This window comes from Flavobacterium pasteuri, from assembly GCF_048286615.1.
In the GTDB taxonomy this organism is placed as follows: Bacteria; Bacteroidota; Bacteroidia; order Flavobacteriales; family Flavobacteriaceae; genus Flavobacterium.
In genome coordinates this window covers 115,343-173,013 of sequence record NZ_JBLVPN010000008.1, presented here as the reverse complement: position 1 = coordinate 173,013, position 57,671 = coordinate 115,343, and the positions used below count along the sequence as shown (strand labels likewise).

Below are 57,671 nucleotides of genomic sequence, written 5' to 3'. Positions count from 1 at the left end.
CAAAAGCTGCACCAACAGAATTTTACCGGTTCCGGTAAAATAATAGCGGTTTTGGATGGTGGATTTCCTGGAGTCAATACAGCTGAGCCTTTTCAAAGATTAAGAGCTAACAACCAGATTTTAGGAGGCTATAATTTTGTATTAAGAAATCCGGATTTTTATACTGGAGTTTCACATGGAACTTTGGTGCTTTCTTCGATGGGTGGTTATAAAGAAAATTCGTTAGTGGGAACGGCACCAGATGCATCTTATTATTTATTTATTACCGAAGATGATACCTCAGAAAATCCTGTAGAAGAATCACTTTGGGTTGAAGCGGCAGAAAGAGCAGATAGTTTAGGAGTTGATATTATTAATACTTCTTTGGGGTATTTTGATTACGATAATGATGCGTATAGTCATACATATAGTGAAATAAATGGTACAAATGCATTTATTTCCCGTGGTGCAGAAATTGCATTTAGCAGAGGTATGATTGTAGTAACATCTGCGGGTAATTCAGGCGGTACAGCAGAGCCACATATTGCAACTCCTGCTGATGCTGTTTCAGTAATTGCTGTAGGTGCAGTAAATTCTTCAGAGGTATTGACTTCTTTCAGTTCAGTAGGTCCTTCTTTTGACGGAAGGATAAAACCAGATGTGATGGCACAAGGACAAGCAGCTATAGTCTCTGATGTAGCCGGAAATATCGTGACTGCTAATGGAACTTCTTTTTCAAGTCCTATAATGGCTGGAATGATAGCTTGTTTATGGCAGGCGTTTCCTCAAAAAACAAATAAGGAAATTAGAGAATTAGTATTGAAATCCTCGGATAAATTTTCGAATCCAAATAATCAATATGGATTTGGGATTCCTGATTTTGCATTGGCAGTAAGCAACCAGTTGAATTTAGAATCTTTTTCTAAAGATGATTTTTTACTCTATCCCAATCCTGCCAGTGACACTGTTTCGGTTTCTTTACCTTCAACATTTGATATGGGAACAGTATATATTTATTCCATTTTGGGTCAAAAAGTCTTAGAACAAAAAATCACACCGCAAGCATCTATTATTTCATTGAAATCTCTGCATGAAGGAGTGTATCTTTATAAAATGGAATCAGATGGTTTTTCTAAAACTGGAAAAATAATTAAGAAATTATAGCATTAATACTACATGAATAAAATCACAGAACTTTTTAAGATTAAATATCCAATTATTCAAGGAGGAATGATTTGGAATAGTGGTTATAAATTAGCAAGTGCAGTGAGTAATGCCGGAGGTTTAGGATTGATTGGAGCAGGATCCATGTATCCTGAAGTTTTGCGTGAACACATTCAAAAATGTAAAAAGGCCACCTCAAAACCTTTTGGAGTAAATGTTCCGATGTTGTATCCCAATATCGAAGAAATCATAAAAATTATCGTTGATGAAGGTGTAAAAATTGTTTTCACATCGGCTGGGAACCCAAAAACTTGGACTTCTTATTTGAAAGAAAATGGTATAACTGTTGTGCATGTCGTTAGCAGTTCTGTTTTTGCATTAAAAGCACAAGATGCAGGTGTAGACGCAATTGTCGCTGAAGGTTTTGAAGCTGGAGGGCACAATGGTAGAGAAGAAACGACTACGCTTACACTGATTCCTATGGTGAAAGAAAAGATCACTATTCCGTTAATTGCCGCTGGAGGTATAGCAACTGGTCGTGGTATGCTTGCAACGATGGTTTTGGGAGCTGACGGAGTTCAGGTAGGAAGTAGATTTGCAGCATCATTAGAATCATCTGCACATGAGAATTTTAAGGAAACGATTGTAAATGTTAAAGAGGGCGATACACAACTAACTTTGAAAGAACTTGCTCCTGTTCGATTGATTAAGAATAAATTTTATAAGGATATTCAGCAATTGTATGAAACATGTCCAACCAAAGAAGAACTTATTGGTTTGTTAGGAAGAGCAAGAGCGAAACGCGGTATGTTTGAAGGTGATTTAATCGAAGGGGAATTAGAGATAGGACAAATAGCAGGATTGATACACGACATAAAATCAGCAGAAGGTATTATTCAAGAAATGATAACTGATTTTGACACAGCAAGAAAAGAAATAATTAATTTCGATTTTTAATTTATTAAGGAATGATAAAGACAAAAATATATATAGTATTATTTTTTTTAGTGATGGGTTTACAGCATTCCTTTGGCCAAAATTATAAGTTTAAAACTTCGGGCTTTAGTGTTTTAGAAAAAACTGAAAAAGGGAAATGGGGTAAATGGTCTGATTTAGATTTGGTCAATATTTTAGTTACATTAGATACTGATAAAAATAGAATAGTAGTCTATTCTCAAATCATTCAATTATTTGAAATAATAGATTATCAGCCTATCGAAGAGAATGATACTGATATTGTTTATTCTTTTACCTGTAAGGACAATGAAGGATTAGACTGTACTGTTTCTATCATCACCAGAAAAAAACAGGATAATAGGAAGCAATTGTATATCAATTATGAAGATCGGATTATTGTGTATAACATTTTCAATATGTGATGAATTAGATAAAAAAAGCATTAATTTGAATAATTAAATCGTTCAAATTAATGCTTTTTTTAATAGTGAATGGCTTTCTAATTTATATTTTTATTTCTAATTTGTCAGTTCGAGCGCAGTCGAGAACCTGTATTGCATCTCGACTGCGCTCGATGAGACAAAGAAATATTGGACTATATTTTGATTAATGTCATTAAAGCTTTTCAATGTCTTTTATAAAATCATCGTACTCTAAATAAAACAGTTCAAGAGCATTCATTTTTTCATTGTAGAAGTCAAATATTTCATCCCAATAGTTACGATTACTAACACCAACTCCTAATTTTTCAACCCAAATTCGGCTGATGGTTTTGCCACTTTCCAGTGTATAGTCTTTTTCGAAAATCAAGTCTTTTATAAAATCCTCTTCGAGAATATTTCTTAGTGCTTCCAGTTTTTCAAAATAAGCAATTCTTTTTTCATCACTTCGATGTTCAATATCGATTAAAACTTGAGCTTTTTTATTGTCTACATAAAACTTAAAAGAAAAATCCTTGATTTTAGTATCGTATAATACCCATTTTCTTGGATATTTCTCTGCGAATGCAACCCAGAATTCTCGTTTTAATCTTTGTGTTTCTTCTTTGCTGTACATTTGTGATGACTTTTTGGTTTTAGAAAAACTTGCGCAATTGTATTTTCTAAACTATATTTATATGCTATTTTATATGCAAAAATAGACTTTGATTATGGATTTTCAAGAATTTTTACGGTATGTTCCTAAATTAATTGAAGCAAGGCTTCCAGCTTTTGACGCACATATAAAAATGGCGCCTTTAGAGCGATTAGAAAGCTTAAAAAACAGCAACATTGAAGATAAAAAGCCCAGAATTGCAGCTGTAATGATGCTTTTTTATCCTAAAAACGACACTACGCATTTGGTATTGATTGTCCGGAACTCCTATAAAGGGGTTCATTCGGCACAAATTGCATTTCCAGGAGGAAAATACGAATTAGAAGATGAGAATTTTGCCGAAACGGCACTTCGGGAAACGCATGAAGAGGTAGGGATTCATCCGGATAAAATAGAAATTCTTAAACCGTTTACAGAATTATATATTCCGCCAAGTAATTTTATGGTACACCCTTTTTTGGGTATCAGTAAAGAAGAACTGGTGTTTGTACCACAACCTTCGGAAGTGGCTAATATTATCGAATTGCCGTTGTCGGTTTTCTTAGACGATGCACTTGTAGTGGATACAAATTTGTCAACATCTTACGCTGATAACATCAGTATTCCTGCTTTCAAAATTGAGGAGCATGTTGTTTGGGGTGCTACAGCGATGATGTTGAGTGAGTTAAAAGAAGTTTTAAAAGAGGTTTTAGGGTAAGAAATAAAATGTTACAGTTAGAAAAGGGCCTATTAATTGGTTGTAATTTTCAAATAGTTCTGTTGAATTCAGCGACCAACTTCAAATATAAATTTCGTAAGTTTGTAATCCAAATTCACAAAAAAACACACAATTTTATGGGATTGTTGAAGAGAAATCCTTTCGGACACCTATTATTTATAAAAAAATGGCTAATCCGAATCTTCGGAGCCATGACGCATCGACGGTATAGAGGATTTAATGAGTTGCAAATTGAAGGTTCGGAAATTATTAGAAATTTACCGGATAACAACGTACTTTTTATTTCTAATCACCAAACCTATTTTGCGGATGTCGTTGCTATGTTCCATGTTTTTAATGCGAGTTTGAGCGGTCGCGATGATACTATCAAAAATGTTTGCTATTTATGGCAACCTAAAATGAATATCTATTATGTAGCTGCTAAAGAAACTATGCAAGCGGGATTATTGCCAAGAATTATGGCATATGCCGGAGCAATTTCTGTGGAGCGTACTTGGCGTGCTAAAGGAGTTGATGTTCAGGAGAAAAAAGACATTAACCCGGATGATACTGAAAACATAAAAATAGCGCTAGCCGATGGTTGGGTAATCACTTTTCCACAAGGGACAACAAAATCGTTTAAACCGGTTCGTAAAGGAACAGCGCACATTATAAAACAGCATAAACCTATTGTGGTGCCTATTGTTATAGATGGTTTTCGTCGCTCGTTTGATAAAAAGGGACTACGCATGAAGAAGAAGGGAATCCTGCAATCTTTTATTATAAAAGAACCTCTTGATATTGATTACGATAACGATACAATCGAGGAAATTGTAGAAAAAGTAGAATATGCAATTGAGCAACATCCTTCATTTTTAAAAGTTATTCCATCTGAAATTATAAAGGAGCAAGAAGAATTGAACCGATTAAGAAAATGGGAATATTAAAAATATAGTCATAAAGTCAAAAGTCTTAAAATTCAATATTATATGACGTTGAATTTTAAGACTTTTCTCTTGGTTAAAGATCTATTTTCTTTAGTTCCTTATAATTGGCATACAAACGACGTAGTAAAGTGCCATATAATACTCGATAAAATAACCAAAGTAAGCCAAATAACGCAAAACTAAAAATACTTAAAACTCCAATTGTAATGGCCATAATCTTAGCACTACTATTTATTTGCTGCTTGAAAGCATCCATTTCAGGATTGTAGGCAAAAGCAATAATAAATCCTACGATTAAACTAAACACTAACATTCCTAAATTATACCAAACATAATATTGAACTGTTTTTCTGGTCTTCAGGATATCCTGCATCAATTGTTTGGTTGTAGAAATTGTAGATATTACTTTATATCTTTTATAAAAAGAATAAATAAAAATCAAAATTACAGCATAATTGGCATAATTTAGTAGCTCAAAATAGCTAATTAATTCAGAATGTTGGATGTTTTTTAAGTACCCATCTGAGTCAAAACAAAAACTCAAACACGTCCACAATAAAACCTCTAGAATACTAATAATCAAAATCCACTTCACAATCGAAGATGATTTTTTATGTATCATTTTATAAATCTCGATTTCTGATACCTGCTCAAAAGAATTATCACTCTTCTGCCAGTCTTTTTTTAATAAATCCAACTCTTTCATACGCCTAATGGATTTAATATTTTTTTTAATTTCCCTTTTATTCTATTCATTTTCACCCTTGCATTTACTTCACTAATTCCCAATGTTTCTGATATTTCCTGATAATCTTTGTCTTCAAGATACATAAATATCAATGCTTTTTCAATGTCATTTAATTGGTAAACTGCTTTATACATTAGTTTTAATTGTTCCTCCTCCTCATAATCATATTCCACATCATTCAGGAAATGTTGTCGCCCTTCAAATTCGATAGTATTTATGGATCGTTTTGTTTTTCGGTATAAAGTAATCGCTGTGTTCAGCGCGACTCGGTAGGCCCAAGTAGAAAATTTACTGTCACCCCTGAATTTTGGAAAAGCCTTCCATAACTGAATCGTGATTTCCTGAAACAAATCCTTATGTGCATCATCGCCATTAGTATACAACCTACAAATTTTGTGGATTATATTCTGATTTTCCTGCAACTGCTTTACAAAAGAATGTTCTAAATTATCACTCATATATACGTTAGTAAGTCAATGCTGGTTTTTGTTACAAAGTAGTACATTTTTTTTAGTAGCACAACAGTATTCATTTCATAATTATGATTTGTCCCGCTGTACATTACAATCTTTATTTTTCTGAACAAATGAGAAAAATAAAGGATTTCTCCCGAAGCTTCGGGACCATCGGGGTTAACAAAGACTTTTTTTTCAGAAGAACATTTCTAAAACAAATAAAAATTTCGATACTATTTGATGAAATGCAACAATAGAAAACTTTGTATCTTTGGTTTTTAACAATTTTGAACTTTTTTACAAACATGAACATCCCAAATTCAACTTTACCCAGAATAGTAATTATAGGAGGAGGCTTCGCGGGAATTGCATTAGCCAAAAAACTAAAAAACAAAAAAGTTCAGGTCGTCCTTTTAGACAAACACAATTATCATACTTTCCAGCCTTTATTATATCAAGTAGCTACAGGCGGTCTCGAAGCCGGTTCTATAGCGTATCCAATCCGAAAAGTAATTCAGGAATACGATGACGTTTATTTCAGACTCACCAATGTCCAAGAAATAGACACTAAAAATCAAAAAATAATTACCGAAATTGGAGAATTAAGGTATGATTATCTCGTGATTGCCACGGGTTCCAAAACCAATTATTTTGGCAACAAAGAAATTGAGCGCAACAGTATGGCTATGAAAACCATACCGCAATCGCTAAATATCCGCAGTCTGATTCTTGAAAATTTTGAACAAGCTGTTTTAACCATCGATGTGGCGGAACAAAACAGTCTTATCAATTTTGTACTTGTAGGTGGCGGACCAACAGGAGTAGAGCTTGCGGGAGCTTTAGCCGAAATGAAAAAAGCCATTCTGCAAAAAGATTATCCGGATCTTGATATTGCCAAAATGGAAATTAATTTGATTCAAAGTGGCGACAGAATCCTGAATACCATGAGTGAGAAATCCTCTCAAGCTGCCGAAAAATTTCTAACCAGTTTGGGTGTAAAAATCTGGAAAAACGTCCGAGTAACTAATTATGACGGACGCACTATAACCACAAATTCCGATTTGTCATTTGATACTGCCACCGTAATCTGGACAGCAGGTGTTCAAGGCGCTCTTGTTGCCGGATTAGATGGAAAATCTTTGGTTGAAAAAGTTGAACGCATACGTGTCAATGAATTCAATCAAGTAGTGGGCTATGAAAACATTTTTGCAGTAGGAGACATTGCTTCCATGGAATCCGAAACCTATCCGCAAGGACATCCCATGATGGCGCAACCCGCGATGCAACAAGGGGAATTATTGGGTGAAAACTTAATAAAATTAATTGAAAATAAACCTATGGAAGCTTTTGAATACAATGACAAAGGTTCTATGGCAACCATAGGAAGAAATAAAGCGGTTGTCGATTTGCCTAAATACCATTTCAATGGTGTTTTTGCATGGTTTGTATGGATGTTTGTGCATTTATTTTCACTTATTGGCTTCAAAAATAAAGCTGTCGTATTTATGAATTGGGTCTACAATTACATTCGTTTTGATCGCGAAGGAAGATTAATCATTAGACCGTACAAAAAGAAAAGTTTTACAACATTTACGAGTGATGAAGTATAGAAAATGATGAGTTATGAATGATAAGTTTTAAGGTCTTGTTCATAACTCCATAACTAATCATTTATAACTCTTTATCGTTGTAATAATTCACCATCAAATTGACAAATTTACTGTATCCTTCTAAACCGTCTTTTTGCTGATTTATTTTTAGAAATCTATCGTAAAAAGCATGAAAACCTTTGTCAATTATAGTGTCATACTGTTTCCAAAAATGCTCACTTTCTTTATAGTTTTTTAAAATTCCGGGATGAATTGTTTTTAGAAGTTCTTTAAAAATTTTTTCGTCTCGAACTTGCCAATTGCCCAAACAATAACGCAAAGCCATACTGTAGCCTGAATATTGAATGTATGCATTTTCATTTTTTATGGATGCTAAAAAGCCAATAAAGTTGCATTCACTTTCGCTGGCAAAACCTATTTGGTGTGCCATTTCATGATTCGTGGTCATTGGGAAACTGTACATTGGACCCAAATAATTAACCTGCGCTTCATTGGTAAACGGATTCAAATAGCCTCCAAAACCCATGTATGTGAGAGGTAAACTGATAAGTGATTTTTTGATGCTTAAATGATTATAAGTAAAATGGGAATGTTCTTCAGCTAGTTTTTTGTATCCATTCAAATTCATCTTAAAAACCTGGTTTTGTGAGTAAGGAAATACTACTTTCAAACTATCATTTTTTGTAATTTGTTTTTGAATGGCGTTTGTTTTAGTGATTAACTTTTTGGTAAAAGCCAATAAATCAGCATCTGAATAGTCTTTTTTAATTTCCATTTTTTCAAAAAGCGGTTGGCGGTAATAATTAAACGCCCACAGTGAATGAAACAAGAAGTAGAACACAGAAACGAAACTTAATATGGATAATATATTGCTTTTCCATTTTAATTTCCATGATTTTCGTTGGTTCCAAAACCATTTTAAAATAAAACCAATAAGAATAATATACATTAAATCCCCCAAAGAAAATGGAATGCTGCCCAGTGCTAATCTTGAAAATTTTGAAAGTATCGGATAAAAACCTTTACTGTAAAATTGTTCTACTTGTAGCGGAAAATAAGGTAGAACCTGTAAAATTAGTATTTGGACAAAAAGAAAGAAGGAAAGGAAATATTTTGTTCGCACAGGATGAATTTTAATAGTGTAAATATAATTACAATATCAATTACTACTGTAAGGAATTTAAACTTTGTAACTTTGGGCTTTGTAAATGTTAAACCTCAAACAAAAATAAATGAGTCAGGAAATAAGAAATCTGGAACCAAAAGCACTTTGGAACAAGTTTGCCGATTTGAATGCTGTACCTCGTCCTTCTAAAAAAGAAGAGCGTGTGATTGCGTTCATGAAAAACTTTGGCGAAAGCCTTGGATTAGAAACTTTCGAAGATGAAATTCGCAACGTAATTATCCGAAAACCGGCTACTGCAGGAATGGAAAACCGAAAAGCAATAGTGCTTCAAGGACATTTGGATATGGTGCATCAAAAAAATTCGGATACCGTTTTTGATTTTGATATACAAGGAATCGATATGTATGTTGATGGGGATTGGGTTCGTGCTCGCGGAACCACTCTTGGTGCTGATAACGGTCTTGGAGTTGCGGCTATCATGGCAATTTTAGAAAGTACAGATATTCCGCATCCTGCTATAGAAGCTTTGTTTACCATTGACGAAGAAACAGGAATGACAGGGGCGTTGAACTTAAAAGGAGGAATTCTGCAAGGTCAAATTCTTTTGAATATGGATACGGAAGAAGATGATGAAATCGACATTGGTTGTGCTGGAGGAATTGATGTGACAGCAACTGCTGAGTATGATGAAGAGGAAACTCCAGAAGGATCTGTAGGATATACGATTACTGTAAAAGGCTTGAAAGGCGGGCATTCCGGAATGGATATTCACAAAGGCTTAGGTAATGCCAATAAAATCATGAACCGATTGTTATTTGATGGTTTTGATAATTTTGGTTTACAAATTTCCGAAATAAAAGGTGGAAGTCTGCGTAATGCGATTCCGCGTGAAAGTCAAGCAAAAGTAATTATTGCCGAAGTGTATGATGAAGCTTTTGTTTTTGACATGCAGCAAATTGTAAACGAAATCAAAACGGAGTTAAAAACAACAGAACCAACTTTAGAAGTTGTTTTTGAAAAAATGGATGCAACTCCTGCTAAAGTAATGCCTTCAATTGCTCAGTTTTACTTTGTAAGAGCAATGTATACGGCTCATAATGGTGTTTATAGGATGAGTGCTGATTTTGATAATTTGGTGGAAACATCTAATAATATCGCTAAAGTAATTGTTGGCGAAGGACAGCTTTCGGTACAATGTTTAACACGTTCTTCGGTTGAAACCTCCAAATTTGATTTGGCTAATGCTTTGCGTTCCGCTTTTGAATTAATGGGTTGTGAAGTGGAATTTTCAGGTTCATATCCAGGTTGGACACCAAATTCTGAATCAGAGATTTTAGATGTTTTAGTTCCAATTTATGAAAAACAAAACGGCGAAAAACCAAAAGTAGTGGCATGTCACGCAGGATTAGAATGTGGAATTCTGGGAACGAATTATCCAGATATGGATATGATTTCTTTTGGACCAACGATTCACGGTGCACATTCTCCTGATGAAAGAGCAAGTATTTCTTCTTCTCAGAAATTCTGGAAATTTGTATTGGAGATTTTAGCTAATATTCCAGTGAAATAATCTTGAATTTTAGTAAAAGATAAAACCCTCGTTTAGCAATAAACGAGGGTTTGTTTTTATAAAAAAGAATTAGTCTCTTTTAGGACTATTTTTCTTATCTCTTTTTTCTTCTTTCTTTTCTTTAGCCGTTTTTAAAGGTTCTTTTTTTACGGTCTTCTTAGCGTCTTGACTTTTTGCCATGATATAGGTATTTAATTTTGTTTTTAATTTTGGTGTAAGTAAATGTATATAATATTTTGATTTATTTTAAATATTATTTCAAAAAATCCCCATCTATGATTAATAATTCAACTCCATTAGCAGTTATTGAGCGATGAGAACTGGCGTCATCTGAAACCACATAAGTCATTCCTTTAGAGAGTTGGACTTGTTCTCCTGATTCTAATTCACTAATAAAATCACCTTCAAGACAATGCACAATATGTCCTTTTTGACACCAATGATCTGCTAGATAATCTTTGGAATATATTACTTTTCGAATTCTAAGTCCGCCTAATTGTATCGTTTGCCAATGCGCCATTCCTGTTATCCCGATATGTTCGGTCTTTTCTATTGAATCCCAATTGATAGTTTGGAAAGGTATGATAGACATAGAATTTATTTTTAGATTATTTAATTGCGTTGAGAACTCGAATTTAAGTGCTTTAAAAGAAAAAATCCCCAACTACTTTCGGAATCGGGGATTAAATTGTTTTTTATTTCAAAATAACTAGCTATTTGAGTAATGGAATACTGGATTTATTTTTTCTTCAGAACTTTGTATTCCTCATAACATCCGCTTATAGCATCCATGATTTGCAAATCATTAGCTGTTTTTATAAAAGATTCAGAGTAGTTACAACGTTGCAGAATTTCAGCTATTTCATTTTTGTCAACACCTAAAAGAACTGATATTGTTTCTCTGTCAAATTTAGATTCCAAAAGGTTTCTTACCGTATCATCTTTCTTCATTTCTTTCAGTTTCTTGAGCTCTTTTGGATTCTTACCAAAGAAATTATAGAGCATGTCCGCGGGATTAAATATAGAACCCAGCACTCTTCCAAAAGCATTTGGAGAATATTCCCCTGCTTCATATCCTTGTGTTAAGCCGGAAATACTATACCTGTAGTTTTCTCTAACTGGGATAATTTTAGTGTCTACTTCAAGGTATCCTGTTAGATTAAAAGGTCTAATTACGACTTCTTCAAGCGCAATGGCTTTTTCAGTAAGTTGTATTTTGGTGCTTTTGTTTTTTATCCAGTCATTGGTTACACGAACGCGAAGTGATTGAAATCCTAAACTAGTAATGTGAAGCGTATCGTTCAATTGTACATCTATTTCAAAATATCCTCCTGAATCGGTAGTTGCGCCTCTAACTTTATTGATATTAATGATATTTACGCTAGATAAGGGCTGTCTAGTAGTATTGCTGATAATGATACCATTAACTTTTTGGGAGGGTTCTTTAACTTGCGCAAAAGCAGTTGCAGAGAGTACTAAAAAAAAGAAAACTACAAAATATTTCATAAACTGGTTTAAGACTTTAAAAGTAATAAAACAGGATTAAATATTTTGTAGTTCCAGTATATAATTATAAGAAAATTAACAATGAATGTTAGTCTCTTCTTGGTCTTCTTGGTCTTGGTGAGTCACCAAAGCTTTCAGAACGTCTTGGTGCTCTGTCAGATGAACCTTCAGTTCTAGGTCTGTCAGAAGAAAAGCCACCTTCTCTTCTTGGAGCTGATGAGCTTCTTGGTCCGAATCCACCTTCTCTTGGAGCTGAATTTCTATCGCTTCTAAATCCACCACCTGAACCTTCTCTTCTTGGAGCAAAGCTTCCTTCTCTTCTTGGAGCAGAACTTCTTCCGCCGCCAAAACTTCCACCAGAACTTCTTCCGTTATGGTCACGTCTTCCGCCACCATCATTTTTAGAAATTTCAACATTGATTCTACGTCCTTCTAATTGTACGTTGTTCAATACTTCCATTACTTTATCAGTATGTTCCGGATCAGTGTTAAAGAAAGAGAAACCTTCTTTTACATCTACTTTGAAAACGTCATCACGACCTAAGTCTAATGTCTCTTTCAAGTAATCTTTCAGTGACATCCAATCAAAGTTATCTCTAGAGCCTATGTTCACAAAATATCTTGTTGCACCACCATTGTTATTTTCTCTTGGAGCACCATCTCTATCATCGCGATCACGTCTTTCAGAACCTGAAGCTTGATTAGAAATATCTCTAGTTTTCTTGTAGTAATTGATAAAACGATTAAATTCAACCGATACCATTTTCTTGATTAATTCTTCTTTCGATAAACCTTCAAGAACGCTGTTAATTGCAGGAAGATAGTTGTCAATTTCGTGATCAACTTCTGTATCTTTAATTTTAGTAGCTAAGTGTAATAATTGGATTTCGCAGATTTCAATTCCAGAAGGGATTGTTTTTTCTTCGAATTTTTGTTTGATGATTCTTTCGATTGAAGAAATCTTACGCAATTCACTTTTAGTTACGATTACGATAGAAGTACCTAGTTTTCCAGCACGACCCGTACGACCTGAACGGTGGTTGTAGGTTTCAATTTCGTCAGGTAATTGATAATTCACTACGTGAGTAATGTTATCAACATCAATTCCACGAGCAGCAACGTCAGTAGCTACAAGCATTTGAATTTGTCTTCCTCTAAAAGATTTCATAACACCATCACGTTGCGCTTGAGATAAATCTCCGTGCAATGCAGCAGCGCTGTATCCGTCTTCAACTAATTTTTCAGCAACAGCTTGTGTGTCACGTTTAGTTCTACAGAAAACTACTGAGAAAATGTCTGGATTAGCATCAGCTAAACGTTTCAAAGCTTCGTAACGATCACGTGCATTTACAAGGTAAAATTCGTGAGAAACGGTAGCAGAACCTGAGTTTTTAGCTCCAACTGTAATTTCAATTGGGTCTGTCATGAATTGTTTTCCAATACGTGCTACTTCAGCAGGCATTGTTGCAGAGAATAACCATGTGTTTTTTTCGTCTGGCGTAGTAGAGAGGATGTTTACGATATCTTCGTAGAAACCCATGTTCAACATTTCGTCAGCTTCGTCAAGAATACAATAGTTGATTTGAGATATGTTTACCAAACCTCTATTAATCATGTCTTGCATTCTTCCTGGAGTTGCCACAATAATTTGCGCGCCTCTCTTTATGTCTCTCGCTTGTTCTGTAATGCTAGCTCCACCGTAAACTGCTACCACATTAATACCTTTTTCGTATTTAGAGTAGTTTTTAATTTCGTTGGTAATCTGCAAACAAAGTTCGCGTGTTGGAGATAAAATTAATGCTTGTGTGTTTCTGTTGTTGGCATCAATTTTCTGAATAACTGGAAAACCAAAAGCTGCCGTTTTCCCTGTCCCTGTCTGAGCCAACGCAACCATATCTGTGTCTTTTTCCAATAATAGGGGAATCGCTTTCTCCTGTACTTCGGTCGGATTTTCAAATCCTAGATCTAAAATCGCCTTCAGTAACGATTCACTCAATCCTAATTGTTCAAATTTATTCATATGTATTTTTAAAATAGGGTGCAAAATTACTGTTAATAATCGATATAAACTAATGCTATTTTAAGATTTAATGTTTTATTATAATTTGATTATCAGAAAGTTATATTTTTTATTTGCGAATTATGCGTTTTGATTTAGGATTTTGGTGTGAAATTACGCCTTGGATTTTGTTTTTTTGTTATAAAAATGTTGTATTTATGGCGTTTATTTATTCAGTTTTAAAAAATTAATTAATAGCTGTGTAGCTTTTCCTCTGTGGCTGATTTTATTTTTAATAGCCAATGATAATTGGGCAAAAGTTTCTTGATATTCTTCAGGTTTGAAAATAGGGTCGTAACCAAATCCTTGATTACCTGATTTTTCTAAAGTAATTTCCCCACGGGCAATGCCTGTAAAAAGATGCTGTTTTCCATTTAAATTCAATGCAATCACTGTTTTAAACTGTGCCTTTCTATTACTTTTATCGGATAAGCATTCTAATAATTTATCCATATTATCATCAGAATTCCGTTGCTCTCCGGCATATCTTGCAGAGTAAACGCCGGGTTCTCCATTCAGGGCATCTACTTCCAGTCCGGTGTCATCAGCAAAACAATTGTAACCGTATTTTTGTGTAACGTAATTGGCTTTCAGAATCGCATTGCCTTCAATTGTTGTGGCAGTTTCAGGAATGTCCTCATAACAGCCGATGCTTTCTAAGCTCAGAATTTCAATCGTGTCAGGAAGTATACTTTGTATTTCCAGTATTTTATTTTTGTTGTTGGAAGCGAAAACAAGTTGCATTTTATTAGTTTTAATTTTACTCTTCAAAGATACATTTTTTTAGATAGTGCGTTGAGATGATGTCAAGATCAGTCCGAAGTGTCTATTGATAATACGAGAAGCTGTGTATTTGGAGGTTAATAAATGTTTTAGGATGTAATTTATTGGTAGTCAATATGTTAATTAACAGTTAAAGTATTGTTTTCTAATGATTAGACTAACATAAGTTGTATCTTTGAGTGTGGTTTTGATTAATCACTTGAATAAAAACTATCTGCAAGGAGAAGAGTATTCAAATTTTCATTTCATACTGAACAGTATGTTTGATAAATGGTAAATCAAAATTTACAATCGGAGGACTTTTTAAAAGTCCTCCTTTTTTTTGTTATAATTTTAAAGATTTAAATTTTAAAGTTTGAATTAAAAGGACATTTTTCAAGATGTGAAAAGATTACTAAATATAATTTATATGCTGTGATCTAATACGTTAATAGTTGTTTAAACGTTTGTTTTTAATGGATTGTGTTAAATAAGATTGTTTCTTTGATTAGTTACTTGAGTATGTTAATCTTGCAATAAGATATATTAATTTAACAGTCAGCTATACTACTATAATTGTATGAGTTGATAATGGTAAATCAGAACCGACAACAGTTGGAATCAAAAGGTCCTCCTTTTTGTTGCCTTAATTTTATTATCTGGTTACGCTTTACAAGTTCGTCACCACGCATGAAAATTTAATATAAGTAAAGCTTTTTTACTAGTGACAGCCAGAAGTTAATTTACAGCATGTAAAGTGTTTTTATAAAAACAAAAAACCTCCTCCGGTATATAAGTCAATACCAAAATTTCACAATCATTTTTATCTGAATAAATAGTACAAAAATAATCAGATATATTGCTAATAAGGTGATTCCTGAAACGAAAATTTATTGGTTCTTGTTAAAGTTTTTGAACTAAATTAATGAGGATATTGAAAATTAAGCTTTTTTACTAGAGAATAAAGACTTAATTTAACTACTTTAAAAATCCAACGTATTATTTTTATCGTAAATATATAATATTAAAATTATATGCACATGTATCAAAGATTATCGAATACCACCCATACTGTTTTACTATTATTTTTTGTTTTTTTGTTTTCAATCAATAGTTTTTCGCAATATATTTTTAATAAAAATTCATTTCCTAAAGAGGTGTCGCTCCATAGTTTTACTACAATTGCTGATGTGGGCCAACAAAATTTAAATATTCAAGAGGTAATTGCTAATTACGAATCCTTAAATCCCAAAAGACTTGAAACCGAAAATGATGATTTGGGTTTTACTGAAAACAACTTTTGGGCTAAAGTCGAACTTGAAAATCGATCAGATACATCGTTAGAATATTATCTAGAAACAGCAAGGCCAATAACTGATCTGGTAGAATTATATATTGTTGATGGTGCCTCCGGAAAAATTGTCAAAATGGTAAGTGGTGATAGAATGCGTTATTCTGAGCGTAGTTTTGATAATAGAAAATCAATTTTCGAGTTAAAAATTCAACCTAAATCCAATCTGAAATTGTTTTTGCATCTAAAGAGTGATGGTGAAGTAATAAAAATTCCTGTAATGCTGTATTCATCGGAAAGTTTCATAACGATGATTTCAAATGAGCAATTATTTTTTGGAATATTTTATGGTATTTTGTTAATTGCGGCAATTATCTATTTTTTCTTTTTTTATGCTTTAAACGAAAAGATATTTTTATACTATAGTTTGTATGTTTTATTTGTTGGTTTACTGCAATTTGCTTTAGATGGTTTTTTCTATAAATATGTCACCCCAAATGCAGGATGGTTTTCCAATCATGGCGTATTATTTATTGCGATAATTGCTGTTTTTCTATCGGGTAAATACAGTGAACTGTTTTTGAAAATTAAAAAGAATAGCAATAAAATTTATATTCTATTTAATGTAGCGTATGCATTATTGCTTTTGTTATTATTCTGTGTGATTTTTATTCCATCACTCTTGTTGTTTTCCTATGTTTTAGTCAATGTGCTTACGCTGGTTTTTTTGATCTTAATTGTATATTCAATACTTTATCTTTATTACAAAAAAAAGCCTGTAGACTTTTTATTTACAACCGGTATTTTATTTTTGATTTTAGGTTTTGGTATATTTATTTTATATAATTTCGGGTTATTTCCTATTAACTTTTTTACTCAAAATAGTTCGAAATTGGGAACAGGTTTAGAGGTTATTTTTCTTTCATTATCGATGTCAAATTTGATTCGGAATCTTAAAAATGAGAAAAACGAACTCAATCGTCTTGCTTTGGTTCGTTCTGAAGAAATGAATGATTTGAAATCCTATTTTTTATCGAATATTAGTCATGAATTAAGAACTCCTTTGAATGCAATTATGAATTTGATTGACTCGATATCTGTAGAAGTTCAGGATGATAAAATTAGGAGAAATTGCCAAATTATAAAGTATTCTTCACACAGTTTATTGAGTTCTGTAAATGATATTTTAGATTTTTCTAAAATTGAGAAAAAAGAATTAAAATTGGAATCCGTTAAGTTTGATCCTGCGAGAGTTCTGGAAAATCTAAAAAATAATGCAATCAATAGAGCTAATGATCAAGGGCTCGAGTTTCAATTTTTAATATCAGATGCGATTCCTGATTTTTTAATTGGCGATGTGACCAGATTGGTTCAAGTTATAAATAATGTATTAAATAATGCCATCAAATTTACATCTAAAGGTTTTGTGAAATTTGATATAGACTGTAAGGTTAAGGAAAATAATCGAGCAAGTTTGAAATTTACAGTTTCAGATTCTGGTGTAGGAATTCCTAAAGAAAAAATGAATAGTATTTTTGATTCATTTTCTCAAAATAGTATAGATAATAAGAGAAAGTTTGGAGGGCTAGGATTAGGACTTTATATTGTAAAGGCTTTAGTGGATATGCAAAATGGGACTATTGATATGGATAGTAAAGTGAATGAAGGTACAACTTGTATTATAACTTTAGATTTTGATATTGTACCTCAAGAAGAAAATTCAGAAGTCTTAACTATGCCTATAGTTTACGATTTAGAAGGTAAATCAGTTTTAGTAGTTGAAGACAATCCCATTAATCAAATGGTTGTTAAAATGATAACTAAAAAATGGTTGAATACGACTGTAGTTTATGCTAATAATGGTCAGGAATGCTTAGATGCATTTAAGACAAACCATTTTGATATTGTATTAATGGATCTTCAAATGCCGGTTATGGACGGTTACGAAGCAACTATAGCGATTAGAAATGGGGAAGCAGGAGTTGCTAATGCTGCTGTTCCTATAATTGCAGTTACCGCCGATGTAATGGAGAGTACTAAATTACGTGTGACAGAAATTGGAATGAATCATTATTTATCTAAACCAATTAAGAATGACACTTTATACACTGCGGTAAAAAACTTAGTTTAATTAAAACGCAATCGTACATAAACGTGTTTAATGCCTTTTTTATCTGAATCCCTTTCGTCGATTTCTAGAATATCTGTAAGGGATTTTAGCATTGGAGTAAGTTTAGAAAAACCATAATTTCTTGGGTCGAATTCTGGTTTCTTTTTCACTATTAAGTTTCCTACATCCCCAAGAAATGCCCAGCCGCTATCATCGCCTATATCTTCAATGGTAGATTCTATTAACTCGATAGTTTGTAAATCAATTTTATTTAGGCTTTTTGGAGTTGCTTTTTTAGTGTCCGATGCAGTTCGTTTTGGTAATTTCTTTTTGATAGCTCCATCCAAAACTTCAATATAAATAAACCGGTCGCAGGCAACTATAAATGAATTTGGTGTTTTTTGTTCTCCAATTCCAATGACTTTCATACCGGATTCACGGAGTCGAATTGCTAAACGTGTAAAATCAGAATCACTGGAAACAATACAAAAACCATCTACCTTGTCCGAATATAATAAATCCATGGCGTCAATAATCATGGCAGAATCTGATGAATTTTTCCCAACGGTGTAACTGTATTGCTGTATAGGCGTGATAGCATGTTCTAATAATACACTTTTCCATCCACCTGCATTCGGTTTAGTCCAATCGGCATAAATACGTTTAGTAGTGGGTGTTCCAAATTTAGCAATTTCTTCCATCATCCCTTTTACATTGCTATAAGGAACATTATCAGCATCAATGAGAACTGCTAGTTTTAATTCTTTTGTATCTTGCGACATAAATTTGTAATGTTGAAATATTTATTCAAATGTACAAAGTTTATTGGGAAAAACCTCTCGAAGTTTGAGGATTAGCCCAGATTGAAACGGTGTCCTTTTTCACCCTCATTGCATTAGACAAAGCAATCTTTCTTGACAACACAAAAGATAAAGTCTAAAGCAGGACATCGAAGATTCAGCGCAACTAAATAGTAACTGATATTCATGATAATAAACCCTGAAAAATAATTTCGCTTTCAATACCTTTATAAAATTTAAATAATTATTTTTGCAACTTCTTAAAATTAAAATTATTACTTGATATATTATGGTAAAAGATTTATTCGAAAGGATTCAAAACAATAAAGGGCCGTTAGGAAAATGGGCTTCGCAAGCTGAAGGTTATTTTGTTTTTCCTAAATTGGAAGGTGAGTTAGGTCCAAGAATGCAGTTTGGTGGAAAAGATATTTTGAATTGGAGTTTGAATGACTATTTAGGTCTTGCTAATCATCCAGAAGTGCGTCAGGCAGATACGGAAGCAGCAGCTCAATATGGTGCAGCTTATCCAATGGGAGCTCGTATGATGAGCGGCCACACCAAATATCACGAGCAATTAGAGAATGAATTGGCTGCTTTTGTAATGAAAGAGTCGGCATATTTATTGAATTTTGGATACCAAGGAATTATGTCAACAATTGACGCTTTGGTTACAAAAAATGATGTAATTGTATATGATGTAGATGCGCATGCTTGTATTATTGATGGTGTTCGTTTGCATATGGGAAAACGTTTTACATACCGTCATAATGATCTTGCCAGTATGGAAAAAAACTTGGAACGTGCTACAAAATTAGCTGAAGTAACTGGAGGAGGAATCCTTTTTATTACTGAAGGTGTTTTTGGGATGCGTGGACAACAAGGAAAATTGAAGGAAATTGTTGCCATGAAGGAAAAATTTAATTTCCGTTTATTGGTTGATGATGCACATGGATTTGGAACACTAGGAAAAACAGGTGCCGGAGCAGGTGAGGAGCAAGGTTGTCAAGATGGAATTGATGTTTATTTCTCTACTTTTGCAAAATCTATGGCTAATATTGGTGCGTTTGTAGCGGCTGATAAAGACATTATTGATTATTTGAAATATAATTTACGTTCTCAAATGTTTGCAAAAGCATTGCCAATGATTCAAACTATTGGATCTTTGAAACGATTAGAATTGTTGCGTAATCACCCGGAATTGAAAGATAAATTGTGGGAGAATGTAGATGCATTGCAAAACGGATTGAGAGAGCGTAATTTCAATATTGGAGATACTAATACTTGTGTAACTCCAGTATATCTTGAAGGAAGTGTACCAGAAGCAATGATTATGGTAAATGATTTAAGAGAAAACTACGGAATTTTCTTGTCGATTGTAATTTATCCGGTTATTCCAAAAGGGATTATCTTGTTAAGAATGATTCCTACAACGTCTCATACTTTATCAGATGTTGATGAAACATTAACTGCTTTTGAAGCAATTCGTGAGAAACTTGAAAATGGTACATATAAAGAAATTGCTAGCAGAACTACGGTTGATTTAGACGCTTAGTTTTTGAAATTATAGCAATTTTAAGTTTATAAAAAATCCATCAGCTTTTGTTGATGGATTTTTTTTGAAATGTATCTAGCGAGTAATGAGTATATTTATGCAACTTAAAAATTTAAAGGTTATGAAAAAAGTAATTTTATTGGGTGTTGTTTTTATAACTGGTTTTGTTTCATGTAAAAAAGAAAAGGAAACGGAAGAAACGCCAATTGCACCACAAGAAATAGTTGTAGAAGAAACTGTCTCAGAAGAGTGCTATAGTGCAAGTATTAAAAAAGATACTATTTTGATGTCTTTGAATGTAAAAGGAAATCAAATAGCTTCTGGGAAATTAAGTTATAAGTTTTTTGAAAAAGATAAAAATGAAGGAACTTTAGTGGGAGAAATAAAAGGCGATACGCTTTTTGCAGATTATACTCTTATGTCCGAGGGAGTTTCGTCAATTCGAGAAGTTGCTTTTTTGAAAAAAGGAAGTACGTATGTTGAAGGTTATGGCGATGTTGTAGATGACAATAAAGGAAAAGTCACTTTTAAAGATACTAAACAATTAAAATTTGAAGGAAATATCGTTTTGTCAAAAATAGATTGCAAAATGTAATTTTCATCATAAAAAATAGTATTTAAAACTAAAAAATCCACTCGCCGCGACGAATGGATTTTTTAGTTTTAAATACTATAATCTAAATTACTATAAATTCTTTAGAAAAGTACATCTTCGTTTGTGAACAACAGGATTGAAATGCTTCCATAAGTTATGTATCGCGACATTATCTGCCAATTCAGGTGTTCTAAAACAATTGAGAATACCTTTTTCTTTGAAAGTTTCATAACATTCTTTAAAAAGTATTGCGGTAACTGCCTTGTTTTGGTATTCAGGAAGCACGCCAATCAAATAAAAAATTACATTTTTACTGTTTTTTCGGGCTTTAAGCATACGTAGAAAACCAAAAGGGAATAATTTCCCCTTAGACTTTTGTAATGCTTCTGAAAAATCAGGCATCACTATGCTGAAGGCTACAATATTATGATCCTTATCTTCTACAAATTTTATAAATTCGGGATTTATAAAGCTAATGTATTTTTTTTTGAAGTACTCTTTTTGTGTTTCTGAAATAGCAACAAAAGAAGATAAGGAAGCATACGATTTATTAAATAAATCAAACATTTTATCTACATGTGGCATCACTTCTTTAGTAGTTTTGAAATTAAGCGGACTTAACTGATACCTTCTTTTTACCAAATCATTTGCCTTTTCAAAAAATTCCAATTTTACATTTTCGAAAGGAAATTTACTTTCTAAGAATTTTTTTTCAACACAATAACCCAATTGCTCAAAATGAGTGGCATAATACGGATGATTGTACCACGTAATCATAGTTCCAATCTGGTCAAAACCTTCGGTTAAGACGCCTACTTTATCTAAATTTGAAAAACCCATCGGGCCTTCAACGTGTTCTAAATTGTTTTTCCGACCTAATTCATACACTTTTTCCAAAAGTGCTTTAGTTACTTCAATATCATCAATCACATCAAACCAACCAAAACGAACTTTCTTTTTTTGTTGGTCGTTTACTTCACTCCAATTAATGATTGCCGCAATTCTACCTACTATTTCATTGTTTTTGTAAGCGATATAAAAATAGGCTTCGGCATTTTCAAAAGCTGGGTTTTTTGTTTTGTCAAAGGTTTCCAATTCATCAGCTATGATTGGCGGAACCCAATATTTATTTTTTTTGTATAGGGAAAAAGGGAATTTGATATAATCCGTTAATTCACTTTTTGTTGTAGCTTCTTTTATTGTAATCATTATCCTTTTTTTGTCTTTTTTGCTCTTTTTAATGCTTTTTTATCGGAATCCTTATTGTCAATGTTTATTCTTACTTCTTGATAATTGGCGTCGTAGCGCCAAGAAAAACCAATGCCTCCATAAAGTGCCGAAGGTGTGTCTTTAAGACTTGTGCTTATTGAAGCATCAATTTGCAAGTCTTTATTCAATAAATAAGCCGTGCCACCACGAACTATTGCATCAGCATACAAATCACTTTTTAGGCCTTGATTTTCTAAAAAACCAGACCATTTGTTGTTAAAGCCGCGTGTAAGTGTAATGGCATATCCATAGCTAGGAAAATCTGTACCAATGTAATCCGCAGTAATATTTGAGACTAAAACCCATCTTCCGTCACCAAAATGGTTTTGCGTAATTAACATCGCTTTTGGTGAGAATTGTGCAGGATATCTACTCACGGTTGGGTTTCTATTTGAAAGCGCATAGGGATTGTTTTCTGCAGAATAATTAACGCCCACAAATCCAGAGATAGCTGGAATTAACTGGTGCCAATTGAATGCTCGATTGGCTTTCCAACTGTATATGTTTACCTTTTTTTCGTAATTTTTGAAAGGATCGTAAATCAAATATTTGGCTCCTAAAACAGTTTGTTTGAAATCAGCAATGGCAGTTTTATTTAACAAGGAGGTGTAGATTTCATTTTGGTATTGTATATCTGCTATCAATTCTAGTTTTTCCATAAATAATCCCCATCGCAAGGTGGCATCAATCCCAAAACCATTGGCATTATAATTCAATAAGCTATGATTTTGTTTTATACCGTAAACCCCTGTTTCTATTTGGATTACTGACTTTCCAACTGCGTAAGCCGACATGGTTTCGCCCGGTCTATTTGAATTTATTTGATCTGTATGTTGGCCATAATGAATACTTGGAAGCATTGAAATAGCAGCTATAAATAAGATTTTGATTTTGGACATATTATTTTTTTGGGTTAAAAAGTAATAACGCTTTTCAAATGTACTATATTTTATTATTTATTTAAGAGAGATATTTTAATTTTGAACGGTTGATTTATTAATTTTGTAAAAAATTACACTTATATGCAAACAGCCTCTTTCATTGGTTTTATAAAAGCGCTTTTTTATATGATCGCTTTCTATTATATTTTTAAATTTTTAGCAAAACTATTTTTGCCTTTATTGCTTAAAAAAGTGGTCGAAAAAGCGGGCGAAAATATGCAGAAACAGCATCAGTATGCACAAGATAGTACTTGGAAAAAAACACAAAGTAAGGATGAAGTAATATACAATACGGCAAATGCTAAAAATCCTCGCGAAACCAAAAAAGTGGGTGATTATGTTGATTACGAAGAAATAGATTAAATTTGTAGTTATTAACACCGTTTTTACTCTAATCCAAACCATTTTACATTGAAAATAATAAATAAGTTCTATCCACACGCCTTAGCCATATTTGGTTTTGTTGTAATTTCTCTCCTATATTTTTATCCTGTATTGCAAGGAAAACAAATTTTCCAATCAGATATTGTGCAATATACAGGGATGGCTAAAGAACAAAATGATTTTAGAGCCACGGATAATGTTGAACCGTATTGGACTAATTCAGCCTTTGGTGGAATGCCAACGTATCAATTGGGAGCCAAATATCCACACGATTATATTGGTGCGATAGACGATGTCTTGCGATTTTTACCGCGCCCTGCGGATTATTTATTTTTATATTTCCTTGGATTTTATGGTTTGATGTTAGTGCTAAAAGTTGATCCGTTAAAGGCATTTTTTGGAGCTTTGGCCTTTGGTTTATCTACCTATTTGATTATTATTCTTGGAGTTGGCCATAATGCCAAAGCGCATGCGATTGCCTATATGCCACTGGTTATTGCCGGATTTATTTTGGTATTTCAAAAAAAATACATTCTGGGAGGTTTAATTACGCTTTTTGCGACAGCATTAGAAATCAATGCGAATCACTTCCAAATGACCTATTACTTATTGATTTTCCTATTGATACTTTCTGCTTATTTTTTATATCAGCAAGTAAAAGAAAAGGAATATAAATCACTTTTGCATTCCTTTGGGGTATTAGCCGCAGCAGGAATTTTAGCGATTGGTGCCAATGCTACGAATCTATTAGCCACTTCTGAATATGCTGATTTTAGTATTCGTGGTAAAAGCGAACTGACATTCAATCCAAACGGTTCAAAAAACGAAACGACTTCTTCAATGTCTAAGGACTATATCACGGAGTACAGTTATGGAGTAATGGAAAGTTTTAATCTTATTGCCCCGCGACTTTTTGGTGGCTCTAATAATGAGGCTGTTGGAAAAGACAGTAATATGTATGAATTCATGATAGGTCAGGGAGTTCCAGAAGATCAGGCAACTGATTTTGTTTCAGGAATGCCAACATATTGGGGAGATCAACCTATTGTGGCAGCTCCTGCATATATTGGAATTGTAGTGTTCTTTTTGGCAATTTTGGCTTTATTTATTGATAAAAGAAAGATTAAATATGTATTTCTATCGGGTTCAATAGTTGCGTTAGTTCTTTCTTGGGGTAAAAATTTCCCTGTTTTAACGGACTTTTTTATTGATTATGTTCCAATGTACGATAAATTCAGAGCAGTATCTTCTATCCAAGTTGTTTTAGAATTGTGTATTCCAGTTTTGGCTATTATGGGATTACAGTCTTTCTTCAAATTAGACAAAAAACTACAATGGAAAGCATTATATGAAACCACAATTTTAGGTTTAGGAATTATTTTGATTTTATTTTTAAGCAAAAGTATGTTCAGCTTTTCTGGAGGAAACGATGCTTATTTTCAAGAAAGTTACGGTCCTGAGTTTGTAAATGCGCTTAAACTGGATAGAATGAGTTTATACAGCGCTGATTTATTGCGTTCAGGCTTTTTTATAGTATTAACAGCCGGTGTTTTATGGTTGTTCATTAAAGACAGATTTGCTCAAAATACAGCCATTATAATCGTAGGTTTATTGATGGTTTCCGATTTGTTTTTTGTGGATAAAAAATATGTTTCCGGGAAAGATTTTGTAAGTGGAAGCCAAGTTCAAGTGCCTTTTCAAGAGTCGCCTTCTGATGCTGAGATTTTAAAAGATACGGCTAATTATCGCGTTTTTGAAGTGGGCGATATCATGGGGGCAAGAGCTTCTTATTTCCATAAATCTATTGGTGGATACAGCGCCGTAAGACCAAGAAGAATGCAGCAATTAATTGACTATCAAATTTCAAAAAATAATATTGAAGTCCTTAACATGCTTAATGTAAAGTATGTAATCCAAAAAGATAAAGAAGGAAAAGAATTCCCAGTATCAAATCCAGCTGTTAATGGAAATGTATGGTTTGTAAGCCAAGTAAAATTAGTGAATTCAGCTGATGAAGAGATGAAAGCGTTGGATAGTTTGGATTCTAAAAATGTCGCAATTGTAAATAGTAAAGATTTTGAAATCAAAAATACGGCTTTCGCCAAAGACAGTTCAGCGACTATAATTTTAGAAAATTACAAACCTAATTACTTGAAATATGTGTCTAATAATTCAAACGAAGGTTTAGCCGTTTTTTCCGAAATGTATTATGGAAAAGGTTGGAATGCCTATATTGATGGTAAAAGTGTAGAACATATTAGAGTTGATTATGTTTTAAGAGGATTGCAAATTCCAGCAGGGAAACACAAAATAGAATTTAAATTTGAACCACAAGTTGTAAATACTGGAAGTACCATAACGTTAATTAGTTCTATAGGAATTTTGATTCTTTTAGTAGGAGGGATTTATTTTGAAAGGAAGAAAGGTTTTAAAAATTAAATTATGAAAGAGTTATTAAGTTTAAAATCATTTCAACAAATATTGCTTTGGCTTTTTCTTTTAGGAATTATTATTGGAGTTTTATTAACGCTATATTTTATTAATCCGGATAAATTTAAATTTTATTTAATAATTCCATCGATACCCGCTTTATATTTTATAGGCAAGGGATTGTATAAAAACAGTAATTTGTTTTTTACAGATTTAAAATCAATTACCACAAAATCCTAACCTTGGAACCAAAGAAAATTTTAATAATTACGTATTACTGGCCACCAGCAGGAGGACCTGGAGTACAGCGTTGGCTTAAGTTTGTTAAGTACTTGCCGGATTTTGGTATTCAGCCTATTGTTTATATTCCAGAGAATCCGACGTATCCTATTATTGATGAGAATTTGGTTAAAGAAGTTTTTGAAAAGACAATTATTCTGAGACAGACCATTTTTGAACCGTATCAACTGGCTTCTTTTCTTTCGAAAAACAAAACTAAAAAAATCAGTTCTGGAATTATTCCAAATCAGAAAAAACAATCTTTTCTGGATAAAACTTTTCTTTGGATTCGTGGGAATCTTTTTATTCCGGATGCACGTGTTTTTTGGGTAAAACCATCGGTTGCTTATTTAGAGAAATACATTGTAGATAATAATATTGATACCATTGTTACTTCTGGACCGCCGCACAGCTTACATCTTATTGGACTAGAATTAAAACAAAAATTAGATTTGAAATGGTTTGCTGATTTCAGAGATCCGTGGACAACTATTGGCTATCATAAATCCTTGCGATTGTCCAGTTTTGCTGCCAAAAAACACAAAGCACTAGAACATCAGGTTTTGAGTACAGCCGATACAATTATAGTAACCAGTAAGACTACTAAAACGGAATTTCAAGCGATTACAAATAAACCAATTGCTGTAATTACCAATGGTTATGATACGGAAGAAGTCGAAAAGCAAACTTTAGACACTAAATTTACCTTAGCACACATTGGTTCTTTTCTTTCTGAGAGAAATCCTCATGTTTTATGGGAAAGTTTAGTAGAATTGCTACATGAGATTCCAGATTTTAAATCGCATTTAGAAATAAAACTAATTGGAGCTGTGAGTCAGGAAGTTTTAGAAACAATTACTCATTTTGGGCTAAATACCTATTGGAATAATTTGGGTTATGTATCGCATGCAGAAGCCATTGCACATCAAAGAAAATCACAGGTTTTGTTGCTTATCGAAATTGATTCGAAGGACACAAAAAGCATTATACCTGGAAAATTATTCGAATATATGGTTTCAAACCGACCTATTATTGCGATTGGTCCTAACGGATCTGATTTTGCCGAAATCATAACGGAAACCAACACAGGTGTATTTTTTGATTATTCAGAGAAAATGAAACTTAAAAGTGTAATTTTGGATTTTTATAATCAGTTTTTGGAAGGGAAATTAAAAGCAAACGGTGTTGGGTTACAACGTTATTCTAGAAAAAATATTACCAAAGAATTGGTTGAATTGTTTAACAAATCGTAAATAAAAAGTGAGATTGCTTCGTGCCTCGCAATGACAAAAAAATGGGAATAGTATTAAATCAATCTTTAAAGAATACAATAATTACTTATTTAGGTTTTGGAATTGGTGCTATAAATACCCTTTACTTGTATCCATTTTTTTTAGGAACGGTATTTTATGCTTTAACAAACTACGTACTTTCTTGGGCAAATATTATTATGCCGTTATTGGCTTTTGGGATGCAAAATACTTTGGTGAAGTTTTATACTCAATATAAAACAGAAGATGAGCGCTCTAGTTTTCTATCGTTTACAGTACTAATTCCTTTATTATTGTGTATTCCTTTAGTATTGATTGGATTATTCTTTTTTGAACCTATTTCATTGTACTTGAGTAAAGAAAATCCTGTAGTTAAGGATTATTTATGGCTTATTCCATTTATAGGATTAAGTATGGCTTATTTCGAGATTTTTTATGCTTGGGCAAGAGTTCACATGCATTCAGTATTTGGAAATTTTGTTAAAGAGGTGGGACTTAGATTATTTTCTTTGTTTGCTTTGATTGGAGTTTATTACAAATTGATTACTGTTGTAGATTTTATTTATGTTACGGCTATTATTTATTTTTTGGCTTTTATTATCACTATGTTTTATGCTTTCCAAATAAAAAAACCTGTTTTTCAGTTCTCCATTCCTCAAAACGTGAAAGATGTTTTAGTATATACTTTTTTCATTATTTTATCAGGTAGTGTTGCGGTTATGTTACTGGATATTGATAAGATTATGCTGAATCAATATATTAAAATTGAGAATATTGCCTATTATTCAGTTGCAACTTATATCGCTTCTGTTATTGCAGTTCCCAGTCGTGCGATGCATCAGATTACATATCCCATAACGGCTAAATTGATGCATGAGAATAAACATGATGAATTAAATGATTTGTACAAAAAGACTTCTATAAATCTGCAAGTTGTTGGAGGTTTTGTGATGTTGTGTATTTTTGTTAATATAAATCAATTGTATGTAATGGTTCCAAAAGAATATAGTGGAGGAATTCTTGTGGTATTTTTGATTGGGATTTCTAAATATTTTGATTTGATTTTAGGAAACAATAATGCTATTATTTTCAATTCAAAATATTATCGTATGGTTTTGTTTTTAGGATTATTGCTTGTTTTTTTGACAGTAGGATTGAACATGTTTTTTATACCAAGATATGCTATAACAGGGACAGCAGTTGCAACTTTATTATCTATTACTCTATACAGTTTGGCTAAATTACTTTTTGTAGTCAAGCGTATGCATTTGTATCCATTTACAAAACAAACAGTTTATTCTCTTGTAATCACTTTTGGAATATTTTTATTATTTTATTTTTGGGAATTTCCTTTTAGCCCAATAATTAGTATTGCCTTAAAATCTATTTTGGTAACTCTCTTATATGTTTATATTAATTATAAATTTGTTATTTCCATTGAAATTAATCAAGCGTTAGATGTAGTTTTTAAAAAATTGAGAATTAAGGTATAATTTTTTTAGTTCAGAAACAGTACTAATTCTAATTCCTAAAATCATCTTTCAAAATAAAGTTTATCATAACTAACGTTTTCTTGATTGATAAAATAGTTAAAGAAGTCTTATAGCAGATTTAATTAAAGAGGTTTGTATGTAAATCTTGTAACTTTATATAATTATTGTATAACTTTTAAAGTATCTAAAAAAAATATATTTGCGTAGAACTTTAATAGTAAAAATAACTAGCAGTTTAATTGTTTGGATTGATCAAAAATCACTAAAAGTGGGTATTGTGGAAATAATAGATTACACTTATTTTTGCCAAGTGTTATTTTAACAAACTGTTTTTAGAAAATAATAAATAGCTAAAGTAATTTATACCAATAATTATGAAAAGCAATACATATATTAACGAAGAAAGTCTACAAAAATTTACTAGTACGCTAGCTAATAAAATCCACCATGGATTTACTATTATAGAACAAAATGATAGTTTACCTTTTGCAGTTTTATCAAAAGATAGGAAAGAGGTAGATCACGGGTTTAATTTTTTACTTTGTTGTATGACTTTAGGTGTATGGTCAGTTGGTTGGATTTACTTGACTTATGTTTCTTCCAAAGAAAAAAATATAGTGATAGCCATCGATGAAGATGGAAATACATTTGAAGAAAAATGCTATTCAGAATAGCATTTTTATAATTTTTCCTTTAGGTATTTTCCAGTAACTGAATCTTTTATTTTTACAATTTGTTCCGGAGTTCCTACGGCTAATAATTTCCCCCCATTTTCTCCGCCCTCAGGTCCTAAATCAATAATCCAATCAGCACATTTGATAAGATCAAGGTTGTGCTCAATTACTAGAATCGAATGACCTTTGTCTATCAATGCATCAAAAGAAGCCAATAATTTTTTGATATCATGAAAATGCAATCCTGTCGTAGGTTCGTCAAAAACAAATAAAGCTTTGTCTTTTGTGGCTCCTTTTACCAAGAATGAAGCGAGTTTTATACGCTGCGCTTCCCCACCGGAAAGTGTAGAAGATGATTGTCCTAATTGTACATAACCCAATCCAACATCCTGTAAAGGTTGCAATTTCTGAGTGATTTTAGTTTGTTTATTAGCTATAAAAAAAGCAATTGCATCATCTATCGTCAGGGTTAGAATATCATGAATATTTTTACCTTCAAAAGCAACTTCCAGAACTTCTTTTTTAAATCGTTTTCCGTTACAGGTTTCACATGGTAATTGTACATCGGCCATGAAAACCATTTCTACGTTTATGGAACCTTCTCCTTTGCAGGTTTCACATCTTCCGCCATCAACATTAAAAGAAAAATGTTTGGCTTGGTAGCCTCTTATTTTTGATAGTTTTTCCTTGGCATACAATTCCCGAATATCGTCATATGCTTTAATATAGGTCACAGGATTAGAACGGGAACTTCTTCCTATTGGGTTTTGATCTACGTATTCAATATGCTTGATTTGCGAAAACGAACCTGATATTTCGCTGAATTGCCCTGCTTTTTCACCAACATTTTCGAGCTTTTTTTGCATCGCCGGAAAAAGGATTTTTTTAACAAGCGTACTTTTTCCGCTTCCTGAAACTCCGGTAATAACAGTTAATACATCCAGAGGAAAAGTTACATCTATATTTTGAAGATTGTGTTCTCGAGCTCCTTTTATTTCGATAAAATTCTTGAAAAGTCTGCGTTTTTTGGGAACAGTAATTTCTAAGTCTCCATTCAAATATTTAGCGGTCAGAGAAGTTGATTTTAGAATTTGATCATACGTGCCTTGAGCTACCAGATTACCTCCAAAAGTACCTGCTTCCGGACCAATGTCAATAATCATATCTGCGGCCTTCATGATATCTTCATCATGTTCTACCACAATAACCGTGTTTCCTAAATCTCTTAAAGATAACAGTACTTTTATCAGGCGTTCCGTATCTTTTGGGTGTAAACCAATGCTCGGTTCATCCAGAATGTACATAGAACCCACTAAACTACTTCCTAGCGAAGTCGCTAAATTGATGCGTTGTGATTCTCCCCCGGAAAGTGTTGCTGAATTTCTGTTTAACGTCAGATAATCTAATCCTACTTCGGTTAAAAACGATAATCGATTATTGATTTCTACTAACAATCGTTTCGCTATTTGTTTTTCATAAGCATCTAAGTCAATATTTTCGAAAAAAGCAACCAAATGTTTAATAGGCAAATCAACTAAATCTGAAACTGTTTTTGAGTTAATTTTTACATACGAAGCTTCAATTCTCAGACGTTTTCCTTTGCAGGAATGACATTTTGTTTTACCTCTGTAACGCGAAAGCATAACCCTGTTTTGGATTTTATAATTCTTTTCTTCCAGTTCTTTGAAGAAATCATTTAAACCTTGAAAATAGCTATTTCCATTCCAGATTAATTCTTTTTGGTCTTCAGATAACTGGTAAAAAGGTTTGTGAATTGGGAAATCAAATTTGTATGCGTTATTGACTAATTCGTCTCGAAACCAACTCATACTTTCACCTCTCCATGGGAAAATTGCATTTTCAAAAACGGATAAAGTCGTATTTGGCACTACTAATTCGCTATCTATCCCTATAATATTGCCATATCCTTCACATACTGGACATGCTCCATACGGATTATTGAAGCTGAATAAATGTACATTTGGTTCTAGAAATGTAATTCCGTCCAATTCAAAATTATTGGAATAGGAATACTTTTTATCAGAGTTTAATTCTTGTAAATAGCAAATTCCTTTTCCTTCAAAAAAAGCAGTTTGTACCGCATCAGCCAATCGATTGTAGAACTCTTCTTCTCCTGAAGTGTCGGGATTAACCACAATACGGTCAATGATTAGAAATATGTCTTTTTTTGCAAACGAATCCGGTAAATCATCTAAACGGACCATTTCATTATTTACTAATATTCGGGCAAAACCCTGTTGTAAAAGCACTTTTAGTTTGTCTTCTAGTTTTCGTCCTTCTTCCAGATGGATAGGGGCAAGAAGCAGCCATTTGCTCTCCAATTCAAAAGTTTTTACATCGTTAACTACATCAGTTACCGTATTTTTTTTGACTTCACGACCAGAAATAGGAGAATATGTTCTGCCTATTCTGGCAAAAAGCAATTTTACATAATCGTATATTTCAGTTGAAGTCCCTACTGTAGAACGTGCGTTTGTTGTATTTACCTTTTGTTCGATGGCAATCGCAGGAGCAATTCCCTTGATATATTCCACTTTTGGTTTATCCAAACGTCCAAGAAATTGTCTTGCATAAGATGACAAGCTCTCTACGTAACGGCGTTGCCCTTCGGCATATAAAGTATCGAAAGCCAAGCTTGATTTTCCAGAACCTGACAGTCCTGTGATAACCACTAATTTATTTCGGGGAATCGCAACATCTACATTTTTTAGGTTATGTACTTGTGCGCCTTTTATGATGATATTTTTCTTTGGATCTAATTTCGAAAGGTCAACTTGCATAAAAATGATAATTTTTACAAAAGTAATCAATTTTCAACTGACTAAAAGGATTCAACAAGTCACAAATAATGATTAAAAGTATGGTTAATAAGTGATTTTTCTTGTTGTATAGTTTTTATGTTTTCTATCAACTAAAAAAATAGTATTTTTAAGATTATTTTTGAAAAAATTAACTTTACCATGCCATTGAAAACAAAACTATACATTTTTCTTTTTTTAATGTCCTTTTGTGCTTTTTCTCAGGAATTACCGCCCATTGTAAAATATGCCTCAACCACATATGGTGCGGGAAACCAGAATTGGATGATTTCGCAGGATCAAAATCATTATGTTTTTTTTGCTAACAATGAGGGATTATTGGAATTTAACGGATCAAATTGGGAGTTATATCCATCACCAAACGAAACTATTGTTCGTTCTGTAAAAGTGATTGGAAATAAAATTTATACCGGTTGCTATATGGAATTTGGTTTCTGGACTAGGCAAACAAATGGAAAATTAAAATACACTTCACTTAGTAAAACAATAAAAACACAAATACTTAATGACGAACAGTTTTGGAATATATTGAACTATGAACAATGGGTGATTTTTCAGTCCTTGGACAGAATTTATATTTACGATACTAAAACGGGAGGTTTCAAAATTATTGCTCCTAAAAACAATATTACTAAATCGTTCCGTACAAAAAATGCAATTTATTTTCAGAGTATAAATGAAGGACTTTTTGAAATTGAAAGCGGAAAAGGGCGTTTAGTTTCTAATAATCCAATTTTGCAAAACAATAGGATTGTTAACGTTTTTGCTATTGATGAAGGCCTTGTAATCCAGACACAGTTGAATGGATTTTATAAACTTATAGGAACTGTTTTGACTAAATTTACTACCGAAGTTGATTCAGAATTAGCATCCAGTAGCGTGTATAGCAGTCAATTGCTATCAGATGGAAGTTTTGCTTTGGGAACAGTCTCTAATGGGATTTTCATCTTAAACAATAATGGAAAAATTAAGTATCACATCAATCAAAACAAAGGCTTGAGTAATAATACAGCGTTGTCTTTATTTGAAGATGCCGACAAGAATCTTTGGGTAGGATTGGACAACGGTATCAATTGCATTAATCTGCAATCTCCTATACAAAATTTTGTGGATGACACCGGGATTTTAGGAACCGTTTATACCTCAAAGTTTTATAAAGGTAATTTGTATGTAGGAACTAATCAAGGTTTGTTTTATAAAAACTATCTGACTTATGATGAATTCAAATTTGTAAACGGAACTAAAGGGCAGGTTTGGTCTTTGTTTGAGTACGATGGAACGCTTTTCTGCGGTCATGATTCAGGAACATTTGTGATTGAAAACGCTGTTGCAAAAAATATATTTTCAGCATCAGGAACTTGGAAATTTGAAACTGTCCCCAATCAAAAAGGGCTTTTGCTTCAAGGTAATTACTACGGAATTTCCGTTCTGGAAAAAACGAATAATCAATGGAGTTTTAGAAATAAAATTGCAGGATTTAATTATTCCTCAAAATATTTTGAAATCACGAATGCGCTGAATGTATATGTGAGTCATGAATATAAAGGAGTCTACAGGCTAGAACTAGACGAAAAATTGTCTATGACAAAACCTTTTGTAACCTATAAAACACCTGAAAAAGGTAAAAATGCCAGTCTAACTAAGTTCAACAACATAATTTACTATGCTAATAAAGATGGTATTTTTAAATTGAATGAGAAAACAAAACAATTTAATAAGGATAAATTATTAAGTTCTGTTTTCGAAAAAGATGAATATACTTCGGGAAAATTGATTGTTGATAATTCCAATAAAATATGGTTGTTCTCAAAAAATTACATCCATTATTTTTCATTGAGTAAACTAAGTAATCAACTGAAGCAAAATGTAATACCAATTCCCGCTTCATTAACAAATTCGATGTTAGGCTACGAAAATATTACTCAAATTTCCAATTCTAATTATTTGATAGGAACTACTGACGGGTACTATATTTTGAATCTTAATGAATTGAGTTTTAAAAATCATAACGTCTCTATTTCCGCAATTACAACAAATAAGCTAAATGAAACTTCCGAAAATCGTTCCATTCAGGGAGAAGGTAGTTTTAAATATGACGAAAATAATATAACCATTAATTATACTGTTCCTGAATTTAATAAATACATCAATGCTGAATTTCAATATTTATTAGAGGGATTTCAAGAGGAATGGAGCGAATGGAGTGCGAAATCAACGGTGAATTTTAAAAATTTGCCTCCTGGAGAATATACTTTTAAGGTGAGAGCTAAATTTGCGAATTCTACTTTAGAAGATACAGCTAGGTATACTTTTACTGTTGAAAAACCTTGGTATTTAACTAATATTGCTCTTCTTTTCTATTTTATTTTTGTGATTGTAATGGCTCGATTTATTCATAAAGCCTATAAGAATTACTATCAAAAACAAAAGGAGAAATTGATAGAAGAGAATAATTTGTTATTAGAGATTAAAGAACTTGAAAACGAGCAGGAATTAATGCGCATTAGAAACGAACAGCTTTCACAAGATGTAGACACTAAAAATAGAGAGTTGGCTGTTTCTACGATGAGTTTGAATAGTAAAAATGAGTTGCTGGCTTTTATCAAAGATGATTTAAAGAAAACGCCTGATGATGGCAACAGAAGCATAAAATCAGTCATCTCTACAATTAATAAGAACATAACTGAAGGTGATAGTTGGAGTGTATTTAAAGAAGCTTTTGATAATGCCGATAAAGACTTTTTGAAAAAAATTAAACTGGCTCATCCGTCCTTAACTCCAAACGATTTGAGATTATGTGCCTACTTAAGATTGAATCTTTCTTCGAAAGAAGTGGCACCTTTGTTAAACATTTCTGTACGAAGCGTTGAAATAAAAAGATATCGTTTGCGTAAGAAAATGGAATTGTCGCACGAGCAAGGACTTGTAGAGTACATTTTAGCTGTATAGTTCCTTCTAAATTTTATAGGTAAAACTATACATTACCACAACAATAGCATTATTGTTGTGGTTTTTTTGTTTTAAAGAAAATCTGAAAATCTGAATTTCTTCTTAATTCTAAGCCCTTTTTTAAATATTATGAATTAAACAAGTGATTTTTTAGATTGTATGTTTTTTGTAGAGGTTCTTTTTAATTTATTATTAGTTGTTCAGATTAATTTTATAATTCACAAAAAATATAAATTATGAAGTCAAACTATCTACTAATCCTTTTTCTATTTTTATCCTCTTTTGGTTTTGCCCAAGGATATGATATAGGAGGAGTTGTTAAAGAAACCGGTTCTGGTTTACCTATACCAGGAGTGAATGTTCAAGTTAAAAATTCAAGGATTGGGACGGCGACAGATATGGATGGTCGTTTTTCTTTAAAAGGAGTTTCCTCTGGCGCAACATTAGTATTTACGTACCTAGGGTATAAAAATTTAGAGTATAAAGTAATCTCTAGTAATAGTGCTCTTTCTATTTCGTTACAAGAAGATTCTAAAGTATTAGATGAAGTGGTAGTAATTGGATACGGAAGTCAAAAAAAGCGAGAAGTAACAGGAGCAGTTTCTGTAGTAGATAGCAAAACTTTGGAAGCTTTAAAACCGGTTAAAATTGAGCAAGCTTTACAAGGAACTGTTTCCGGAGTAAATGTTACAACTACTTCGGGTGCTCCTGGTGCCGCTTTGGATATTCGCATCAGAGGTATAGCAACTAATGGTGAAAACAGACCTACAACTATCATCGACGGATATGTTGGAGAACTTGGATTGTTAAATCCAAATGATGTCGAGTCTATCACCGTTTTAAAAGATGCCCAAGCAGCTATTTATGGTACTATTGGTGCTAATGGAGTTATTCTTATCACGACAAAATCCGGAAAAAAGAATTCGAAATCAAAAATTAGTTACAATACTTATACAGGTTTTCAGGAAACGTCAAGAACATTACCTATGTTGAAAGCTACTGAATACGCCTTATTATTGAATGAAAGTTATGCTAATGGTGGAAACTCAATTCCTTTTCCTAATGTTTCTGGTTTAGGTAAAGGTACAAACTGGCAAAATGAAGTTTTCAGTACTAGTGTTCCTATTATCAATCATGACATCTCATTTTCTGGTGGATCTGATAAAATTACCTATGCGGTAAGTGGTTCTCATTTAGATCAGGAAGGAATTATTGGCGAAAGTAAATCTGGGTTTTTAAGAAATACGGCAAGAGTTTCTGTAGGTGCAGATGTTACAGATAAATTGAAATTGAAAACGAATGTAATCTACACTTATTTTAATAGAAAATCATTAAACGAAAGTGGTTTAGGTTCTGTTTTGTTCAATGCTTTGAATACACCTTCAACATTAACGCCTTATGATGCAAATGGAGATTTTACAAAAGTACCTACAAATACTGGGTTAGGAATTGAAATTATAAATCCATTGGCCCAAATTGCCAATACTTATAATGACTATAACTTTAAGAAAGTCAATGGTAATTTTGGATTGGATTATAAGGTTTTCAAAAATTTTACAATTTCAAGTTCTATTGGTTTTAACACTTCAAACAGTGAGTCTAAATCGTTTGCCAAGCAAATTTTATATTGGATAAATCCTTCAGATAAAGTATTTGATGTTTTGAGAAGTTCGGTTTCCCAAAGTGCCATTAATGATAATGACTATTCATTTGATTTATTTGGAACTTACACTAAGAAAATTGGAGAAAACCATAATGTAGTGGCGACAGTGGGAAATACTATTTTCAAACAATACGGAAACGGATTATTTGCTACTGGATTTGATGTTCCCTACAATTCATGGGAGTTTGCAGATATAGCATTGACCAAAGGAATTTCTGAAACCGTACCAAACGGTTCCTATAATTATGACGAACGAAGACTTTCTTATTTTGCAAGAGCACAATACGATTACAAAGGGAAGTACCTTTTTTCTGCGATGATACGACGTGATGCTTCTACAAAATTTGGACCCGGAAATAAAGTGGGTTATTTTCCATCATTTACTGCGGGTTGGGTAATTTCTGATGAAGGCTTTTTTGGAGAAGATAAACTAATAAACTTCATGAAATTGAGAGGAAGTTACGGTACTTTAGGAAATGACCAAATTCCTAACAATGGCTATGTTTCACAACTAAGCGGAGAAGCGACGTACGTTTTTGATGATGTTTTAGTGAATGGTTTGGCTACAGGACAAATTCCAAATCCAAATTTGAAATGGGAAGAAGCCAGGAAATTTGACGTTGGTTTAGATCTTAAATTGATACAAAATAAAGTTTCTATTGTTGCAGATTATTTTATTGATACCAGAGCCGATTTGTTAATCCCATTTATACCTGTTTCAGGAATCAACGGAACAGCAGCTCCTGGTGCAGGTTCACCAACAATCAATGCAGGAACGGTAAGAAACTCAGGATTAGAGTTTGCAATAGATTACAAGAACAAATTCTCGGAGAATTTTTCGATGAGTGTTGGGTACAATGTTACCTTCCTTAAAAACGAAGTATTAGCCGTAAACAACGGAATAGGATATATTGAAGGAGGTTCATTTGGCGTAGGCCAACAAGCACCTTCAAGAATGGAAGTAGGTCAGCCAATAGGTTATTTTTATGGCTATAAAACAGATGGAATTTTTCAAAACCAGTCAGAAGTTGATGCACACCCGTCTCAATTATCTTTAGGTGCTGACGCCAGTCCTGGAGATCTTCGATTTGTAGATGTAAATGGAGACGGAATTCTTAATGCTAATGACAGAACGAATATTGGAGATCCAATTCCTGATGCTACAATGGGTTTCAATTTACAAATGAATTACAAAAATTTTGATTTTGCAGTCTATACTTTTGCTTCAGTAGGAAATGATATGGTAAGAAATTACGAAAGAAACCTTACAGATGTAAATCGACTTAATTATGTTTTAGACCGTTGGACTGGCGAAGGAAGTACTAATACTACTCCAAGAGTGACTACAAGTGCTACAGGAAATTCTACTTTTTCCAGTTATTTTGTTGAAGATGCTTCTTATTTAAGAATCCAAAACATGCAATTGGGATATTCAATAAATTCTAAATTTTCTGAAAAAGCAGGAATCACAAAACTACGTTTGTATGCAGGTGTAAATAATTTATACACATTTACAAAATACAAAGGTTTTGATCCGGGTGCTTCTAATGGAGCTCCGATTGGCGGAGGAATTGACTATGGTTTTTATCCAATCCCAAGAACCTATTTATTAGGTTTAAACATTAATTTTTAATTCGTATTAAAATGAAAAAGCACCTATTTATTACCCTTATATCGATAACAATTTTCTCAACAGTAACCATTTCCTGTAGTGATGATTTTGTAGATCGACCTATCGAATATTCGATTGATTCTGAGAATTATTTTAATTCAAAATCAGATTATGACAACGCTTTAATAGCAGCCTATGATTTGTTACAAACTACATATCTGAATGCATTGTTAGGCGAAATAGCTTCAGATAATACTTTGGCCGGAGGCGAAAGTCAATCTGATACTCCGGGTTTTCAGCAAATTGATGATATGATTCACACACCAGTGAACAGTAATCTAAAAAACTTATGGGACTGGATGTTTGCAGGAGTTCAAAGAGCTAATTATATTTTGGAATTCAAAGACAAAACTGATTTTGATGGAAAAAATCAAGTGATTGGTGAAGCCCGCTTTCTAAGAGCCTATTATCATTTTGAATTAGTAAAATGGTTTGGTGGAATCCCATTGAAAGGGGATGCAAGGTTCAGCTCTGGTGACGAGAAAATAATTCCGCGTGCATCCGTTTCAGAAGTATATGCTTCCATTGAAGCTGATTTAATCTTTGCTTCTCAAAACTTATCTTCAACAGCAGCCCAAAAAGGAAGAGCAACTAAAGGCGCAGCTTTGGCATTATTAGGGAAAGCATATTTGTACCAGAATAAATACGCGCAAGCAGCAACAACTTTCGAAAGTTTAATTGGAACATCCACCTATTCATTGGTTTCAGATTACAATACTATTTTTGAAAATGCCGGAGAAAATGGATTAGAATCGGTTTTTGAAGTACAATACACAGATGTGGAAGGTGCAGGTTTTGGATGTCTCCAATGTAGTGAAGGAAATGTAGCGGTTGGTTTCAGTGGACCAAGAAATTATTCAGGCGATTTATTTACTTCAGGTTTCAGTTTTAATGTTCCAACTCAGAAAGTCGTAAATGTATTTGAAGCTGGAGACAGAAGAAAAGCGGTAGCAATATTAGATATCGAAGCTTGGGCAGCTTCAACAGGTGCAACTTTCGGAAAAGGATATGAACACACCGGTTTTTTTAATAGAAAATACATTCCAAGAAAAAGAAGTGCCAATGCGCAAGGAGATTTAAACCTAACTAATCCTAATAATTACAGAGCCATTCGCTATGCGGATGTTCTTTTGATGGCGGCCGAAGCTTACAATCGCGGTGGAATCGATGATACTAAAGCGAGAGGATATTTGAACCAAGTTAGAAGACGTGCTTTTGGCGATTTGAATCATGATATTTCGTCTTCTGGAGCAGCTTTGACTGACTTTATTTTAGCAGAAAGAAGAGTGGAATTAGTTGGTGAAGGACACCGTTTCTTCGATTTAGTGCGAACTGGCAAAGCTACTCAGGAAATTACTGGATTTAAAGCTAACAAAAATGAATTGTTTCCCATTCCTATTGAGGAAATTCAATTTGCTAATGGAAATTGGACACAAAATCCTGGATACTAAAAACTAATATTATTTAAATATGAAAAACTTAAAATTAATACTAAGTCTTTTTATTTTTACTATCCTTTTGGGATGTTCAGATGAAAATAATGACGTAGATCTAGACGGTGTTAATGCACCTTCAAATATATCTGCCCTGACAACCATTACACAAGATAACTCAGGAAATGTTACTTTTTTGCCAAAAGGGGAAGGTGTAACTCAATTCGAAATTTATTTTGGAGATGCAACTACAGTTCCTGTTTATGTAAATCCTGGAGCTACTATTACCCACAAATATAAAGAAGGTAAATTTCAGGCAAAAATAGTAGGTGTAACTATTAACGGTAAAAAAACCGAAACTATTCAAGAGGTAACAGTCTCTTTTTTGGCACCGACAAATTTTGAACCGACCATAACTATTGGAAGCAATCTTTCGATTAATGTAACCGCTAAAGCGGAATTAGAGACATTCTTTCAAGTTTATTTTGGAGATGTAGCGAATGAAGTTCCAGTAGATTTCATGCAAGATGAAGTGATTACACATACGTATTTAAATCCGGGAACCTATCAAGTAAAAGTGGTCGCATTAAGCGGAGGGGTTGCTACGACACAAAAAATACAAAGTGTAACAGTAACTAATTTATTTGCTGCTCCAGTGCCTACTATTCCTGCAGCAAATGTTATTTCTATGTTTAGCGATAGTTATACAAATGTTGCGGTTGACACTTGGAGGACTTCATGGTCACAGGCAAATTTAGAAGATATTGATATTAGTGGCAACAAAACCAAAAAGTACAGTTCATTAGGTTTTGTAGGTATTGAAGCGACTACATCTCCTATCAATGCTTCGGCAATGACTTTCTTTCATACCGATATTTGGTCATCTGATTTTACAGAGTTTAAAGTTAAATTAGTTGATTTTGGAGCTAATGGTGTTTTTGGTGGAGGGGATGATAAAGAACATGAAATTACAATCGCTAATCCCGCTAAGGAAAAATGGGTGAGCTTAGATATTCCATTAAGTGACTTCACTGGATTGACGACACGCAGTCATATAGCACAGTTAATTTTTGTAGGTGCACCATTTGGAAGTACAACTGTCTATGTAGATAATGTTTTCTTTTACAATAAAGCCGGTTCTATTACGGCAGCGCCAACTCCAACTTTAACAGCATCTAAAGTAATTTCTATGTTCAGCGATGCTTATACAAATGTTCCTGTTAACACTTGGAGAACTTCTTGGTCAAGTGCTACCTTGACGGATTTGAGCATTAATGGAAATGCGACAAAAAAATATAGTGCATTGGATTTTGTTGGTATAGAAGCAACTACAACTCCTATAAATGCTACTGCAATGACACATTTTCATACTGATGTCTGGTCCTCAGATTTTACACAATTCAAAATAAAATTAGTCGATTTTGGAGCTAATGGAGCTTTTGGAGGTGGAGATGATGTAGAACATGAAATCACAATTCCGTCACCAACTAAAGGATCTTGGGTAAGTTTAGATATCCCGTTAAGTTCCTTCACAGGATTAACTACACGAGCACACATTGCACAGTTAATTTATGTGGGTGGCCCTTCTGGAAATAATACTGTTTATATTGATAATGTTTATTTTCATAATTAATAAAAGATAGATATTAGTAACTAATTATGAATTTAAAATGAATTGGTATACAACGAGTGTCACAATTATATTTTTTAAAAAACAGTAAAAATGAAAAAAATAATCATAAGTATAGTATCCGTTTTTGTCCTTCTTTTGATGGTCAATTGTCAGGAAGATAATTTAGGTTTTGGAGCACTAGACACGCCAACCAACCTAAAGGTTACGGCAGAAATAATAGGTAAAACAGCAGCATTACCAAACGGAGATGGTTCTGGGAAAGTTAAATTTACCAGTACAGCAGAAAATGCAATTTCGTATAAGTACATTTTTAGCGATGGAACTTCTAAGAATTCGCCAAGTGGGATTCTTGAAAACAACTTTGCTACACCAGGTACAAATACGTACACGGTGACTGTAATTGCATCTGGAGCTGGAGGAGTTGCTACCAATATGACTTTGGAAGTAACCGTTTTCAGTGATTTTAAAGATGAACAAGCGGTACAATTCTTAACAGGTGGCGCGTCTAGAAAATGGTATTGGGCACAAACTGAGGAAGGTCACCTGGGAGTTGGTCCAAACGTAGCATGGTCTGATCCTACTTTTGGAAAACAAAATTATTATCCTTCATTTTATAGTGCTAAAGCAAATGAAAAATCAGCTACATGTTTATACAATAGTGTGATGACTTTTTCTTTAGTAGGTGCTCAAATGAAATTTGAGTTAGATAACAAAGGTCAAACGTATTATAATGGAGCTTTTAAAGGCGGCGGCGATGATGCTTGTTATGATTTAAATACCAGTGGTGCAAAAACAGTAACTTTGAGTAAGTCAGATTCATTTGTGTCAAAAAATCCAGATAGTGCAACTCAAACTAGAGGTACGGTTTTAAACATAGCTGATGCAGGTTTTATGGGGTATTTTGTTGGAACCAGTTCTTACGAAATTCTATCAATTACAGATAATCGTATGGTTGTGCGAGTAATTCAGTCAGGAAATCCATTTTTAGCTTGGTATCATATTTTTACGACAACGGCTCCTGGTGCAGTTGTAACTCCGACTCCTACAACAAATTATACGGTTTTGAAATTTTCTGACGAATTTAATGTTGACGGTGCTCCGGATCCTACAAAATGGGGATACGATCTTGGTGCTGGCGGTTGGGGAAATGGCGAAGCCCAAACGTATACAAGCGCTTCTGATAATGTAATTGTACAAGGCGGAAATCTAAAAATTACGGCTAAAAAATCAGGAACAGGGTATACTTCCTCAAGACTAAAATCAGAAAATAAATTTGAATTTACTTATGGTAAAATTGAAGTAAAAGCTAAACTTACTACTGGTGCAGGAACATGGCCTGCAATATGGATGTTAGGACAGGATTACGCAACAAATACATGGCCAGGTTGTGGTGAAATAGATATAATGGAATTTAAAGGTAGTGAACCTAATAAAATACACGGAACACTCCATTATCCTGCAGTTTCTCCAGGAGCGGGTAATACTAATTCAACAACTATTGCAAATGCTTCTTCTGAGTTTCACATTTACAAAGCCATTTGGAGTCCTACTTCAGTTCAGATCTTTGTGGATGACAAATTATATCATACAGTAGCAAATAATAATTCTTTACCATTTAATAAAGATTTCTTTTTGATTTTGAATGTGGCAATGGGAGGAAGTTTTGGAGGTGCTATTGATCCTGCTTTTTCACAATCTACGATGGAGATTGATTATGTTAGGGTTTATCAATAGAACACGTAATGAATTTATAAAGGTCGGTTTTGTTCCGGCCTTTTAATTATATAAAAAGTTTAGAGATGAGAAATAAATCCCTAGTAGCATCATTTGCTATAGCAGCTCTAATAGTTGCAGGTTGCAGTAATAAAATTTTGAAATCTCCTGTTTCTTATTCCAAAGAAAATATTTTAAATACTAAAATAGATTCAGTTCTCCAATTGATGACTTTGGAAGAAAAAATAGGGCAACTCAATCAGTATAATGGTTTTTGGGATATTACAGGTCCAACACCGAAAGAAGGTCAGGCAGCAAAAAAATACGAAGATCTGAAAAAAGGTTTAGTAGGATCGATGTTGAATGTAAGAGGGGTGAAAGATGTAAAAGCGTTGCAAAAATTAGCGGTGGAACAAACGCGATTGGGAATTCCGTTACTTTTTGGATTTGATGTTATTCATGGCTATAAAACGATTAGTCCTATTCCGCTCGCTGAAGCAGCAAGTTGGGATTTAGATGCAATAGAAAAGTCAGCTGCAATAGCCGCAGAGGAAGCCGCTTCGGTAGGATTGAACTGGACTTTTGCACCCATGATTGATATTTCCAGAGATGCCCGCTGGGGGCGTGTAATGGAAGGTGCTGGTGAGGATACATTTTTAGGAAGTAAAATTGCAGTAGCACGTGTACAAGGTTTTCAAGGAGATGACTTATCCGCTTCAAATACTATTTTAGCTTGCGCCAAACATTTTGCAGGATATGCTTTTGCAGAATCAGGAAGAGATTATAATACGGTCGATATAAGTGAAACCGTGTTGCAAAACACTATTTTCCCTCCTTTTAAAGCGGCTGTTGATGCTGGTGTACGAACCTTCATGAACTCTTTCAATGAGTTGAATGGAATTCCCGCAACAGGAAATGCCTATTTACAAAGAGAAGTTTTAAAAAGAGATTGGAAATTTGATGGTTTTGTAGTTTCGGATTGGGGTTCTATTAACGAAATGATACCACATGGATTTGCCAAAGACAGTAAACATGCTGCCGAAATAGCCATCAATGCTGGATCAGATATGGATATGGAATCCAGTGCGTATGTGGAACATCTGGTGGCATTAGTTAAAGAAGGTAAAGTCAAAGAAAGTGTTATCGATGATGCTGCAAGAAGGATTTTGAAAGTAAAGTTCGAATTGGGTTTGTTTGACGATCCATACAAATATTGTGATGAAAATCGAGAATTGGCAACCGTTGGGAAACAAGAATTTCAAGAAGGAGTTTTGGATGTAGCCAAAAAATCGATTGTACTTTTGAAAAATGAAAAGGAAGTATTGCCTTTAAAAAAATCAGGCCAAAAAATTGCATTAATAGGTGCTTTGGCAAATGATAAAACGAGTCCTTTGGGAAGTTGGAGAATCGCTGCTGACGATAACTCGGCTGTTTCAGTTCTGGAAGGATTACAAAAGTATTCAGGGAACCAACTTACTTATGCTAAAGGAGCAGATGTAGCCGAGGGAAGAACACAATTCATTTGGGAAACTAAAATCAATACAACTGATAAGAGCGGATTTGCAGAAGCCATTGCGCTTGCAAAACAAGCCGATGTGGTAGTTATGGTTTTGGGAGAACACGGTTTGCAATCAGGTGAGGGAAGAAGTAGAGCAGATTTAGGTTTGCCAGGTGTTCAACAAGAATTATTGGAAGCAATTTATAAAGTCAATCCTAATGTTGTTTTGGTTTTAAATAACGGCCGACCATTAGCAATTCCTTGGGCTGATGAAAATATTCCTGCAATTGTTGAAGGATGGCATTTAGGAACGCAAAGTGGTAACGCAATAGCACAAGTTTTATACGGTGATTATAACCCAAGCGGAAAATTACCAATGACTTTTCCCAGAAATGTAGGACAGGTTCCTATTTATTACAATTATAAAAATACAGGAAGACCTATTATGAACGAACCCGAAAGTGTATTTTGGTCGCATTATATTGATGAAAAGAACACGCCTTTGTACCCTTTTGGTCATGGACTTAGTTATTCTAAATTTGAATACTCTAATTTGCAATTATCATCTAATTCATTTGCTAAAAATGGTAAAATAGAAGTTTCAGTAATTATAAAAAATATTGGAAAAGTTACCGGAAAAGAGGTTGTTCAATTGTACATTAGAGATTTGATAGGAAGTATTACCCGTCCGGTAAAAGAGTTGAAAGGATTCGAAATGATCGAATTGCAACCCAACGAAACCAAAAAAGTAGTGTTTTCAATCGATGAAAAAACAATTGAATACTTCACAGCTAATAAAAAATGGGAAGCAGAAGCAGGTGACTTTAAAGTATTCATCGGAGGAAGTTCAGTAACAAAGTTGGAAGGAGATTTTCAATATTCTAATTAAAATAAAATGAAAAAAATACTAATATTATTGCTTGTGGTTAATCTTTCTTTCGCACAACAGAACAAACGAAAACTGGTTTGGCAAGAAAATTTTGACGGCACCACATTAAACGAAAATAATTGGAATTTTGAGCTTGGAGATGGCTGTCCTAATTGTGGTTGGGGAAACAATGAACGTCAACTGTACACGAAACAAAACCACACGGTTGCAAAAAATCAGTTAGTTATCACAGCCAAAAAAGAAGGTGATACATATACTTCGACACGGATTACCACCAAAGGCAAAAAAGAGTTTCAGTACGGACGTTTCGAAGCTAGAGCAAAGTTGCCTGTTGGGCAAGGAGTTTGGCCAGCTTGGTGGATGTTGGGTTCAAATATCAGTGAAGTCGGTTGGCCAAAATCTGGAGAAATCGATATTTTGGAATATGTAGGGAAAGAACCCAATATGGTTTTTACTTCTTTGCATACACAAGACAGTCATGGAAACACTATAAATACTAAGAAAACAAGATTTGATGCTATCGAGGAAGGTTTTCACATTTACGCTGTAGAATGGACTAAAGATAAAATTGATTTTTTTGTAGATGATACTTTAGTATATACTTTTCAACCTGAAAATAAAACAGAAGCGATTTGGCCGTTCAACCAGCCCTTCTATTTTATTGTCAATATGGCTATAGGAGGAAATTTTGGAGGTCCCGAAGTCGATGATAGTATCCTTCCCCAGGATTTTATAGTGGATTACATCAGAGTTTATCAATAATCAGAAATATTAAGTAAAATAATTAAAAATAAAATAAGGTTTGATTGTAATTAATTGATCATCAAATTTTATTTTATTTTTAGAAAAAGGCTCCTAAATGTTATTCATTAGCATCCTATTTTTATAGGAATGCGAAAAAAAGAAGAAAAATTTTAACAAATTTTATTTATGAGATGTTAATTTTTATTAATTTTACTTGCATGTTAAAACAATAATTAGTTAAATTTGAAATCATAACTAACCTAATTAAACTCTAGCCTATAATAGAAAATTACTTTTTAGAGATATCTCTTATTTATTTAAAACTAAAAAGTATTATTATGGTTAATATACAACTCCCTGATGCGTCATTAGTTAAGGATTATGTCGCAGGTAACGAGGATGCCTTAGCTAAACTAATAAAAAGGCACGAATCAAAAATTTATGGTTTCATTTATTCAAAAATTCCAGATAAAGATATTACCAACGATATTTTTCAAGATACTTTTATCAAAGTAATTAAAACTTTGAAATCAAATTCATACAACGAAGAAGGTAAATTCTTACCTTGGGTTATGCGTATATCACATAATCTCGTTGTTGATCATTTCAGAAATACAAAAAAAATGCCCATGTTTAGAGAAACCGAAGAGTTCTCTATTTTTTCCATAATGTCAGATGATTGTCAAACGATAGAAAATAAAATAATTTCGGAACAAGTCGAAATGGATTTAAAGAAACTAATCGAAGGACTCCCGGCTGATCAAAAAGAAGTATTGGTGATGCGAATGTATCAGGATATGAGTTTCAAGGAAATTTCGGAATCTACTGGTGTTAGTATTAATACCGCTTTAGGGAGAATGCGTTATGCTTTGATGAATTTGAGAAAAGTGATAGACAAGCACCAAATTGTTTTGACCAATTAACAATATGTTTAAACTTGCCGCGTTGTAATATAAAGGAAAACATATATTACTCTATGGCAAAAATTTACTCAAAAAAAGAAACAGTTTCAAAAAAGAGGAAACCAAGTAAAGAAACAATTTCTTTCTTATTAAGCTATTCCAAAACGTTGAGCATAATAAAAATAGACAATAAAAGTTTCGAAATCATATCGAATTAAAAACACCTGATTCCAATTATAGTTGGTCTTAAGTGTATTTAATTTGGTTTTTTAAATTATTAAAAAATCCCATTTTTTTTAAAAAAAATAATGGGATTTTTTGTTTAATTAGGTTTTATTTTTTGTTGTAGGAATCAAGGACTGTTTTTCTGCCAATTGTTTTAGTGATAATATCCTTGTCTAAATCCCAGCCACGAGCCGGAGAATATTCCCTTCCGTACCAAATAATCTGAAGGTGTAAATCATTCCAAATTTCCTCAGGAAAAATACGTTTCGCATCTTTCTCAGTTTGAATAACGTTTTTTCCGTTTGTCAAATTCCATCGGTACATCAATCTATGAATGTGAGTGTCAACAGGAAAAGCAGGAACCCCAAAGGCTTGTGACATTACAACACTTGCCGTTTTATGTCCTACCGCAGGTAATTCCTCTAAAAACTCAAAACTTTGAGGTACTTTTCCATCATGTTTGTCAATTAAAATATGGGATAAACCATGAATTCCTTTTGATTTCATTGGCGATAAGCCACAAGGACGAATGATTTCCTTAATTTCCTCCACAGACATTTTTATCATATCGTATGGATTGTCAGCTTTAGCAAAAAGTAAAGGTGTAATTTGGTTCACGCGAACATCCGTACATTGTGCCGAAAGTAAAACGGCAATCAATAACGTATAAGGATCTTTATGGTCTAAAGGGATAGGAATCGTTGGGTATAGCTCTTTTAACGTATTTATAACAAACGTTACACGTTCTTGTTTATTCATTATTCATTAAATTTGATTTGTAAAGAAAAACAATTTCAATGGCAATAGCAAAATTCAATTTTAATTCAAATAAATAAATAATATAAATAATGACAACATTAAAAAAAGGAGATAAAGCACCTGATTTTTCTGGTTTAGACCAAGACGGAAAATCACATCAATTAGTGGATTATGTAGGTAAGAAATTAGTCGTTTTTTTTTATCCAAAAGCAAATACACCAGGATGTACAGCAGAAGCTTGTGACTTAAGAGATAATTTTGAGCGATTTCAAGCTAATAATTACGAACTGTTAGGCGTTAGTGCCGATGCTCAAAAAGCACAAGCTAAATTCAAAGAAAAATATGATTTCCCTTTTCCATTACTTGCTGATGAGGATAAATCGGTAATTCAGGCTTTTGGAGTTTGGGGACCAAAGAAGTTTATGGGAAAAGAATATGACGGTATTCACAGAACTACATTTATAATAGACGAAAACGGAGTCATTGATGAGGTAATTTCAGATGTGAAAACTAAGGCTCATGCCGCTCAGATATTGAAGTAATTTTTTTTTAAGTAAAGAGCCAAGAAAAAGACATTAAAATTGTCTTTTTGTTGGCTCTTTTTTTACTTCGAAAACTACTTAATTACTTTCATTCAAAACTTTATTTGGGTCATACCCAAAGAGACGGTGTTCTTTGATTATTTCTGCAATACCGGTAGGAAGCATTGTTTCCCAACCTGGTTTTCCATTATTAATCATATTTAAAACTTCACGAGAGAATACTTCTAAAATAGATGGGTCATAATCATCGATATCTACTACTTTTCCGTTGAATTTAAAGAATTTGTATAATTCTTTCATTCTTGGATGTACTTTTAAGTTTTCTGATGTGATGATTTCTCCATCTTCTCCAATCATTGGATACAAGAAAACTTTCATATCGCGATAGAATAACTTTCCAAATGCTTCCAAAATTCCACCGCTTAAATGGCGGTAATATTTTTCATCAAAAATATCTACTAAATTATTTACGCCCATGGCTAATCCCATTCTGGCTTTGGTGTAATTAGCAAAATATTCCACCACTTTATAATATTCCTGAAAGTTTGAAATCATTACCGTTTGTCCAAGAGAACACAGTAATTCAGCTCTATCCATAAAATCTCTTTCGTCAATTTCACCATCAGAACGTAAGTTTGATAATGTAATTTCAAAAACTACCAGTGTATTTTCGGCATTTACCTTATTCTCATTCAAGAACATTTTCAATGATTTCTCATACATGTCCATGTTCACTTTTGTAACGGGACGAAAACTACCTCTAAAAGCAAGAATGTTTTTCTTGTATAAAATTGCTGCGGGAAGAATATTTTTACCTTCTGGGTTAAACATTACCGCATCAGTCATTCCATTTTTTACTAATTGTAAACTCATCAAACGATTGTCTACATCAGCAAAACGTGGTCCTGAGAAATTTATAGTATCTATTTCTAATTGATCTTTATCTAAGTGGTCGTATAAATAGCGTAACAATCGTTTAGGATCATTGTATTTATAATAAGCGCCATAGATTAAGTTTACACCAAGAATACCAAGTGTTTCTTGCTGTAATCGTACATCAGTTTCTTTAAATCGAATGTGAATGATAATCTCGTTATAATCCTCATCTGGTTCAATTTGATAACTAATTCCAACCCAACCATGTCCTTTAAATTGTTTTGCAAAATCTATCGTAGCTACAGTATTGGCATAACTAAAAAACATTTTGTTAGGATGTTTCTCTCTGCTCAATCTTTTTTCTATTAGATTTACTTCATGAGAAAGCATTTTTTTAAGTCGGCTTTCTGTTACGTAACGGCCGTCTTCTTCAATGCCATATACAGCATCACTAAAGTCTTTGTCATACGCAGACATTGCTTTTGCAATTGTACCTGAAGAACCACCAGATCTAAAAAAATGTCTTACAGTTTCTTGACCAGCTCCAATTTCTGCAAAAGTTCCGTAAATATTTTCATTTAAATTGATACGTAGTGCTTTGTCTTTAATCGAAGGGATTTGTTCGATGATTTTGTCACCTTTTAATTTTATTTCTGTATCCATTTTCTTTTAATATGGCTAATATTTTGCAAAGTTAATGAAATAGGTTTCTAATGAAAGATAATTAACCCTATTTTTGTAAATAAAAGCAATAAAATTGAAGGTATATTTTTTAGGAACTGGCACATCTCAAGGGATTCCTGTTATTGGGAGCAATCATCCAGTATGTAAAAGCACTGATTTTAAAGATAAAAGACTAAGAGTTTCTGTTTGGATTTCGTGGGAAAACCATTCTTTTGTTATCGACTGCGGACCTGATTTTAGACAGCAAATGCTTTCTTCAAATTGTCAAAAAGTAGATGGAATCCTCTTTACTCACGAGCATGCTGACCACACAGCAGGAATAGATGATATTCGCCCGTTTAATTTTAAACAGGGAGAAATTCCAATTTATGCACATCAAAGGGTTATCGATAATCTGAGAAGACGGTTTGATTACGTTTTTGAAACGGTAAATAAATACCCAGGCGCTCCTTCTGTTGCAACTATAGAAGTTGTCAATAATGAACCATTTCCCCTTGGAAACAAAACAGTAATTCCTATTAATGTTATGCACGGAAATTTACAGGTTTTTGGGTATCGAATAGATGATTTTGCCTATTTAACGGATGTGAAAACTATTGAAAAAAGCGAAATCGACAAGCTAAAAAACTTAAAAGTATTGGTTATAAATGCTTTACGGGAAGAGCCTCATGATACGCATTTCAATTTGAAAGAAGCATTAGATTTTATAACTTTGGTCCAGCCGAAAACAACATATCTTACACACATTAGTCATATTATGGGATACCATGAAGAGGTTCAAAAAAATCTTCCTCCAAATGTTTTCCTAGCGTATGATAATTTAGAAATTACATTATAATTTAATCTACAATGAAACAATCACTATTCCTTTATCTCACTATTTTAGCAGTACTTTCTTCAATTTTTACTTATATGTTTTTGAGTAAACAGGTTACATTTGAACAAACAAGGTATGAAAAAACTACAAAAAAGTTAAGAGACAGTCTACGTTTAGTTTCAAATCAGTTAGCTGATGCTAACTATTTTTCTTTGGCAAAAAATGAAAATGCCCAAAATTATTTTGATTCAGGTAGTTCAGATAAAACAATTCAATACGAAAAATTAATTCCTGTTGTTACCGAAAAATTATTAGATTTTAATTCCAATCCAAAAGGGAATCCTTATACCGGTCAAGATCAAATTGGAGCTAATAAATTTATTATAAACAAAGTAAGAATTCTAAACCACAGATGGATTATTGCGGATTTTAGTGATGGCGAAATTTGGGGAGAAGTTATATTGAAATATTTTGTAAATGCTGATGATAGTATTTCATTCGAAGTAAATCAATCATTGTTATATCAAAAATAAGTATGAAAAAGGGATTGTCATTTTTGATAATAATCATTTTTGCTTTTTCTTGTGCAAAGCAAATGGATCATAAAAAGGAATCTAAGAGTCCAATTCTAAAAGAAGAAAAACCACCATTAGTAGGTGGCGATTTGGATGAAAACGGTTGTAAAGCTTCTGCCGGTTATACTTGGTCTGTGTTGAGAAAGGAGTGTATCCGGGTTTTTGAAATCGGAACTCAATTAAATCATTACGAGCAAAGTGGAGAAACTGCAACTACATCAGCTTTTGTGATTTTTGAAGCTAACAACGGTAATAAAGCAGAATTGTTTTTGGATACCCAAAAGGAATCTATTATATTAGAACGAAAATCCGAAGGCCAACCATGGGTTAAGGATGATTGGCAATTGATTCCTTGGAAAGGTTATGTTTTGAAAAAAGCAGAAGTAATTAAATATACAGGACAATAAAATCGGTTAGTTATTTTCTAACCAATTTTTAAAGTCATAAAAGTTCTGTGGTGCCACTCCATGACCCACAGGATATTCTTTATAAGTTATATTTATTCCTAAATTTTCTAGTATTGCAGGTGTTTTTCTAGCCCATTCTACTGGAATGACCTGGTCAACTGTTCCGTGTGAAGCAAATATTTTCAAGTTAGCAAAGTTGTTTTTAAGATAATCCTCAGCTACAATTTCTAAATTCAAATAGCCGCTCATAGCTACTACTTTTTGAACTTTTTCTGGGTAAGAAAGTGCCACAGCATAACTCAAGATTGATCCTTGGCTGAAACCAACCAAAGCAATTTGTGTTGCATCGATAGGATAATTAGCGACTAACTCATCAATAAATCCAGCGATTATGTCTCTTGAAACTTTAGCTTGCTCATGGTCTGAAAATTTATTTTGATCAGCATCAAAGTTGATTGCGTACCATGCATAAGCACCGTATTGCATATCATAAGGCGCACGAGCTGATATAATATAATATTCATCAGGAAGTTCAGTTGCAAATGAAAATAAATCTTCTTCATTGCTGCCATACCCATGTAATAAAAGGATAAGAGGATTTTTGTCTAATTTTATTTTAGGTTCTCGTATTTTATATTCTAAAGATAAATTCATCGGATTATGATATGTTTTTAAGCCATTTTTGAAAATAAGTTCCCAATAAAGGAACTGGTTTTGTTTCTCCTTTTATAGCACTCGTAATGCCATAAGACCATAAAACAAACACGAAAATCCACATGGGAGCTGAAATCATTAAGCTGTCAAAATTGCTGATGATTAATCCCAGTGATATAAAAGTTAATGTGAGTCCCAGTCCTTGGCGAATGTGAAAAGAAGCAAATGTATTTTTATCCTCGGAGTTCATTGACATCGCTATAAACACGCCGATTCCTAAAATATAGCTTGTTATGGCGGCAGTTTTTCCCGACTCAGAATTATTATTATTATTATTATTCATTTTCTATGCTAAAATTAATTTTCCTTGATTCACAATTCCGATAACTTTTCCTTTGATTTCTGTTTCCAGAAACGCTGAGTTTTTCGATTTGGATAAAATGGATGATTTAGTGAAAGTGCTTTTTGGTTCAGGGTTAAATAAGGTAATATTTGCTTTTGAACCTTCATTTATGACTTGGATATCGATACCGAATGTAGATTTTCCAGCGGTCAATTTATCTATTACAGTTTCTAATGGCAATACGGTCATCAAAGCACCAAAAGCACTTTCCATTCCAATTGTCCCATTTTTGGCACCATCAAATTCCATTTTCTTGTGTTCAATGTCTATCGGATTGTGGTCGGATGTAATCATATCAATCGTTCCGTCTTTTATCCCTTTCAACAATGCTTTTCTATCGGTTTCAGTTCTAAGTGGCGGTGAAACTTTATAACGGGTATCAAAACCTTCCAGTTTTTCATCTGTTAAAACTAAATTATGTACTGCAACGCTACAGGTTACATTTAGTCCATTCGCTTTAGCCTCTTTGATTAATTGAACTGATTTTTTAGTCGAAATTGTTGGAATGTGTAGTTTTCCTCCGGTATATTCTAGCAGAAATAAATTTCTAGCGATTTGTAATTCTTCAGCAAGATTTGGAATTCCTTTCAAACCTAATCGGGTAGAGACTATGCCTTCATTTGCCACTCCGTTTCCTTTTATATTTTCGTCTTGGGAAAAAGCAAGAATCAATCCATCAAAATCCTGAACGTATTGTAAGGCTATTTTCAGCAAATTAGCATTATCCAAACTTTTATTATAATCTCCAAAAGCAACTGCTCCTGCTTTTTTCATATCATACAATTCAGCCATGTCTTTTCCTGCGCTTTCTTTGCTTAAAGCGCCAATAGGATAGAGTTGCGTTGCAAATCCTAGTGCTTTGTTCAATACAAAATTTACTTGGGATTGATTGTCAATAATAGGGAAAGAGTTGGGTTGCAAAGCGATTGCGGTAAAACCACTTTTGGCAGCTACAGTAAGTCCGTTAGATATCGTTTCTCGGTCTTCAAAACCAGGTTCTCCTAGCGAAACGCTACTGTCAAACCAGCCTTGTGAAACATGTAAATTATCAAGTTGTATTTCGTCTGCTTTATCTGGATTTGGAAGTGATGCTCCAATTTTTTTTATAAAACCATCAACAATTAAAATATCTGCAGTCTTATTATGAAAGGGACTTTTTGAATCGATAATTTTGGCGCCTCTGATGATTAATTTCATATGTAGATAATATTTGTTTTTAATGGAATATGGAATTCGCATAGTTGTGTTAACTTTTACGACCAAATTACGGCCATGCTCATTTCATATTAATTTTTAAGTATTGGACTTTCGTTAATTACTTTACGAATCGTATAATTGCCATTTCGGTTATCATAAATAACAGTGCAAAGATAACAAACCATTTCCAAATTTGATTATCAGTTCTGTCAGTTTGTAAAGTGTTAAATAGCGATGGGATTGATTCGATTGTTTTATAGTCAGAAAGAATATTGTCATTGGCTGAAGCCAAATCACTTTCGGTTCTATTGTAATTGAAACTGATGTTTTCAATCCATTCTTTTTTATTGTAAATGCTGAAATTTCCTGCTTGTTCCGGATAATCATTGAAAGTCATTTTGACTTTATTATTGAGAATTTGTTGGATAGGAATAAATTGTTCATCTGAGCCTTTTACCGTTAAGATAGCGTCTTTGTTTAAGGAGGCTTCGGTCAAATGCGGGTTGTTATCCCCAATTATCAAAGCATTTACGCCATTGTTTTGATTGTTCATCGCCATTTTGTAAAATGTAGGCACAATTAATGGAGATTGCTGGAAATTTGAATTTTCGATATTGATAGGAGCTGCAAAAATTGCAACTGCTGAAACCGAATTCGTTATCGAAGTCAAGAAAACACTTTGGTCCTCATAAGACAAAGCAGCTGGACTGGAGCTGGATATTATAAATGAATTTTTTGTTTTTGGATACTGAAAATTAGTCACTTTATTTTCAAAAACACTATTGAATATAGGATGATTGAAGTTGATTTTAGTAATCAATTTTTCTCTGTTTTCTAAAGAATTAAATGTAAGTTTTCCAAAATTTGATACAAAAGAATTCATATTTGTAATGGAACTTATCGCCGAAGGAATCACAATTAAATTGCCGCCTTTTTCTACAAAAGAATTTAAAGTGGTTGCCAAAGCTTGCGGGATTTCATCCAATTCATTTAAAACAATTGCATCTTGTTCCTCCAGTTTATTGTAGTCTAATGCGCTTAAAGCATAATTGTTGAAATTGAATTCTTCACTGGTGTAAATTCGGGAAAGGAAATTACTTTTCGATGGTTCTCCAATGCTGATTATGTTGGTTTTCTTAGCTTTTGAAATACTAAAATACAATGTATTATCGTAAGTCAATCCATTGTCAACTATAGAGAAATAGCCATGAAAAGCTTGTTTTGGAATCGTGAAGTTGAGATTTTTTTTCTTTGTGTCTAATGTTACTATCGTCTTTGCAATGAGCTTGTTTTCATTGTATAACGAAATAGGAATCGGGTTGAAATCATCTCCATAACCAGATATTTGGACGCTAATTTCATAAAAATTTTCTAATGTTTTATTGATGAAGACGCTGTCAATAGAAACATTGTTTTTTTGTTCTGCTTTTGGGATTATAAATAAAGGCGAATCAGTTGCATCACTATTTTTCAGTTGTTTTTCATCAAGACCTACTGCGTCGGTAATGATAACGATATCTTTTTTAAAAGCCGATTTATGTGCTTTTATTTTTGCCATTATATTATCCAATTGGAACGGAGTAGCGCTATATTTTAAGTTTTGCAAAGCACCACGGACCGATTTTATATCTGTGTTCCAATAATTTTCAGTATTGGTAAGCAAAGAAAAATTTACATTTTCAGGAGTTTCTTCAAGCAGTTCCTGAACAGCACGTTTTAGCAATTCACCTTTTTTACCTTTGGCTTGCATGCTAAAAGAATTGTCTAAAATAATATACAATTCGTTGTTTGCATTTTTACTGTCTTTTGACTCAAAAAAAGGTTGTGCAAATGCGATAATAATAAAAGCTAGTAGCAATAAACGAGAGGCTAGAAGCAACCATTTCTTGATTTTAGAGCTTTTTCGGGTTTGTATGGAAAGTGCTTTTAAGAAACGAACATTGGTGAAATATTCTTTTTTGAAACGGCGTAATTGAAATAAATGAACCAAAATTGGAACAATCAACAAGAACAGAAAGTATAAAATTTCGGGATGTTTAAAATGCATTCTGAGGTTGAGTTTACTTCACTGGATTTTATTTTCAATGGAGTTCATTGAATTTCGTGAGTCAAAAATACAAATTTGTTGACAGTTTTAGATGAAGTTGTTATAATTTTTCAAAGGAATAAACAATTGACATTCATTATGAATATAATGTGTATTTTAGCTTTTCAATAAAATTTAAAAACATGAAAAAACCGTTTGCTGTTATTCTATTCATTTTCATTTTTACAAGTGTACAGGCACAAAAAAATAAATTCAATTTACTGATTGGAACCTACACTCAAAGCTGTGATAGCAAAGGAATTTATGTATATGATTTTGATTCAAAGACAGGTGATTTCAGTTTTAAAAATGCTACTGAAAAGGTTATAAATCCGAGTTACTTGACGGTTTCTAAAGATAATAATTTTGTTTATTCCGTAAATGAGTTTGGTGCAGAAAGTACGGTAAGTTCTTTTAGTTACAATCCGTCAAGTGGAAAATTAGACTTAATCAACAAGCAAAACTCCAAGGGAGCCGATCCTTGCTACATTATAAACGATGATAAAAATGTAATCGTTGCCAATTATTCTGGCGGGAATATTTCTGTTTTCAGTAAAAATGATGATGGAAGTCTTGCTGGAGCTAAGCAAGTAATACAGCATTATGGAAAAGGAATTAACGCACAAAGACAAGAACGTCCTCATGTGCATATGGTTCATTTTTCTCCAGATAAAAAGGTCGTTTTGTCCAATGATTTAGGGAATGACAAAGTGTATTCCTATGGCTATAATCCTAATGCTGCTAGT

47 protein-coding genes (2 of these 47 running past the window's edge) are annotated in these 57,671 nt (G+C 33.1%); 29 read left to right on the top strand and 18 right to left on the bottom strand.

Annotated features, from left to right (window positions below):
- The 3 genes in view from ACNQF6_RS13105 to ACNQF6_RS13095 are tightly spaced (at most 12 nt apart) and all read left to right on the top strand, a layout consistent with a single transcriptional unit that may run on beyond the window.
- A protein-coding gene (locus tag ACNQF6_RS13105) for a S8 family serine peptidase (protein WP_417966354.1) crosses the window boundary here: on the top strand, window positions 1-1,143 show its 3' portion. The gene continues 474 nt to the left of window position 1, outside the view; 1,143 of the gene's 1,617 nt are visible here — the last part of the coding sequence; the start codon falls outside the window, past its left edge; it ends in the stop codon at window positions 1,141-1,143.
- Window positions 1,144-1,155: 12 nt separating this feature from the next.
- Entirely contained in the window at window positions 1,156-2,100 is a 945-nt protein-coding gene (locus ACNQF6_RS13100) for an NAD(P)H-dependent flavin oxidoreductase (RefSeq protein WP_417966353.1), read from the top strand.
- 11 nt (window positions 2,101-2,111) lie between these two features.
- The gene (locus tag ACNQF6_RS13095) at window positions 2,112-2,522 is read left to right on the top strand and encodes a hypothetical protein (protein WP_417966352.1); all 411 of its coding nucleotides are present in this window, start codon (window positions 2,112-2,114) and stop codon (window positions 2,520-2,522) included.
- A 193-nt stretch (window positions 2,523-2,715) separates the two neighbouring features.
- On the opposite strand, the gene ACNQF6_RS13090 is transcribed toward ACNQF6_RS13095, so the two are convergent.
- Window positions 2,716-3,156 carry a DUF4268 domain-containing protein gene (locus ACNQF6_RS13090; protein WP_417966351.1) on the bottom strand — a complete coding sequence of 147 codons (441 nt, stop codon included), beginning with the start codon at window positions 3,154-3,156 and terminating at the stop codon, window positions 2,716-2,718.
- 94 nt (window positions 3,157-3,250) lie between these two features.
- Between ACNQF6_RS13090 and ACNQF6_RS13085 the strand changes: the two genes are divergently transcribed.
- Together ACNQF6_RS13085 and ACNQF6_RS13080 are read left to right on the top strand one after the other, a co-directional pair.
- Window positions 3,251-3,892 carry an NUDIX hydrolase gene (locus ACNQF6_RS13085; protein WP_417966349.1) on the top strand — a complete coding sequence of 214 codons (642 nt, stop codon included), beginning with the start codon at window positions 3,251-3,253 and terminating at the stop codon, window positions 3,890-3,892.
- Between the two features lie 137 nt (window positions 3,893-4,029).
- A complete protein-coding gene (locus ACNQF6_RS13080; RefSeq protein WP_417966348.1) occupies window positions 4,030-4,839 on the top strand; it encodes a lysophospholipid acyltransferase family protein in 810 nt (269 codons plus the stop codon).
- Between the two features lie 73 nt (window positions 4,840-4,912).
- Here the strand turns inward: ACNQF6_RS13080 and ACNQF6_RS13075 are convergent, their stop codons facing one another.
- On the bottom strand, window positions 4,913-5,545 hold the full coding sequence (locus ACNQF6_RS13075) for a hypothetical protein (RefSeq protein WP_417966347.1): 633 nt from the start codon (window positions 5,543-5,545) through the stop codon (window positions 4,913-4,915).
- On the bottom strand, window positions 5,542-6,045 hold the full coding sequence (locus tag ACNQF6_RS13070; protein WP_099714727.1) for an RNA polymerase sigma factor: 504 nt from the start codon (window positions 6,043-6,045) through the stop codon (window positions 5,542-5,544). The genes ACNQF6_RS13075 and ACNQF6_RS13070 overlap by 4 nt, the downstream gene beginning before the upstream one ends.
- A gap of 302 nt (window positions 6,046-6,347) precedes the next feature.
- On the opposite strand from ACNQF6_RS13070, the gene ACNQF6_RS13065 reads away from it, so the two are divergent.
- Window positions 6,348-7,652, top strand: a complete 1,305-nt coding sequence (locus ACNQF6_RS13065; RefSeq protein WP_417966345.1) for an NAD(P)/FAD-dependent oxidoreductase — start codon at window positions 6,348-6,350, stop codon at window positions 7,650-7,652.
- 61 nt (window positions 7,653-7,713) lie between these two features.
- Here the strand turns inward: ACNQF6_RS13065 and ACNQF6_RS13060 are convergent, their stop codons facing one another.
- Window positions 7,714-8,775 carry a DUF3810 domain-containing protein gene (locus tag ACNQF6_RS13060; protein WP_417966344.1) on the bottom strand — a complete coding sequence of 354 codons (1,062 nt, stop codon included), beginning with the start codon at window positions 8,773-8,775 and terminating at the stop codon, window positions 7,714-7,716.
- A gap of 109 nt (window positions 8,776-8,884) precedes the next feature.
- Between ACNQF6_RS13060 and ACNQF6_RS13055 the strand changes: the two genes are divergently transcribed.
- Window positions 8,885-10,348 carry an aminoacyl-histidine dipeptidase gene (locus ACNQF6_RS13055; protein ID WP_417966343.1) on the top strand — a complete coding sequence of 488 codons (1,464 nt, stop codon included), beginning with the start codon at window positions 8,885-8,887 and terminating at the stop codon, window positions 10,346-10,348.
- A gap of 253 nt (window positions 10,349-10,601) precedes the next feature.
- On the opposite strand, the gene ACNQF6_RS13050 is transcribed toward ACNQF6_RS13055, so the two are convergent.
- From ACNQF6_RS13050 to ACNQF6_RS13035, 4 genes are all read right to left on the bottom strand, one after another.
- Window positions 10,602-10,940 carry a DHCW motif cupin fold protein gene (locus ACNQF6_RS13050; RefSeq protein ID WP_417966342.1) on the bottom strand — a complete coding sequence of 113 codons (339 nt, stop codon included), beginning with the start codon at window positions 10,938-10,940 and terminating at the stop codon, window positions 10,602-10,604.
- A 146-nt stretch (window positions 10,941-11,086) separates the two neighbouring features.
- Window positions 11,087-11,854, bottom strand: coding sequence for a carboxypeptidase-like regulatory domain-containing protein (locus ACNQF6_RS13045; RefSeq protein ID WP_417966341.1), 768 nt, complete (start codon window positions 11,852-11,854; stop codon window positions 11,087-11,089).
- Between the two features lie 88 nt (window positions 11,855-11,942).
- Window positions 11,943-13,874, bottom strand: coding sequence for a DEAD/DEAH box helicase (locus tag ACNQF6_RS13040; RefSeq protein WP_417966340.1), 1,932 nt, complete (start codon window positions 13,872-13,874; stop codon window positions 11,943-11,945).
- Window positions 13,875-14,078: 204 nt separating this feature from the next.
- Window positions 14,079-14,657, bottom strand: coding sequence for a non-canonical purine NTP diphosphatase (locus ACNQF6_RS13035; protein WP_417966339.1), 579 nt, complete (start codon window positions 14,655-14,657; stop codon window positions 14,079-14,081).
- A 1,058-nt stretch (window positions 14,658-15,715) separates the two neighbouring features.
- Here ACNQF6_RS13035 and ACNQF6_RS13030 point away from each other — a divergent pair.
- Window positions 15,716-18,097, top strand: coding sequence for a hybrid sensor histidine kinase/response regulator (locus tag ACNQF6_RS13030; protein ID WP_417966337.1), 2,382 nt, complete (start codon window positions 15,716-15,718; stop codon window positions 18,095-18,097).
- Here ACNQF6_RS13030 and ACNQF6_RS13025 read toward each other — a convergent pair.
- Entirely contained in the window at window positions 18,094-18,858 is a 765-nt protein-coding gene (locus tag ACNQF6_RS13025) for an NYN domain-containing protein (protein ID WP_417966336.1), read from the bottom strand. The genes ACNQF6_RS13030 and ACNQF6_RS13025 overlap by 4 nt on opposite strands.
- A gap of 307 nt (window positions 18,859-19,165) precedes the next feature.
- Between ACNQF6_RS13025 and ACNQF6_RS13020 the strand changes: the two genes are divergently transcribed.
- Together ACNQF6_RS13020 and ACNQF6_RS13015 are read left to right on the top strand one after the other, a co-directional pair.
- Window positions 19,166-20,428 carry a cysteate-C-fatty acyltransferase gene (locus ACNQF6_RS13020; protein ID WP_417950197.1) on the top strand — a complete coding sequence of 421 codons (1,263 nt, stop codon included), beginning with the start codon at window positions 19,166-19,168 and terminating at the stop codon, window positions 20,426-20,428.
- A gap of 121 nt (window positions 20,429-20,549) precedes the next feature.
- The gene (locus tag ACNQF6_RS13015) at window positions 20,550-21,023 is read left to right on the top strand and encodes a hypothetical protein (RefSeq protein WP_417966335.1); all 474 of its coding nucleotides are present in this window, start codon (window positions 20,550-20,552) and stop codon (window positions 21,021-21,023) included.
- A 90-nt stretch (window positions 21,024-21,113) separates the two neighbouring features.
- On the opposite strand, the gene ACNQF6_RS13010 is transcribed toward ACNQF6_RS13015, so the two are convergent.
- Window positions 21,114-22,232 carry a GTP cyclohydrolase gene (locus ACNQF6_RS13010; RefSeq protein ID WP_417966334.1) on the bottom strand — a complete coding sequence of 373 codons (1,119 nt, stop codon included), beginning with the start codon at window positions 22,230-22,232 and terminating at the stop codon, window positions 21,114-21,116.
- Window positions 22,232-23,191 carry a transporter gene (locus tag ACNQF6_RS13005; protein ID WP_417966333.1) on the bottom strand — a complete coding sequence of 320 codons (960 nt, stop codon included), beginning with the start codon at window positions 23,189-23,191 and terminating at the stop codon, window positions 22,232-22,234. Before ACNQF6_RS13005 ends, ACNQF6_RS13010 begins: the two co-directional genes overlap by 1 nt.
- A 123-nt stretch (window positions 23,192-23,314) precedes the next feature.
- Here ACNQF6_RS13005 and ACNQF6_RS13000 point away from each other — a divergent pair, with 123 nt between their 5' ends.
- The 6 genes from ACNQF6_RS13000 (at window position 23,315) to ACNQF6_RS12975 (ending at window position 29,764) form a co-directional block, all read left to right on the top strand.
- Window positions 23,315-23,596: a DUF4834 family protein gene (locus ACNQF6_RS13000; protein WP_417966332.1), complete on the top strand. Its 282-nt coding sequence runs from the start codon at window positions 23,315-23,317 to the stop codon at window positions 23,594-23,596.
- A gap of 48 nt (window positions 23,597-23,644) precedes the next feature.
- Window positions 23,645-26,056 (top strand): YfhO family protein, encoded by a 2,412-nt coding sequence (locus tag ACNQF6_RS12995; RefSeq protein ID WP_417966331.1) that lies wholly within the window; start codon window positions 23,645-23,647, stop codon window positions 26,054-26,056.
- 3 nt (window positions 26,057-26,059) lie between these two features.
- Window positions 26,060-26,287: a hypothetical protein gene (locus ACNQF6_RS12990; RefSeq protein ID WP_417966330.1), complete on the top strand. Its 228-nt coding sequence runs from the start codon at window positions 26,060-26,062 to the stop codon at window positions 26,285-26,287.
- Between the two features lie 2 nt (window positions 26,288-26,289).
- The gene (locus tag ACNQF6_RS12985) at window positions 26,290-27,579 is read left to right on the top strand and encodes a glycosyltransferase family 4 protein (RefSeq protein ID WP_417966329.1); all 1,290 of its coding nucleotides are present in this window, start codon (window positions 26,290-26,292) and stop codon (window positions 27,577-27,579) included.
- Between the two features lie 41 nt (window positions 27,580-27,620).
- Window positions 27,621-29,090 (top strand): lipopolysaccharide biosynthesis protein, encoded by a 1,470-nt coding sequence (locus ACNQF6_RS12980; RefSeq protein WP_417966328.1) that lies wholly within the window; start codon window positions 27,621-27,623, stop codon window positions 29,088-29,090.
- Window positions 29,091-29,464: 374 nt separating this feature from the next.
- Window positions 29,465-29,764, top strand: a complete 300-nt coding sequence (locus ACNQF6_RS12975) for a hypothetical protein (protein WP_417966327.1) — start codon at window positions 29,465-29,467, stop codon at window positions 29,762-29,764.
- A 5-nt stretch (window positions 29,765-29,769) separates the two neighbouring features.
- On the opposite strand, the gene uvrA is transcribed toward ACNQF6_RS12975, so the two are convergent.
- Window positions 29,770-32,565 (bottom strand): excinuclease ABC subunit UvrA, encoded by a 2,796-nt coding sequence (gene uvrA / locus ACNQF6_RS12970; RefSeq protein WP_417966326.1) that lies wholly within the window; start codon window positions 32,563-32,565, stop codon window positions 29,770-29,772.
- A gap of 180 nt (window positions 32,566-32,745) precedes the next feature.
- Between uvrA and ACNQF6_RS12965 the strand changes: the two genes are divergently transcribed.
- From ACNQF6_RS12965 to ACNQF6_RS12930, 8 genes are all read left to right on the top strand, one after another.
- Window positions 32,746-35,553, top strand: coding sequence for a helix-turn-helix and ligand-binding sensor domain-containing protein (locus tag ACNQF6_RS12965; protein WP_417966325.1), 2,808 nt, complete (start codon window positions 32,746-32,748; stop codon window positions 35,551-35,553).
- 236 nt (window positions 35,554-35,789) lie between these two features.
- Entirely contained in the window at window positions 35,790-38,849 is a 3,060-nt protein-coding gene (locus ACNQF6_RS12960; protein ID WP_417966324.1) for a SusC/RagA family TonB-linked outer membrane protein, read from the top strand.
- Between the two features lie 11 nt (window positions 38,850-38,860).
- Window positions 38,861-40,339 carry a RagB/SusD family nutrient uptake outer membrane protein gene (locus ACNQF6_RS12955; RefSeq protein WP_417966323.1) on the top strand — a complete coding sequence of 493 codons (1,479 nt, stop codon included), beginning with the start codon at window positions 38,861-38,863 and terminating at the stop codon, window positions 40,337-40,339.
- Between the two features lie 19 nt (window positions 40,340-40,358).
- A complete protein-coding gene (locus ACNQF6_RS12950; protein ID WP_417966322.1) occupies window positions 40,359-41,954 on the top strand; it encodes a hypothetical protein in 1,596 nt (531 codons plus the stop codon).
- A gap of 90 nt (window positions 41,955-42,044) precedes the next feature.
- On the top strand, window positions 42,045-43,688 hold the full coding sequence (locus ACNQF6_RS12945; RefSeq protein ID WP_417966321.1) for a family 16 glycosylhydrolase: 1,644 nt from the start codon (window positions 42,045-42,047) through the stop codon (window positions 43,686-43,688).
- A 65-nt stretch (window positions 43,689-43,753) separates the two neighbouring features.
- Entirely contained in the window at window positions 43,754-46,054 is a 2,301-nt protein-coding gene (gene bglX / locus ACNQF6_RS12940) for a beta-glucosidase BglX (protein ID WP_417966320.1), read from the top strand.
- Window positions 46,055-46,060: 6 nt separating this feature from the next.
- On the top strand, window positions 46,061-46,816 hold the full coding sequence (locus ACNQF6_RS12935) for a glycoside hydrolase family 16 protein (protein ID WP_417966319.1): 756 nt from the start codon (window positions 46,061-46,063) through the stop codon (window positions 46,814-46,816).
- Between the two features lie 320 nt (window positions 46,817-47,136).
- Window positions 47,137-47,721 (top strand): RNA polymerase sigma factor, encoded by a 585-nt coding sequence (locus ACNQF6_RS12930; protein WP_417966318.1) that lies wholly within the window; start codon window positions 47,137-47,139, stop codon window positions 47,719-47,721.
- Window positions 47,722-48,033: 312 nt separating this feature from the next.
- On the opposite strand, the gene ACNQF6_RS12925 is transcribed toward ACNQF6_RS12930, so the two are convergent.
- The gene (locus ACNQF6_RS12925; protein ID WP_417966317.1) at window positions 48,034-48,684 is read right to left on the bottom strand and encodes an endonuclease III domain-containing protein; all 651 of its coding nucleotides are present in this window, start codon (window positions 48,682-48,684) and stop codon (window positions 48,034-48,036) included.
- A gap of 89 nt (window positions 48,685-48,773) precedes the next feature.
- On the opposite strand from ACNQF6_RS12925, the gene bcp reads away from it, so the two are divergent.
- Window positions 48,774-49,226, top strand: a complete 453-nt coding sequence (gene bcp / locus ACNQF6_RS12920) for a thioredoxin-dependent thiol peroxidase (protein ID WP_417966316.1) — start codon at window positions 48,774-48,776, stop codon at window positions 49,224-49,226.
- A gap of 78 nt (window positions 49,227-49,304) precedes the next feature.
- Here the strand turns inward: bcp and ACNQF6_RS12915 are convergent, their stop codons facing one another.
- On the bottom strand, window positions 49,305-50,765 hold the full coding sequence (locus ACNQF6_RS12915; protein WP_417966315.1) for a TonB-dependent receptor: 1,461 nt from the start codon (window positions 50,763-50,765) through the stop codon (window positions 49,305-49,307).
- 94 nt (window positions 50,766-50,859) lie between these two features.
- Between ACNQF6_RS12915 and ACNQF6_RS12910 the strand changes: the two genes are divergently transcribed.
- The 3 genes from ACNQF6_RS12910 to ACNQF6_RS12900 are packed head-to-tail and all read left to right on the top strand — an operon-like array spanning window position 50,860 to window position 52,585.
- Window positions 50,860-51,624: an MBL fold metallo-hydrolase gene (locus tag ACNQF6_RS12910; protein ID WP_417966314.1), complete on the top strand. Its 765-nt coding sequence runs from the start codon at window positions 50,860-50,862 to the stop codon at window positions 51,622-51,624.
- A gap of 11 nt (window positions 51,625-51,635) precedes the next feature.
- Window positions 51,636-52,136: a hypothetical protein gene (locus tag ACNQF6_RS12905; RefSeq protein WP_417966313.1), complete on the top strand. Its 501-nt coding sequence runs from the start codon at window positions 51,636-51,638 to the stop codon at window positions 52,134-52,136.
- 2 nt (window positions 52,137-52,138) lie between these two features.
- Window positions 52,139-52,585 carry a hypothetical protein gene (locus tag ACNQF6_RS12900; protein ID WP_417966312.1) on the top strand — a complete coding sequence of 149 codons (447 nt, stop codon included), beginning with the start codon at window positions 52,139-52,141 and terminating at the stop codon, window positions 52,583-52,585.
- 6 nt (window positions 52,586-52,591) lie between these two features.
- Here ACNQF6_RS12900 and ACNQF6_RS12895 read toward each other — a convergent pair whose 3' ends face one another.
- The 4 genes from ACNQF6_RS12895 to ACNQF6_RS12880 all read right to left on the bottom strand — a co-directional run bounded on the left by ACNQF6_RS12895 (window position 52,592) and on the right by ACNQF6_RS12880 (window position 56,886).
- Window positions 52,592-53,239, bottom strand: a complete 648-nt coding sequence (locus tag ACNQF6_RS12895) for an alpha/beta hydrolase (protein ID WP_417966310.1) — start codon at window positions 53,237-53,239, stop codon at window positions 52,592-52,594.
- Between the two features lie 4 nt (window positions 53,240-53,243).
- Entirely contained in the window at window positions 53,244-53,582 is a 339-nt protein-coding gene (locus tag ACNQF6_RS12890; RefSeq protein WP_417966309.1) for a hypothetical protein, read from the bottom strand.
- Between the two features lie 3 nt (window positions 53,583-53,585).
- Window positions 53,586-54,839: a dihydroorotase gene (locus ACNQF6_RS12885; RefSeq protein ID WP_417966308.1), complete on the bottom strand. Its 1,254-nt coding sequence runs from the start codon at window positions 54,837-54,839 to the stop codon at window positions 53,586-53,588.
- A gap of 118 nt (window positions 54,840-54,957) precedes the next feature.
- Entirely contained in the window at window positions 54,958-56,886 is a 1,929-nt protein-coding gene (locus tag ACNQF6_RS12880) for a BatA domain-containing protein (protein WP_417966307.1), read from the bottom strand.
- Window positions 56,887-57,068: 182 nt separating this feature from the next.
- On the opposite strand from ACNQF6_RS12880, the gene ACNQF6_RS12875 reads away from it, so the two are divergent.
- Window positions 57,069-57,671 carry the 5' portion of a lactonase family protein gene (locus ACNQF6_RS12875; RefSeq protein WP_417966306.1) on the top strand. 507 nt of this gene lie beyond the right edge of the window, so 603 of the gene's 1,110 nt are visible here — the first part of the coding sequence; it begins with the start codon at window positions 57,069-57,071; the stop codon falls past the right edge of the window.

Excerpts from the sequence above, each read along its gene's own strand:
- ACNQF6_RS13065 (WP_417966345.1), top strand. The coding sequence starts at position 6,348 with ATGAACATCCCAAATTCAACTTTACCCAGAATAGTAATTATAGGAGGA.
- ACNQF6_RS12890 (WP_417966309.1), bottom strand. The coding sequence starts at position 53,582 with ATGAATAATAATAATAATAATAATTCTGAGTCGGGAAAAACTGCCGCC.
- ACNQF6_RS13005 (WP_417966333.1), bottom strand. The coding sequence starts at position 23,191 with ATGTCCAAAATCAAAATCTTATTTATAGCTGCTATTTCAATGCTTCCA.
- bcp (WP_417966316.1), top strand. The coding sequence starts at position 48,774 with ATGACAACATTAAAAAAAGGAGATAAAGCACCTGATTTTTCTGGTTTA.
- ACNQF6_RS12965 (WP_417966325.1), top strand. The coding sequence starts at position 32,746 with ATGCCATTGAAAACAAAACTATACATTTTTCTTTTTTTAATGTCCTTT.
- ACNQF6_RS13020 (WP_417950197.1), top strand. The coding sequence starts at position 19,166 with ATGGTAAAAGATTTATTCGAAAGGATTCAAAACAATAAAGGGCCGTTA.
- ACNQF6_RS13090 (WP_417966351.1), bottom strand. The coding sequence starts at position 3,156 with ATGTACAGCAAAGAAGAAACACAAAGATTAAAACGAGAATTCTGGGTT.
- ACNQF6_RS13010 (WP_417966334.1), bottom strand. The coding sequence starts at position 22,232 with ATGATTACAATAAAAGAAGCTACAACAAAAAGTGAATTAACGGATTAT.
- ACNQF6_RS12935 (WP_417966319.1), top strand. The coding sequence starts at position 46,061 with ATGAAAAAAATACTAATATTATTGCTTGTGGTTAATCTTTCTTTCGCA.
- ACNQF6_RS12950 (WP_417966322.1), top strand. The coding sequence starts at position 40,359 with ATGAAAAACTTAAAATTAATACTAAGTCTTTTTATTTTTACTATCCTT.
- uvrA (WP_417966326.1), bottom strand. The coding sequence starts at position 32,565 with ATGCAAGTTGACCTTTCGAAATTAGATCCAAAGAAAAATATCATCATA.
- ACNQF6_RS12945 (WP_417966321.1), top strand. The coding sequence starts at position 42,045 with ATGAAAAAAATAATCATAAGTATAGTATCCGTTTTTGTCCTTCTTTTG.
- ACNQF6_RS13075 (WP_417966347.1), bottom strand. The coding sequence starts at position 5,545 with ATGAAAGAGTTGGATTTATTAAAAAAAGACTGGCAGAAGAGTGATAAT.
- ACNQF6_RS13095 (WP_417966352.1), top strand. The coding sequence starts at position 2,112 with ATGATAAAGACAAAAATATATATAGTATTATTTTTTTTAGTGATGGGT.
- ACNQF6_RS12960 (WP_417966324.1), top strand. The coding sequence starts at position 35,790 with ATGAAGTCAAACTATCTACTAATCCTTTTTCTATTTTTATCCTCTTTT.
- ACNQF6_RS12980 (WP_417966328.1), top strand. The coding sequence starts at position 27,621 with ATGGGAATAGTATTAAATCAATCTTTAAAGAATACAATAATTACTTAT.
- ACNQF6_RS13085 (WP_417966349.1), top strand. The coding sequence starts at position 3,251 with ATGGATTTTCAAGAATTTTTACGGTATGTTCCTAAATTAATTGAAGCA.
- bglX (WP_417966320.1), top strand. The coding sequence starts at position 43,754 with ATGAGAAATAAATCCCTAGTAGCATCATTTGCTATAGCAGCTCTAATA.
- ACNQF6_RS13070 (WP_099714727.1), bottom strand. The coding sequence starts at position 6,045 with ATGAGTGATAATTTAGAACATTCTTTTGTAAAGCAGTTGCAGGAAAAT.
- ACNQF6_RS12900 (WP_417966312.1), top strand. The coding sequence starts at position 52,139 with ATGAAAAAGGGATTGTCATTTTTGATAATAATCATTTTTGCTTTTTCT.
- ACNQF6_RS12955 (WP_417966323.1), top strand. The coding sequence starts at position 38,861 with ATGAAAAAGCACCTATTTATTACCCTTATATCGATAACAATTTTCTCA.
- ACNQF6_RS12930 (WP_417966318.1), top strand. The coding sequence starts at position 47,137 with ATGGTTAATATACAACTCCCTGATGCGTCATTAGTTAAGGATTATGTC.
- ACNQF6_RS13045 (WP_417966341.1), bottom strand. The coding sequence starts at position 11,854 with ATGAAATATTTTGTAGTTTTCTTTTTTTTAGTACTCTCTGCAACTGCT.
- ACNQF6_RS12880 (WP_417966307.1), bottom strand. The coding sequence starts at position 56,886 with ATGCATTTTAAACATCCCGAAATTTTATACTTTCTGTTCTTGTTGATT.
- ACNQF6_RS12975 (WP_417966327.1), top strand. The coding sequence starts at position 29,465 with ATGAAAAGCAATACATATATTAACGAAGAAAGTCTACAAAAATTTACT.
- ACNQF6_RS13000 (WP_417966332.1), top strand. The coding sequence starts at position 23,315 with ATGCAAACAGCCTCTTTCATTGGTTTTATAAAAGCGCTTTTTTATATG.
- ACNQF6_RS13035 (WP_417966339.1), bottom strand. The coding sequence starts at position 14,657 with ATGCAACTTGTTTTCGCTTCCAACAACAAAAATAAAATACTGGAAATA.
- ACNQF6_RS13100 (WP_417966353.1), top strand. The coding sequence starts at position 1,156 with ATGAATAAAATCACAGAACTTTTTAAGATTAAATATCCAATTATTCAA.
- ACNQF6_RS12905 (WP_417966313.1), top strand. The coding sequence starts at position 51,636 with ATGAAACAATCACTATTCCTTTATCTCACTATTTTAGCAGTACTTTCT.
- ACNQF6_RS12895 (WP_417966310.1), bottom strand. The coding sequence starts at position 53,239 with ATGAATTTATCTTTAGAATATAAAATACGAGAACCTAAAATAAAATTA.
- ACNQF6_RS12885 (WP_417966308.1), bottom strand. The coding sequence starts at position 54,839 with ATGAAATTAATCATCAGAGGCGCCAAAATTATCGATTCAAAAAGTCCC.
- ACNQF6_RS13025 (WP_417966336.1), bottom strand. The coding sequence starts at position 18,858 with ATGTCGCAAGATACAAAAGAATTAAAACTAGCAGTTCTCATTGATGCT.
- ACNQF6_RS13030 (WP_417966337.1), top strand. The coding sequence starts at position 15,716 with ATGTATCAAAGATTATCGAATACCACCCATACTGTTTTACTATTATTT.
- ACNQF6_RS13080 (WP_417966348.1), top strand. The coding sequence starts at position 4,030 with ATGGGATTGTTGAAGAGAAATCCTTTCGGACACCTATTATTTATAAAA.
- ACNQF6_RS13040 (WP_417966340.1), bottom strand. The coding sequence starts at position 13,874 with ATGAATAAATTTGAACAATTAGGATTGAGTGAATCGTTACTGAAGGCG.
- ACNQF6_RS13055 (WP_417966343.1), top strand. The coding sequence starts at position 8,885 with ATGAGTCAGGAAATAAGAAATCTGGAACCAAAAGCACTTTGGAACAAG.
- ACNQF6_RS12915 (WP_417966315.1), bottom strand. The coding sequence starts at position 50,765 with ATGGATACAGAAATAAAATTAAAAGGTGACAAAATCATCGAACAAATC.
- ACNQF6_RS12925 (WP_417966317.1), bottom strand. The coding sequence starts at position 48,684 with ATGAATAAACAAGAACGTGTAACGTTTGTTATAAATACGTTAAAAGAG.
- ACNQF6_RS13015 (WP_417966335.1), top strand. The coding sequence starts at position 20,550 with ATGAAAAAAGTAATTTTATTGGGTGTTGTTTTTATAACTGGTTTTGTT.
- ACNQF6_RS13050 (WP_417966342.1), bottom strand. The coding sequence starts at position 10,940 with ATGTCTATCATACCTTTCCAAACTATCAATTGGGATTCAATAGAAAAG.
- ACNQF6_RS12990 (WP_417966330.1), top strand. The coding sequence starts at position 26,060 with ATGAAAGAGTTATTAAGTTTAAAATCATTTCAACAAATATTGCTTTGG.